Annotated in this window: 60 protein-coding genes and 1 other annotated feature (1 of these 61 cut by a window edge); of the genes, 55 read left to right on the top strand and 5 right to left on the bottom strand. The window is 54.9% G+C overall.

What is annotated here, in order from left to right; translation table 11 throughout:
- The 10 genes from clpX to NFU03_RS06550 all read left to right on the top strand — a co-directional run.
- On the top strand, window positions 1-424 hold the final stretch of the coding sequence (gene clpX, locus NFU03_RS06595) for an ATP-dependent protease ATP-binding subunit ClpX (protein ID WP_251637204.1). Its footprint begins 842 nt before the window's first position; only the last 424 of its 1,266 coding nucleotides appear in the window; the start codon falls outside the window, past its left edge; it ends in the stop codon at window positions 422-424.
- 122 nt (window positions 425-546) lie between these two features.
- The gene (gene lon, locus NFU03_RS06590) at window positions 547-2,880 is read left to right on the top strand and encodes an endopeptidase La (RefSeq protein WP_285835423.1); all 2,334 of its coding nucleotides are present in this window, start codon (window positions 547-549) and stop codon (window positions 2,878-2,880) included.
- The gene (gene yihA / locus NFU03_RS06585) at window positions 2,861-3,460 is read left to right on the top strand and encodes a ribosome biogenesis GTP-binding protein YihA/YsxC (protein WP_251637202.1); all 600 of its coding nucleotides are present in this window, start codon (window positions 2,861-2,863) and stop codon (window positions 3,458-3,460) included. Before lon ends, yihA begins: the two co-directional genes overlap by 20 nt.
- A 238-nt stretch (window positions 3,461-3,698) precedes the next feature.
- On the top strand, window positions 3,699-5,063 hold the full coding sequence (gene hemA / locus NFU03_RS06580; protein ID WP_251637200.1) for a glutamyl-tRNA reductase: 1,365 nt from the start codon (window positions 3,699-3,701) through the stop codon (window positions 5,061-5,063).
- Between the two features lie 83 nt (window positions 5,064-5,146).
- Complete coding sequence (gene ccsA / locus NFU03_RS06575; protein WP_251637198.1) at window positions 5,147-5,977, top strand: cytochrome c biogenesis protein CcsA; 831 nt, start codon at window positions 5,147-5,149, stop codon at window positions 5,975-5,977.
- A gap of 64 nt (window positions 5,978-6,041) precedes the next feature.
- Window positions 6,042-6,974: a hydroxymethylbilane synthase gene (gene hemC, locus NFU03_RS06570; RefSeq protein WP_251637196.1), complete on the top strand. Its 933-nt coding sequence runs from the start codon at window positions 6,042-6,044 to the stop codon at window positions 6,972-6,974.
- On the top strand, window positions 6,964-7,722 hold the full coding sequence (locus tag NFU03_RS06565; protein ID WP_251637194.1) for a uroporphyrinogen-III synthase: 759 nt from the start codon (window positions 6,964-6,966) through the stop codon (window positions 7,720-7,722). Before hemC ends, NFU03_RS06565 begins: the two co-directional genes overlap by 11 nt.
- Before the next feature lie 3 nt (window positions 7,723-7,725).
- Window positions 7,726-8,709, top strand: a complete 984-nt coding sequence (hemB, locus tag NFU03_RS06560; protein WP_251637192.1) for a porphobilinogen synthase — start codon at window positions 7,726-7,728, stop codon at window positions 8,707-8,709.
- Window positions 8,706-9,995 carry a glutamate-1-semialdehyde 2,1-aminomutase gene (gene hemL / locus NFU03_RS06555; RefSeq protein ID WP_251637189.1) on the top strand — a complete coding sequence of 430 codons (1,290 nt, stop codon included), beginning with the start codon at window positions 8,706-8,708 and terminating at the stop codon, window positions 9,993-9,995. Before hemB ends, hemL begins: the two co-directional genes overlap by 4 nt.
- Before the next feature lie 98 nt (window positions 9,996-10,093).
- Window positions 10,094-10,783 (top strand): hypothetical protein, encoded by a 690-nt coding sequence (locus NFU03_RS06550; protein WP_251637188.1) that lies wholly within the window; start codon window positions 10,094-10,096, stop codon window positions 10,781-10,783.
- On the opposite strand, the gene NFU03_RS06545 is transcribed toward NFU03_RS06550, so the two are convergent.
- Window positions 10,754-10,954, bottom strand: coding sequence for a hypothetical protein (locus NFU03_RS06545; protein ID WP_398289918.1), 201 nt, complete (start codon window positions 10,952-10,954; stop codon window positions 10,754-10,756). The two genes, NFU03_RS06550 and NFU03_RS06545, sit on opposite strands and share 30 nt — an antisense overlap.
- A 372-nt stretch (window positions 10,955-11,326) precedes the next feature.
- Between NFU03_RS06545 and NFU03_RS06540 the strand changes: the two genes are divergently transcribed.
- Window positions 11,327-13,975 carry a valine--tRNA ligase gene (locus tag NFU03_RS06540; RefSeq protein WP_285835422.1) on the top strand — a complete coding sequence of 883 codons (2,649 nt, stop codon included), beginning with the start codon at window positions 11,327-11,329 and terminating at the stop codon, window positions 13,973-13,975.
- 352 nt (window positions 13,976-14,327) lie between these two features.
- Here the strand turns inward: NFU03_RS06540 and NFU03_RS06535 are convergent, their stop codons facing one another.
- Both NFU03_RS06535 and NFU03_RS06530 read right to left on the bottom strand, forming a co-directional pair.
- Window positions 14,328-15,134 carry an ATP-grasp domain-containing protein gene (locus NFU03_RS06535; protein WP_251637185.1) on the bottom strand — a complete coding sequence of 269 codons (807 nt, stop codon included), beginning with the start codon at window positions 15,132-15,134 and terminating at the stop codon, window positions 14,328-14,330.
- Entirely contained in the window at window positions 15,131-15,997 is an 867-nt protein-coding gene (locus NFU03_RS06530; protein ID WP_251637184.1) for an ATP-grasp domain-containing protein, read from the bottom strand. Before NFU03_RS06530 ends, NFU03_RS06535 begins: the two co-directional genes overlap by 4 nt.
- 77 nt (window positions 15,998-16,074) lie before the next feature.
- Here NFU03_RS06530 and NFU03_RS06525 point away from each other — a divergent pair, with 77 nt between their 5' ends.
- The 3 genes from NFU03_RS06525 to NFU03_RS06515 are packed head-to-tail and all read left to right on the top strand — an operon-like array spanning window position 16,075 to window position 20,812.
- A complete protein-coding gene (locus tag NFU03_RS06525) occupies window positions 16,075-17,298 on the top strand; it encodes a bifunctional folylpolyglutamate synthase/dihydrofolate synthase (protein WP_251637182.1) in 1,224 nt (407 codons plus the stop codon).
- Window positions 17,299-17,355: 57 nt separating this feature from the next.
- A complete protein-coding gene (locus NFU03_RS06520) occupies window positions 17,356-19,059 on the top strand; it encodes a sensor domain-containing diguanylate cyclase (RefSeq protein ID WP_251637180.1) in 1,704 nt (567 codons plus the stop codon).
- Window positions 19,060-19,084: 25 nt separating this feature from the next.
- Window positions 19,085-20,812, top strand: a complete 1,728-nt coding sequence (locus NFU03_RS06515) for a GGDEF domain-containing protein (RefSeq protein WP_251637178.1) — start codon at window positions 19,085-19,087, stop codon at window positions 20,810-20,812.
- Between the two features lie 141 nt (window positions 20,813-20,953).
- On the opposite strand, the gene NFU03_RS06510 is transcribed toward NFU03_RS06515, so the two are convergent.
- Window positions 20,954-21,187, bottom strand: coding sequence for a hypothetical protein (locus NFU03_RS06510; RefSeq protein WP_251637176.1), 234 nt, complete (start codon window positions 21,185-21,187; stop codon window positions 20,954-20,956).
- Between the two features lie 48 nt (window positions 21,188-21,235).
- Here NFU03_RS06510 and NFU03_RS06505 point away from each other — a divergent pair, with 48 nt between their 5' ends.
- The 38 genes from NFU03_RS06505 to NFU03_RS06320 all read left to right on the top strand — a co-directional run bounded on the left by NFU03_RS06505 (window position 21,236) and on the right by NFU03_RS06320 (window position 52,825).
- Window positions 21,236-21,679 (top strand): PulJ/GspJ family protein, encoded by a 444-nt coding sequence (locus NFU03_RS06505; protein ID WP_251637175.1) that lies wholly within the window; start codon window positions 21,236-21,238, stop codon window positions 21,677-21,679.
- Window positions 21,679-22,116, top strand: coding sequence for a prepilin-type N-terminal cleavage/methylation domain-containing protein (locus NFU03_RS06500; protein ID WP_251637172.1), 438 nt, complete (start codon window positions 21,679-21,681; stop codon window positions 22,114-22,116). Before NFU03_RS06505 ends, NFU03_RS06500 begins: the two co-directional genes overlap by 1 nt.
- An 11-nt stretch (window positions 22,117-22,127) precedes the next feature.
- The gene (locus NFU03_RS06495; RefSeq protein ID WP_251637170.1) at window positions 22,128-23,564 is read left to right on the top strand and encodes a hypothetical protein; all 1,437 of its coding nucleotides are present in this window, start codon (window positions 22,128-22,130) and stop codon (window positions 23,562-23,564) included.
- Between the two features lie 33 nt (window positions 23,565-23,597).
- Entirely contained in the window at window positions 23,598-23,837 is a 240-nt protein-coding gene (locus NFU03_RS06490) for a hypothetical protein (protein ID WP_251637168.1), read from the top strand.
- 31 nt (window positions 23,838-23,868) lie between these two features.
- Window positions 23,869-25,368: a VanW family protein gene (locus NFU03_RS06485; RefSeq protein WP_251637166.1), complete on the top strand. Its 1,500-nt coding sequence runs from the start codon at window positions 23,869-23,871 to the stop codon at window positions 25,366-25,368.
- A gap of 24 nt (window positions 25,369-25,392) precedes the next feature.
- Complete coding sequence (locus NFU03_RS06480; RefSeq protein ID WP_251637164.1) at window positions 25,393-27,054, top strand: GspE/PulE family protein; 1,662 nt, start codon at window positions 25,393-25,395, stop codon at window positions 27,052-27,054.
- Between the two features lie 13 nt (window positions 27,055-27,067).
- Window positions 27,068-28,105, top strand: a complete 1,038-nt coding sequence (locus NFU03_RS06475) for a type IV pilus twitching motility protein PilT (protein WP_251637460.1) — start codon at window positions 27,068-27,070, stop codon at window positions 28,103-28,105.
- A 2-nt stretch (window positions 28,106-28,107) separates the two neighbouring features.
- Window positions 28,108-29,319, top strand: a complete 1,212-nt coding sequence (locus tag NFU03_RS06470; protein ID WP_251637161.1) for a type II secretion system F family protein — start codon at window positions 28,108-28,110, stop codon at window positions 29,317-29,319.
- A gap of 121 nt (window positions 29,320-29,440) precedes the next feature.
- A complete protein-coding gene (locus NFU03_RS06465; RefSeq protein ID WP_251637158.1) occupies window positions 29,441-29,878 on the top strand; it encodes a prepilin-type N-terminal cleavage/methylation domain-containing protein in 438 nt (145 codons plus the stop codon).
- Between the two features lie 52 nt (window positions 29,879-29,930).
- Window positions 29,931-30,911, top strand: a complete 981-nt coding sequence (pilM, locus tag NFU03_RS06460; RefSeq protein ID WP_251637157.1) for a type IV pilus biogenesis protein PilM — start codon at window positions 29,931-29,933, stop codon at window positions 30,909-30,911.
- Entirely contained in the window at window positions 30,895-31,653 is a 759-nt protein-coding gene (locus NFU03_RS06455) for a PilN domain-containing protein (RefSeq protein WP_251637156.1), read from the top strand. Before pilM ends, NFU03_RS06455 begins: the two co-directional genes overlap by 17 nt.
- On the top strand, window positions 31,637-32,368 hold the full coding sequence (locus NFU03_RS06450) for a hypothetical protein (protein WP_251637155.1): 732 nt from the start codon (window positions 31,637-31,639) through the stop codon (window positions 32,366-32,368). The genes NFU03_RS06455 and NFU03_RS06450 overlap by 17 nt, the downstream gene beginning before the upstream one ends.
- The gene (locus NFU03_RS06445; protein ID WP_251637154.1) at window positions 32,365-33,120 is read left to right on the top strand and encodes a prepilin peptidase; all 756 of its coding nucleotides are present in this window, start codon (window positions 32,365-32,367) and stop codon (window positions 33,118-33,120) included. Before NFU03_RS06450 ends, NFU03_RS06445 begins: the two co-directional genes overlap by 4 nt.
- Window positions 33,121-33,206: 86 nt before the next feature.
- A complete protein-coding gene (locus NFU03_RS06440) occupies window positions 33,207-33,884 on the top strand; it encodes a hypothetical protein (protein ID WP_251637153.1) in 678 nt (225 codons plus the stop codon).
- 96 nt (window positions 33,885-33,980) lie between these two features.
- Window positions 33,981-34,586, top strand: coding sequence for a Maf family protein (locus tag NFU03_RS06435; RefSeq protein ID WP_251637152.1), 606 nt, complete (start codon window positions 33,981-33,983; stop codon window positions 34,584-34,586).
- Entirely contained in the window at window positions 34,583-35,281 is a 699-nt protein-coding gene (radC, locus tag NFU03_RS06430) for a RadC family protein (RefSeq protein WP_251637151.1), read from the top strand. Before NFU03_RS06435 ends, radC begins: the two co-directional genes overlap by 4 nt.
- A gap of 89 nt (window positions 35,282-35,370) precedes the next feature.
- Entirely contained in the window at window positions 35,371-36,387 is a 1,017-nt protein-coding gene (locus tag NFU03_RS06425) for a rod shape-determining protein (protein ID WP_251637149.1), read from the top strand.
- Between the two features lie 19 nt (window positions 36,388-36,406).
- The gene (mreC, locus tag NFU03_RS06420) at window positions 36,407-37,300 is read left to right on the top strand and encodes a rod shape-determining protein MreC (protein WP_251637147.1); all 894 of its coding nucleotides are present in this window, start codon (window positions 36,407-36,409) and stop codon (window positions 37,298-37,300) included.
- Complete coding sequence (gene mreD / locus NFU03_RS06415) at window positions 37,297-37,818, top strand: rod shape-determining protein MreD (RefSeq protein WP_251637145.1); 522 nt, start codon at window positions 37,297-37,299, stop codon at window positions 37,816-37,818. Before mreC ends, mreD begins: the two co-directional genes overlap by 4 nt.
- A 27-nt stretch (window positions 37,819-37,845) precedes the next feature.
- Window positions 37,846-38,529, top strand: coding sequence for a septum site-determining protein MinC (locus NFU03_RS06410; protein ID WP_251637142.1), 684 nt, complete (start codon window positions 37,846-37,848; stop codon window positions 38,527-38,529).
- Window position 38,530: 1 nt separating this feature from the next.
- Complete coding sequence (gene minD, locus NFU03_RS06405; RefSeq protein WP_251637140.1) at window positions 38,531-39,328, top strand: septum site-determining protein MinD; 798 nt, start codon at window positions 38,531-38,533, stop codon at window positions 39,326-39,328.
- A gap of 114 nt (window positions 39,329-39,442) precedes the next feature.
- On the top strand, window positions 39,443-39,994 hold the full coding sequence (locus NFU03_RS06400; RefSeq protein ID WP_251637138.1) for a peptidoglycan DD-metalloendopeptidase family protein: 552 nt from the start codon (window positions 39,443-39,445) through the stop codon (window positions 39,992-39,994).
- Complete coding sequence (locus NFU03_RS06395) at window positions 39,991-40,602, top strand: site-2 protease family protein (RefSeq protein WP_251637136.1); 612 nt, start codon at window positions 39,991-39,993, stop codon at window positions 40,600-40,602. Before NFU03_RS06400 ends, NFU03_RS06395 begins: the two co-directional genes overlap by 4 nt.
- 44 nt (window positions 40,603-40,646) lie before the next feature.
- Window positions 40,647-40,719: a sequence feature (ribosomal protein L21 leader region), on the top strand.
- A gap of 13 nt (window positions 40,720-40,732) precedes the next feature.
- A complete protein-coding gene (gene rplU, locus NFU03_RS06390; RefSeq protein ID WP_251637134.1) occupies window positions 40,733-41,041 on the top strand; it encodes a 50S ribosomal protein L21 in 309 nt (102 codons plus the stop codon).
- A 6-nt stretch (window positions 41,042-41,047) separates the two neighbouring features.
- A complete protein-coding gene (locus NFU03_RS06385; RefSeq protein ID WP_251637132.1) occupies window positions 41,048-41,374 on the top strand; it encodes a ribosomal-processing cysteine protease Prp in 327 nt (108 codons plus the stop codon).
- Window positions 41,375-41,386: 12 nt separating this feature from the next.
- Complete coding sequence (rpmA, locus tag NFU03_RS06380; protein ID WP_025783524.1) at window positions 41,387-41,677, top strand: 50S ribosomal protein L27; 291 nt, start codon at window positions 41,387-41,389, stop codon at window positions 41,675-41,677.
- Between the two features lie 589 nt (window positions 41,678-42,266).
- A complete protein-coding gene (locus tag NFU03_RS06375) occupies window positions 42,267-42,800 on the top strand; it encodes a Spo0B domain-containing protein (RefSeq protein WP_251637130.1) in 534 nt (177 codons plus the stop codon).
- 11 nt (window positions 42,801-42,811) lie between these two features.
- A complete protein-coding gene (gene obgE, locus NFU03_RS06370) occupies window positions 42,812-44,104 on the top strand; it encodes a GTPase ObgE (protein WP_251637128.1) in 1,293 nt (430 codons plus the stop codon).
- 39 nt (window positions 44,105-44,143) lie between these two features.
- Window positions 44,144-44,599: an ACT domain-containing protein gene (locus NFU03_RS06365; RefSeq protein ID WP_251637126.1), complete on the top strand. Its 456-nt coding sequence runs from the start codon at window positions 44,144-44,146 to the stop codon at window positions 44,597-44,599.
- A gap of 15 nt (window positions 44,600-44,614) precedes the next feature.
- Complete coding sequence (gene pheA, locus NFU03_RS06360) at window positions 44,615-45,499, top strand: prephenate dehydratase (RefSeq protein WP_251637124.1); 885 nt, start codon at window positions 44,615-44,617, stop codon at window positions 45,497-45,499.
- A 143-nt stretch (window positions 45,500-45,642) separates the two neighbouring features.
- Window positions 45,643-46,878, top strand: coding sequence for a SafA/ExsA family spore coat assembly protein (safA, locus tag NFU03_RS15720; RefSeq protein WP_285835421.1), 1,236 nt, complete (start codon window positions 45,643-45,645; stop codon window positions 46,876-46,878).
- Window positions 46,879-47,769, top strand: coding sequence for a phosphotransferase (locus NFU03_RS06350; protein ID WP_251637122.1), 891 nt, complete (start codon window positions 46,879-46,881; stop codon window positions 47,767-47,769). It abuts the gene before it with no gap.
- A gap of 116 nt (window positions 47,770-47,885) precedes the next feature.
- A complete protein-coding gene (gene ruvA, locus NFU03_RS06345) occupies window positions 47,886-48,491 on the top strand; it encodes a Holliday junction branch migration protein RuvA (RefSeq protein ID WP_251637120.1) in 606 nt (201 codons plus the stop codon).
- 34 nt (window positions 48,492-48,525) lie between these two features.
- On the top strand, window positions 48,526-49,530 hold the full coding sequence (gene ruvB / locus NFU03_RS06340; RefSeq protein WP_251637119.1) for a Holliday junction branch migration DNA helicase RuvB: 1,005 nt from the start codon (window positions 48,526-48,528) through the stop codon (window positions 49,528-49,530).
- A 27-nt stretch (window positions 49,531-49,557) separates the two neighbouring features.
- Window positions 49,558-50,607: a tRNA preQ1(34) S-adenosylmethionine ribosyltransferase-isomerase QueA gene (gene queA, locus NFU03_RS06335; RefSeq protein WP_251637118.1), complete on the top strand. Its 1,050-nt coding sequence runs from the start codon at window positions 49,558-49,560 to the stop codon at window positions 50,605-50,607.
- The gene (tgt, locus tag NFU03_RS06330) at window positions 50,607-51,746 is read left to right on the top strand and encodes a tRNA guanosine(34) transglycosylase Tgt (protein WP_251637117.1); all 1,140 of its coding nucleotides are present in this window, start codon (window positions 50,607-50,609) and stop codon (window positions 51,744-51,746) included. The genes queA and tgt overlap by 1 nt, the downstream gene beginning before the upstream one ends.
- Window positions 51,747-51,782: 36 nt before the next feature.
- The gene (yajC, locus tag NFU03_RS06325; RefSeq protein WP_251637115.1) at window positions 51,783-52,058 is read left to right on the top strand and encodes a preprotein translocase subunit YajC; all 276 of its coding nucleotides are present in this window, start codon (window positions 51,783-51,785) and stop codon (window positions 52,056-52,058) included.
- A 125-nt stretch (window positions 52,059-52,183) separates the two neighbouring features.
- Entirely contained in the window at window positions 52,184-52,825 is a 642-nt protein-coding gene (locus NFU03_RS06320; protein WP_251637114.1) for a DUF421 domain-containing protein, read from the top strand.
- Here NFU03_RS06320 and NFU03_RS06315 read toward each other — a convergent pair.
- Window positions 52,816-54,336: a putative polysaccharide biosynthesis protein gene (locus NFU03_RS06315; RefSeq protein ID WP_251637112.1), complete on the bottom strand. Its 1,521-nt coding sequence runs from the start codon at window positions 54,334-54,336 to the stop codon at window positions 52,816-52,818. The genes NFU03_RS06320 and NFU03_RS06315 overlap by 10 nt on opposite strands.
- A gap of 100 nt (window positions 54,337-54,436) precedes the next feature.
- On the opposite strand from NFU03_RS06315, the gene NFU03_RS06310 reads away from it, so the two are divergent.
- The 3 genes from NFU03_RS06310 (at window position 54,437) to NFU03_RS06300 (ending at window position 57,578) form a co-directional block, all read left to right on the top strand.
- The gene (locus tag NFU03_RS06310; protein WP_251637110.1) at window positions 54,437-54,757 is read left to right on the top strand and encodes a post-transcriptional regulator; all 321 of its coding nucleotides are present in this window, start codon (window positions 54,437-54,439) and stop codon (window positions 54,755-54,757) included.
- Window positions 54,758-54,872: 115 nt separating this feature from the next.
- On the top strand, window positions 54,873-57,146 hold the full coding sequence (secDF, locus tag NFU03_RS06305; protein WP_251637108.1) for a protein translocase subunit SecDF: 2,274 nt from the start codon (window positions 54,873-54,875) through the stop codon (window positions 57,144-57,146).
- An 87-nt stretch (window positions 57,147-57,233) separates the two neighbouring features.
- Entirely contained in the window at window positions 57,234-57,578 is a 345-nt protein-coding gene (locus NFU03_RS06300; RefSeq protein WP_251637106.1) for a LapA family protein, read from the top strand.
- Window positions 57,579-57,671 lie beyond the last annotated feature (93 nt).

The following is a 57,671-nucleotide window of genomic DNA, read 5'->3' as shown; positions in this document are numbered from 1 at the left end:
CCGCATGATTCCGGAAGACCTTCAGCAATTCGGTCTCATTCCGGAATTCATCGGCCGTCTGCCAGTGATTGCGACGCTCGAACAGCTGAGCGAAGATACGCTGTATCAGATCTTGACACAGCCGAAAAATGCGATTGTCAAGCAGTATCAGAAGATGCTCAGCCTTGATGACGTCGAACTGCGTTTCGAAGATGAAGCTCTACTTGAAATCGCCCGGGAAGCCATCGAGCGGAAGACAGGAGCACGCGGTCTGCGGTCCATCATCGAGAATATCATGCTCGATGTGATGTATGAGCTCCCTTCACTAGAAGAAGTGAAGGAATGCCTGATCACGAAGGATTCCGTCCTTGGCGAGGGGACACCGATCCTTTATCGCGAAGATGGCACGGAACTGAAGCTCGATAACGAAAAACATACAGCATAACTGCATGGGGAAGCTGACTTGACCGGGGCCATTTGGGCCGATTGAGTCAGCTTTTTTCCTCATTATCCATATTGCGGTCATACATAATTTGTTATACATTTAGTAGTGGAGGTGACGGTTCAGTGGCAGTGCGACATACAATTCCTCTTCTTCCGTTAAGAGGGATCCTGATTTACCCGACGATGACCTTACATATTGACGTGGGCCGGGAACGGTCCGTTTTCGCGATTGAACATGCAATCGCTAACGATAATGTGATCTTTTTAGCAACTCAGATCGACATGAACGAAGAAGACCCTGAACCGGGCGACCTGTACCAGCTCGGCACACTGGCGCTCGTCAAATCGATGACCCAGCTTCCGAACGGCGCCTACCGGGTGCTGATCGAAGGGATCGAGCGTGCGACGTGGTCGAACTACGAGGAGGCGGATCTCTATCCTGTCGTCTCGGTAAGCGGCTATCCGGATTCGACCGCGGTCGACGCGGAAACCGAGGCGCTCATGCGTACGCTCCTTGACCATTTCAAGAAATATACGACCATCTCGAAGCGCGTCAACGAAGAAGCGTACGATTCCGTTTCAGGCATCCAGGAACCCGGGCGCCTCGCCGATACGATCGCTTCCTATCTGCCACTCAAAATCCGTGCCAAACAGGACATCTTGGAGACGCGCGACGTCAACGAACGGCTCGAGTGGCTCATCAGCCGCCTGTTCAACGAGCAGGAAGTGATGAACCTCGAACAGCGCATCAACGAGCGGGTGCGGGAAGCGATGGAGCGCACGCAGAAGGAATTCTATCTGCGCGAACAGATGAAAGCGATCCAGACCGAACTTGGTGACAAAGACGGCAAAGGGCTTGAAGTCGAGTCGCTGCGGGAGAAGATTGAGGAGGCCGGCATGCCGGAAGAAGTGCAGAAGACAGCGGAACGGGAACTGAACCGGTTTGAAAAAATACCATCCGCCGCTCCGGAAAGCGGAATCATCCGCTCGTATATCGACTGGCTCCTTGCGCTGCCCTGGTCAGACGCCACGGTCGACCAGCTCGATATCGACCGGTCGGAGATGATCCTGAACCGAGACCATGAAGGGCTTGACACCGTCAAGGAGCGCATCTTGGAATTCCTGTCCGTCCGGCAGCTGACGAAATCGCTCCGCGGACCGATCCTCTGCATCGAAGGACCGCCCGGAGTCGGGAAAACGTCCCTCGCGAAATCGATCGCCGAGTCGCTCGACCGGAAATTCGTACGCATCTCACTCGGCGGTGTACGGGATGAGTCCGAAATCCGCGGCCACCGCAGGACGTACGTCGGTGCGATGCCGGGCCGGATCATCCAGGGCATGAAAAAAGCGGGCACCATCAACCCTGTCTTCCTGCTCGATGAAATCGACAAGATGTCGAACGATTTCAGGGGTGATCCGTCATCCGCCATGCTCGAAGTGCTCGACCCGGAACAGAACAGCGCGTTCAGCGACCATTACATAGAAGAGCCGTATGACCTTTCAAATGTACTGTTCATCGCAACTGCGAATGACTTGAGCTCGATTCCCGGACCGCTGCGCGACCGGATGGAGATCATTTCGATCGCCGGGTATACTGAACTGGAAAAACAGGCGATCGCAGCCCGGCATCTCATTCCGAAACAGCTGAAAGAACACGGCCTGACCAAGTCCCAGGTGAAGTTCCAGCAGCCGGCGATCCTTGATTTGGTCCGTTTCTATACGCGGGAAGCGGGCGTCCGCTCCCTGCAGCGGGAAATTGCGCGGATTTGCCGCAAATCCGCCAGAATCATCGCCGGCGGGAAGCGGAAGAGCGTGACGGTAAGCACGAAAACGCTCGAGACATTCCTCGGCAAACGGAAATTCAGCCACGGCCAGGCGGAAGAGACGAACCAAGTCGGAGTCGCTACAGGCCTTGCGTATACATCGGTCGGCGGTGACACGCTGCAGATCGAAGTATCGTTATCGCCCGGTAAAGGCAAACTGATCCTGACAGGCAAACTCGGCGACGTCATGAAGGAATCCGCCCAGACGGCTCTGTCGTACGTCAGATCCCGTGCGGAGAGTCTCGGCATAGATCCGCTGTTCTACGAAACGAACGATATCCACATCCACGTACCGCAGGGAGCTGTGCCGAAAGACGGTCCGTCCGCAGGCGTGACGATCGCCACGGCACTTGTATCGGCATTGACGAACCGTCCGATCCGCAAAGAGGTCGGCATGACAGGGGAAATCACGCTGCGCGGACGCGTCCTGCCGATCGGCGGGCTGAAAGAGAAGACACTGAGCGCCCATCGCGCCGGTCTGCGTGTCATCATCCTGCCGAAAGACAACGAACGGGATATCGATGATGTGCCGGAGGAAATACGCAGCGAGCTGACATTCAAATTGGCAGACGACGCCGAGCAGGTGCTCGAGATCGCATTGGAGGAACGAAGTTATGAAAGTACACAACGTTGAAATGGTGATGAGTGCCGTCCGTCCGGAACAGTATCCGGATGACGGCCTGCCTGAATTCGCACTAGCCGGACGCTCGAACGTCGGTAAGTCTTCATTCATCAACAAAATGCTCGGACGCAAAAGCATCGCCCGGACTTCTTCGAAACCCGGCAAGACCCAGACGCTGAATTTCTATAAAATCGAAGAACAGCTCTTCTTCGTCGATGTGCCGGGCTACGGCTACGCGAAAGTATCCAAGACGGAAAAGGAAAAGTGGGGCGGTATGATCGAACGGTATCTGACAGGGCGCGAACACTTGCGCGCGGCTGTGCAAATCGTCGATATCCGCCATGCGCCTTCTAAAGATGACATCAACATGTACAATTTCTTTGTCCACTACAACATCCCGACGATCGTCATTGCGACGAAAGCCGACAAGATCCCCCGCGGGAAGTGGGACAAACATAAGAAGATCGTCCGTCAGACGCTCAATATGCTCGGCGACGATCCGCTTTACATCTTCTCTTCCGAAAAAGGAATCGGCGTCGAGGAAGTCTGGGCCGAGATCGAAAGCCGGATGCAGCCGGCTGACGAGGAGTAATCGAAACCGCAGTCCGCATGGTTGAAACGCGGCCTGCGGTTTTTACATGCGCTTTATTCCCGGCTGCACCGATGGCAAAACAGACCATTGGCAAGGCGGGAGAAAATACTTTATACTTATTACAAAGAGCTCGTGCAGAAACTAGCCGTCATAGGTTGTCCATAATTCAGGCATGACCTGCCCGCCGGCTGTGCTATACTAAAGAGCAGGAAATAGACGCGAAAGGTGTGAACCCCTAGTGAAACTTCTCGCAATCGGAGTTAATCACAGGACAGCGCCGGTAGAAATCAGGGAGAAACTTTCGTTTAACGAAGCTGATTTGCCGCACGCCATGAAAACTCTTCAATCGACAAAAAGCATACTTGAAAATATTATCGTCTCGACCTGTAACCGGACAGAGATCTACGCCGTCGTGGATCAGCTGCATACAGGTCGTTATTATGTGAAAAACTTCCTCGCAGAATGGTTCCGTCTGCCTGTCGAAAGTTTTGCGCAGCATCTGATCATCAAAGAAGAAAACGAAGCTGTCGAACATCTCATGGCCGTTACATCTGGAATCGACTCGATGGTGCTCGGGGAGACACAGATCCTCGGCCAAGTGCGGAATAGTTTCCTCACGGCGCAGGAGATCGGAACGACCGGCACGATCTTCAACGAACTGTTCAAGCAGGCGATCACAGTCGCGAAACGTGCCCACGCGGAAACAGCGATCGGGGAAAACGCTGTTTCCGTCTCGTACGCAGCGGTCGAACTCGGCAAGAAGATCTTCGGTTCGCTGAAGAATAAGCATATTGCGATTGTCGGTGCCGGCGAGATGGGCGAACTGACCATCAAGAACCTGCAGGGCAGCGGTGTCGGCAAAATCACTGTTCTGAACCGCACATTCTCGAAAGCCGAAGAGCTCGCAGGCCGTTTCGACGGCGCCGCGAAATCTTTGCAGGAACTGCAGTGTACGCTGCTGGACGTCGATATACTGATCAGCAGCACGGGTGCGAAAGACTACATCATCGACTACGAGCTCATGCAGTTCGTCGAGCGGCTGCGCAAAGGGCGACCGCTGTTCCTCGTGGACATCGCCGTGCCGCGCGATATGGATCCGCGGATCGGGGACCTGCCGAACATGTTCCTCTATGACATCGATGATATGCAGGGCATCGTGGAAGCGAACCTCGCTGAGCGGAAGCGTGCGGCGGAGGAGATCCAGACGATGATCCGGTCGGAAGTCGTGCTGTTCAGTGAATGGCTCGTGACACTCGGTGTCGTTCCGGTCATCACGGCACTCCGTAAAAAGGCGCTCACCATCCAGTCCGAAACGATGGCGAGCATCGAGAACAAAATGCCGGACCTGACCGATCGGGAGAAGAAAGTGCTGAGCAAGCATACGAAATCGATCATCAACCAGCTGCTGAAAGAACCGATCTCCCAGGCGAAGGAATTCGCATCCGACCCGAAAGCTGCTGAAAAGCTGGACTTGTTCCAGTCGATCTTCGGCATCGCTGAAGAGGTCGAACAGGAGAAAGCGAAGCAGGCACAACAGCAGAAAGCGGAACAGGGAGCCGGTGCTTCCCAAACGGCCGGACTGCAGCCTGATATGACATATTGAGGTTGTCCTAGTCATTTCCCATCCCGCGTCTCAACCGGTCGATGCGGAAATGGCTTTTTTGACAGAAAGGCAGAGGTTGGCCTATGGCAGATATGACAATAGCGCGGCTGCAGGAAGCGATGCTCGTGCTCTATGCAGTCAGCTTGATATTTTACTTCATCGACTTCCTGAACAAAGACCGGCGCTCACAGACTGCGGCTTTCTGGATGACCGTGACCGTCTTCGTGCTGCAGACAGGGTTCCTCCTGCGGGCAGCCTACATGACGGGGCAGCTGCCGGTCCTGTCGCTCTATGACGGTGTCTACTTCTTCGCCTGGATCCTTATTGTGCTGTCGCTCGGGATCCAGCTCAAGTACCGCACGAGCTATGCCGGGTTCTTCCTGAACGTCATCGCGTTCAGTTTCATGACAATCCATATTTTTGCGCCGGTGCAGGCTGCCGGTGCGGGTGTCGCCACAGCGCTCGTCTCCGAACTGCTGTTCATCCATATTACGTTCGCCATCCTGTCGTACGCGGCGTTCGCGATGGCCTTTGTATTCGCGATTTTGTATCTGCTCGTCTATAATCTGCTGAAGAAGAAGAAATGGACCGCCCAGTTCAGCCGCCTCCCGTCACTGCAGCATGCGCTGACGGGCATGAAGTCCGCCATCTACACGGGTATCCCCGTACTGCTCGTCAGTCTGATACTCGGCGTGCAGTGGGCGTATATGGCGCTCGATGACTGGAATGTGTTCGATGTGAAGATCGTCGGCTCGTTCCTGCTGCTGGTCGTCTACAGTGTCCTGCTCGTCCTGAACAGGCGGGGCAGACTGCAGGCAGCCGATTTTGCATGGGCGAATGTGATCGCGTTCGTCCTGATCATCATCAATTTCTTTTTAGGAAGCAAACTATCGCAATTCCATTTTTGGCTGTAAGCTGTCTTTTTACGGCAAGCTGTCAGCTGTAACGGATGCATCCACATGAGGAAGGAAGAGGACATTGAGAAAAATTATCGTAGGTTCCCGAAGAAGCAAGCTTGCACTGACGCAGACGAATTGGTTCATCGAACAGATGAAAGCGGCTGGTGCGCCGTTCGAATTCGAAGTGAAAGAGATTGTAACGAAAGGCGACCGGATCGTCGACGTCATGTTGTCGAAAGTCGGCGGCAAAGGTCTGTTCGTTAAGGAAATCCAGCAGGCGCTGTTCGATAAGGAGATTGACTTCGCCGTACATAGCATGAAAGACATGCCCTCTGTGCTGCCGGAAGGCCTCATCGTCGGCTGTATCCCGAAACGGGTCGACCCGCGTGATGCATTCATCTCGAATGGCAATGTCGCGTTCAAAGACCTGCCGGAAGGCGCAGTTGTCGGTACGTCCTCCCTGCGCCGCAGCTCCCAGCTGCTGCTGCTGCGTCCCGATCTGGAAATCAAGTGGATCCGAGGCAACATCGATACCCGCCTGAAGAAGATGCAGGACGGCGAATACGACGCAATCTTGCTCGCGGCTGCCGGTCTGAAACGGATGGGCTGGGGCGAGGACATCATCACTGAATACATGAATTTGGAAGACTGCATCCCTGCCGTCGGGCAAGGGGCGCTGTCGATCGAATGCCGTTCCGATGATGCTGAACTGCTGGCAGAACTTGCAAAGATGAATGATGAACAGACGTTCCGCGAAGTGGAAGCGGAGCGGACATTCCTCCGTGAAATGGACGGCTCTTGCCAAGTGCCGATCGGTGGATTCGCCCGTGCTTCCGAAGATGGCATTGCGCTGACCGGTTTCATCGCTGCACCGGATGCGTCCGTCGTCTACCGTCATACGGCCACTGCCGCGACTCCGGTCGAAGCCGGACAGCTCGTCGCTGAAAAACTCCGCAGTGAAGGTGCAGCGGACGTCATCGAGCGGGTGAAGGCTGAAATGGATGGACAGTAAGCTGCCGCTTGCGGGCGAAACAGTCGTCTTCACGAGTACGAAGAAATCCGAAGAACCGTTTGAGCTGGTCAGGCAATACGGCGGCGAGCCGGTTTCACTGCCGCTCATCAGGACGTCGGAGCGGCTGGACGATGAAGACCATCTGAAGATGAAACGGGCGCAGTCGTATGATTGGCTCATTTTCACGAGTCAGAGTGCCGTCGCCGCATTCAGCGCGAAACTGGGCCGGGCGGGTATGACCGCTGCGGATTTCTCGGTGTATGTGGCAGCTGTCGGCTATAAGACGGCTGCGGCCCTCGGGCGGCTCGGTTTCCGGGTCGATTTCATCCCCGACATATTCAGCGCGGATGTCTTCGTCCGGCAGTTCAGCCCTGCTGGTGAATCGCTCAGGGCCCTTTTCGTCAAAGGGAACCTCGCAGGGTCGCTCATCACGGACGAACTGCCGCTATCGGTCGACGAATGGACGGTATACGAAACGGAACCGGAAACGGCCTCAGCAGCCGGGATCGTCTCACTTGCGCAGCAGGGCGGCCCTCTGTCGATCCTGTTCGCAAGCCCTTCGGCGGTCCGGGTGTTCAGCGACTATGCAGCACCCCGTATCGGCTGGACCGGTTATACGATCGGCGCCATCGGGCACATTACGGAACGGGCATTGACCGAGGCGGGAGCAGCTGCCGACGTCATGCCGGATACTTATACTTTACCGGAACTCGTGCGGACGCTCGCCGAGTCGAAAGGAAGGAACTGACCTATGACACAATTGAACTTCAAACGCCACCGCCGTCTCCGCAGCACTGCGGGAATGCGCGCGATGGTGCGGGAAACACAGCTGGATGTAAAGGACTTCATCTATCCGATCTTCGTCATCGAAGGTGAGGACGTGAAGCAGGAAGTGCCATCGATGCCGGGCGTCTACCAGCATTCGATGGACCGTCTTGCCGATGAACTCGACGAAGCGGTCGCCCTCGGTATTCCCTCGGTCATCTTCTTCGGAGTCGTTACGGAAAAAGATGCTGTCGGCAGCGGGGCGTATCATGACCACGGCATCATCCAGGAAGCGATCCGCCTGACGAAAGAACGGCATCCGGAACTGATCGTCGTCGCTGATACGTGCCTGTGCGAGTATACAGACCACGGCCACTGCGGTGTCATCGAAGGGGAGCGTGTCCTGAACGATCCATCCCTCGACCTTCTCGTGAAGACGGCGGTCTCCCAGGCGAAAGCTGGAGCGGATATTATCGCGCCGTCCAACATGATGGATGGGTTCGTCACTGCGATCCGCCACGGGCTCGACGAAGCGGGCTTCGAAGAGATTCCGATCATGAGTTATGCCGTGAAGTATGCGTCTGCGTATTACGGTCCGTTCCGGGATGCAGCCGATTCCACGCCGCAATTCGGTGACCGCAAGGCGTACCAGATGGATCCTGCGAACCGCATGGAAGCGCTCCGTGAAGCGGAGTCCGACATCGCGGAAGGCGCGGATTTCCTGATCGTCAAACCGGCGCTGTCCTACTTGGATATCATGCGCGACGTGAAGAATAACACGCTGCTGCCGCTCGTCGCCTATAATGTGAGCGGGGAGTACGCCATGGTGAAAGCCGCTGCATTGAACGGCTGGGTCGACGAGCAGCGGATCGTCCTTGAAACACTGACAAGCATGAAACGCGCGGGAGCGGATCTGATCATGACCTATCATGCAAAAGACGCAGCGCGCTGGCTGGAGGAGACGAAATGAGAGACTATACAAAATCGAAACAGGCATTCGCTGACGCGGTAGATCTCATGCCGGGCGGGGTCAATTCCCCGGTCCGTGCGTTCAAATCGGTCAACATGGATCCGATCTTCATGGAGAGCGGCAAAGGCGCGATCATCAAGGACATCGATGGCAATGAATACATCGACTATGTGCTGTCATGGGGCCCTCTTATCTTAGGCCATGCGGAAGACGGCGTCGTCGAAGCGCTGCAGAAAGCTGCGGTCAAAGGATCGAGCTTTGGAGCACCGACTCTTCTTGAGAACGAACTGGCGGAACTCGTCATCGACCGCGTGCCGTCGATCGAAATGATCCGCATGGTTTCATCTGGAACAGAAGCGACGATGAGCGTGCTCCGTCTTGCGCGCGGCTATACGAAGCGCAATCTGATTCTGAAGTTCGAAGGCTGCTACCATGGCCACGGCGATTCCCTTCTCATCAAGGCGGGATCGGGTGTCGCAACACTCGGCCTGCCGGACAGCCCGGGTGTCCCGGAAGGTATCGCGAAAAACACGATCACCGTCCCGTACAATGACCTGGAAAGCCTGAAAGTCGCCTTCAAGGAATACGGCAGCGACCTGGCAGCCGTCATCGTCGAGCCGGTCGCCGGCAACATGGGCGTCGTCCCTCCGAAAGAGGGATTCCTGCAGGAACTGCGCAAGATGACCGAAGAGAACGGCACACTGCTCGTCTTCGATGAAGTGATGACCGGATTCCGTGTCGGTTACAACTGCGCGCAAGGCTACTTCGGCGTGACGCCGGATCTGACGTGCCTCGGAAAAGTGATCGGCGGGGGACTCCCGGTCGGTGCCTACGGCGGCAAGCGTGAGATCATGGAACACATCGCACCGGCTGGAACGGTTTACCAGGCCGGCACACTTTCCGGGAACCCGCTCGCAATGACAGCAGGCATCGAAACGTTGAAGCGCCTCAACCCTGAATCATACGATCACTTCGTGAAACTCGGCGATCAGCTGGAACAAGGGTTCCGCGAAGCAGCGGAAGCGAACAACATTCCGCACACTGTGAACCGTGCCGGCTCGATGATCGGTTTCTTCTTCACGAACGAAGACGTCACCGATTACGAGTCAGCCAAGTCTTCCGATCTTCAGTTGTTCGCGGAGTACTACCGGCTCATGGCGGAAGAGGGCATTTTCCTCCCGCCGTCGCAGTTCGAAGGGATGTTCCTGTCGGCTGCGCATACCGAAGAGCACATCGCAAAAACGGTACAGGCATTCCATACCGTTTTCGCCAAATTGAAGAAATGACCGAACAAGCCTTTCCAGCATGCCTAGCTGCCGGGAAGGCTTTTGGTCTGTTTGCAGCCGTTTCCGCATACAATGCAGGAGTAAAAGGAGGCGGCTCAATGAAAAAACCGATCGAGTGGACGTTGTCGGAGACATTCCAGTTTCCCGCGTCAGCAGGCAGTGTATCCGAAGTGAATGAGGTGAAAGTGACAGCCGGCTATCAGGATGATCAGACGGAAGATGCCGTCCGGCTGTCGGGGATTTATCACATAGCGGCCAATGTGACGCTTGCAGAAAAAGCGGCGGGGGAAGCGGCGGAAGATCCGGACGGCGCCATCATGATCGATGATGTCGAGATCGAAGGGACGAACGGCTATTTCGAGTATGCTGTGCCGCTCGAAGTCGATCTGCCGGCAGCCCACGGCGCGCGTGTCACTGCAAGTGTCATCGATTCCACGGCATCCGCGACGGACAGCGGCGACCTGCTCGTCATGTGGACCGTACAAGCTGTCGCAGAAACGCCGGAACCGGCGGCGCCTGCTCCTGAAGTGACGGCAGCTGCTGAGACAGCACAGAAAGACGCAGGACAGACAGCGGCAGCGGCATCCGCCGTCCAAGAAACGGATAGTGAAGCAGGTGCTGCCGCGTCAGCCGAAGCCCTTGATCAAGACAGCTCGAGTGTGGCTCTCCTCGCAGCGGTATCCGAAGAAAGCGGTCATCACGAGATGCTGGCCTTCATCCGCGATCTGGAAGACGGCTATTCCGTAACGCCATTCACCTTAAATGATGTTTTTATAGAACAAAAATGAGCATCCGCACAGGAGACATAGAAGCAGGAAATCTCCGGTTGTCGGTACGATCAGCAGCCGGATGAGCTGGAAACAGGAGATCGGGATGATGATCGTCTTGCAGTAGAAGCGGGTCTTGCGCAGCCAGGGCGGCAGCAGATACGGGTTGTATCCTCGTCTCAATGACACCATCCTTTCGCAGTGGGCTTGACGGAGCCGGCTCCTATCCGGTACACTGTTGGAAACAGCATAGGGATGCAGTGAGCGGGAAAGCAGTCCAGCAGGCAATTGGCAGAGAGGGTCCGGTACGGTGGGAGGACCTATTGCAGCCGGACAGTTCGTCACCCGTCAGCAGCTTACGTGAACGTGCAGGCCAGTAGCGTAACGCCGGTGAAAAACCGTTATTTTTGTTGAGGCATGAGTGCAGACCCGCACGCATGCAAATAAAGGTGGTACCGCGAACTGACTCCTTCGTCCTTTACTGGCGAAGGGGTTTTTTGTGTTTCCGGAAGGATTTCCGGAGACACAGCATTCCCTGATTTCAACACTCGAGGAGGAATGGTTATGACAGACAAACAGCAAGTTGAAATGCCGACAAAGTACGATCCGCAGACGATCGAGAAAGACCGCTACGGCTGGTGGCTCGAAGGCGGCTACTTCAAAGCGCAGCCGGAAAGCGGGAAAGAGCCGTATACGATCGTCATCCCGCCGCCGAACGTAACAGGCAGACTTCACCTCGGTCATGCATGGGATACAACGCTGCAGGATATCCTGATCCGCATGAAACGCATGCAGGGCTATGATGCTCTATGGCTGCCCGGCATGGACCACGCCGGCATCGCGACGCAGGCGAAAGTCGAAGAGAAACTGCGCGCCGGCGGACAGACCCGCTATGACCTCGGCCGCGAGAAATTCCTCGAGAAAACGTGGGAATGGAAAGAGGAGTACGCTGGCCATATTCGTGAACAATGGTCGAAACTCGGGTTGGCCCTCGATTACTCACGCGAGCGATTCACCCTTGATGAAGGCCTCTCCCGTGCAGTCCGTGAGGTGTTCGTCAAGCTCTATAACAAAGGGCTGATCTACCGCGGCGAATATATCATCAACTGGGATCCCGCGACGAAAACAGCGCTGTCCGATATCGAAGTCATCCACAAAGATGTAGCGGGTGCCTTCTATCATATGCGGTACCCGCTCGCAGATGGAACCGGAAGCATTGAAATCGCGACGACACGTCCTGAGACGATGCTCGGAGATACAGCAGTCGCTGTCCATCCGGAAGACGAACGTTACCAGCACCTGATCGGCAAAACGGTCAAGCTGCCGATCGTCGGACGTGAAATTCCGATTGTTGCGGACGATTACGTCGAAATGGACTTCGGAAGCGGCGCCGTGAAGATCACGCCGGCCCACGATCCGAACGACTTCGAAATCGGCAACCGCCATGATCTGCCGCGCGTGCTCGTCATGAACGAAGACGGCTCGATGAACAGCCTCGCCGGTAAATATGAAGGCATGGACCGGTTCGAATGCCGGAAAGTGATCGTCAAGGACCTCCAGGACATGGATGTCTTGTTCAAGATTGAAGAACACAACCATTCCGTCGGCCACTCGGAGCGGAGCGGTGCTGTCGTTGAACCATACTTGTCGACGCAATGGTTCGTCAAAATGCAGCCGCTTGCTGAAAAGGCGATCGAGCTCCAGAAGACGGAAGGCAAAGTGAACTTCGTGCCGGACCGTTTCGAGAAGACGTATCTGACGTGGATGGAGAACGTCCACGACTGGTGCATCTCCCGCCAGCTCTGGTGGGGCCACCGTATCCCGGCCTGGTACCACAACGAAACCGGGGAAGTGTACGTCGGCGAGGAAGCGCCTGCCGACATCGAAAACTGGCATCAGGAAAACGACGTGCTCGATACGTGGTTCTCGTCCGCACTGTGGCCGTTCTCGACGATGGGCTGGCCGGACACGGAGAATCCGGAATTCAAGCGCTACTACCCGACAGATGCACTCGTGACGGGCTACGACATCATCTTCTTCTGGGTGTCCCGCATGATCTTCCAGGGGCTCGAATTCACGGAACAGCGTCCGTTCGATGACGTGCTCATCCACGGTCTCGTCCGTGCCGAAGACGGCCGCAAAATGTCGAAATCACTCGGCAATGGTGTCGATCCTATGGACGTCATCGACCAGTACGGTGCCGATGCGCTCCGCTACTTCCTTGCGACAGGTTCATCGCCCGGCCAGGATCTGCGCTACTCGACGGAGAAGGTCGAAGCGATCTGGAACTTTGCGAATAAAATCTGGAACGCATCGCGTTTTGCCCTCATGAACATGGAAGGTATGACATACGATGAAATCGACTTGTCCGGCGAACGGTCCGTCGCGGATGACTGGATCTTGACGCGCCTGAACGAAACGATCGACGCCGTCACGAAGCTATCGGACCGCTACGAGTTCGGCGAAGTCGGCCGCGCGCTCTATAACTTCATCTGGGATGATGTGTGTGACTGGTACATCGAGATGGCGAAGCTGCCGTTATATGGTGAAGATGAAAAAGCGAAGCAGATGACGCGTTCCGTGCTCGCGCACGTGCTCGACAATACGATGCGCCTGCTGCATCCGCTCATGCCGTTCATCACCGAGGAGATCTGGCAGAACCTGCCGCACAGCGGGGAGTCGATCACCGTTGCTCCATGGCCGGTCGCCGATCCTCAGTTTACGAATGACAAGCGGTCGGATGACATGCACTTGCTGACAGATGTCATCAAAGCGGTCCGCAACATTCGTGCGGAAGTGAACACGCCGATGAGCCGCCAAGTGCCGCTCTATATTGCTGCGAAGGACGAAGCGACAGCTGCCGTGCTGAATGAAAACCGGGCGTACGTAGAGAAGTTCTGCAACCCGGAATCACTCGAAATCGGAGTGGACGTCCAGGCACCAGGCAAATCAATGTCTGCCGTCGTCACTGGCGCAGAGCTGTTCCTGCCGCTTGAAGGTCTTCTTGACATTGACGAGGAGATCGCACGGCTGACAAAAGAACTCGGCAAGTGGGCCGGCGAAGTGAAACGCGTCCAGGGCAAACTGTCGAACGAACGCTTCCTCTCGAAAGCTCCGCAGGCTGTTGTCGACGAAGAACGGGCGAAAGAGCAGGACTACCTGGACAAACACGCCGCTGTCGAGCGACGTATCCAGGAATTGAAAGAGATCTAAAGAAAAGATGAATGGTGGGCTCCGCTGCTGCGGAGCCTTTTCTGTTTGATGGAGTTAAAGCGGGTGGCGCTCATAAAAGTGGGAAACCGCTCATAAAAACGTGGAAGCGCTCATAAATCTGGGAAACCGCTCATAAAACGCTGAAATCGCTCATAAAACAGGAAAAGCGCTCATAAATCGTAGAAAACGCTCATAAACTACCAAAACCGCTCATAAATCGTAGAAAACGCTCATAAACTACCAAAACCGCTCATAACCCCCTCCCATTCAGCGGGCAATCCCCACAGTAAACAAGCGAAGCGCCACCAATCAGGCTCTCCCATGCAAAAACCCTTATGACTCCGCTTGTGAGTCAAAAGGGTTTCTTCAGTTTCCGATCTATATACCGCATCAGCTCGCGGGCGGCGTCGCAATCACTCGTTTCATAAAGCGACCGAGCGCCGACAGGGTCTTCGATTTCATTCAGCAGCCAGACACCTTCTTCGTTCTGGATGAAATCGATGCCGATGTAATCGCTTTTTACCGCTTTCACGATCTTCTCCGCAAATGCCAGCAGTGGGGCAGGGGGGCTGAAACGTTCCGCATGTCCGCCGAGCGCTACGTTCGATTTGAACGAGTCCGCCCCGGTCCGCCTGACAGCGCCGGTACATTCCTCGCCGAGCATGTATACACGAACGTCGGACGCTCCGTGCTCGATGAACGGCTGGAAGATCCATAAATCATCAGGGCGTTCTGCAAGGAGCTGCTCGACGTCAGCCATGGTCTCACATAGGAATACATCCTTCCCGCCATGGCCGGATACCGTCTTCACCACTGCCGGAAACGTGCGGATCTCCGCAGGGCGCTGCAGTTCCCGGGTTGGAACCACCGGAATGCCGAGCAGCATCGCAAGTTGAGCCGTCTGCAGCTTGTCATTCGCAATGCGGGTCACTTCGCTGCGGTTAAACAGACGCACTCCGGCTTCTTCCAGACGGCGGCTGAACGAATGGTCCCTGCCGCGGTAAATGACGAAATCAGGGAGCACCGGCAACTCCGCCATCTCTTCCTCGATCATCAGGTCAAGCTGCAGGCGGTATTCTGAAGCCGACTCGATAAGACGTCCAGCGAACCACTCATTCCTCACCGACTCTTCCTGGCTGTAGACGAGCCATCCATTCATGACAACCCCTCCAGTATGTAGGAAATCATCGCGTCCGCGACGTTGATGCCCGTCACATTATAGATGTTGCGGATATGCGCCGCACCGTTCACTTCGCATACGAGCGGCTGCCCGCCCGGTCCGTACAGCAGGTCGACTCCGGCAAAATCCGCCCCGACGGAACGTGCTGCCTGCAGGGCGACCGCCTCCTGTTCAGGCGTCAGATCCACGACAGAGGCAACTCCGCCGTTCGTGATGTTCGCGCGGAAATCGGTTTCGGAAGACCGCGCCATGGCGGCGGCCACCCGGCCACCGACGACGTTCACCCGGATATCCCTGCCGCGGCTCGACGCGACGAATTCTTGGAACAGATACTCCTTGCCCCGCAGGCTGTCGACTTTATCATAAAATGCGTTTTCCGTCTCGATTAGATACACATTCATGCCGAACGAACCGCGCGCTTCCTTGATGATCATTGGGAGGCCGATTTCACCGAGCACCCGCTCATAGAATCCGCTGTCACGGATCGTGAAATTCGGGTACACTTTCGGCGCGAGGATCGTCCGGGGCATCGGCACGCCGTCCGCAGCAAGCGTCACCGCCTGTTTCGTCTTGTTGTCACAGCGCTCAATCACATCCGGATCATTGAATACCGGAATGCCGTGCGACTTCAAATACGTCGCGAGCACGATGTCTTTATCGAGAAAGACGACGAAATCCGGCTTGTCCGCAAAGTGACCTGTCACGTCCATAAGCACTTCGTAATTTTTCAAGATGACGGACCTGACACCCGCACGAACGGCTGCCTCGTGGACAAGATCGGCCTGGTCCCTGAATTTATCGCTCGTTAAACTACCATTATAAATAATCCAGCATGTTTTCAAAACGGCCCCTTCTTTCTCATGCTATACTTTAGTACACATTGAATTCACTCAAGTTTAGCATAAGGCGGGGGATAAGGATGATTCCGAAGTTGGACGACTACAAAAACAGGACTGGCCTGACAAGCAGCAATACGATAAAACCCGGCCTTGAAGCGATCATGGAAGCAATGCACCGCCTCGGCAGTCCGCAGAAACAGCTGCGCGCCATCCACGTCGCCGGCACGAACGGCAAAGGATCGACTGTCGCCTTCATGGAACGGATCTTCCGGGCGGCGGGCATGACGACGGGCGTGTTCACATCACCGGCGATGATTGACATCCATGATCAGATCCGTCTCGACGGACGCAACACGACCGAGGACGAACTGCTCGAGAGCTTCCGTACGATCAAAGACGCAGGGCTCAGCGGCCGGCTCACTGATTTCGAACTGCTGACAGCAGCTGCATTTGTCACGTTCGCAAACGTCCGTCCTGACATCATCCTCGTCGAATGCGGGCTCGGCGGCCGGTTCGACAGCACGAATGTCCTGGACCCTGCAGTCACTGTCATTACATCGATCGCGAAGGACCATACCGAGTTCCTCGGCGACTCACTCACGTCGATCGCCTGGCACAAAGCGGGGATCTTTAAATCCGGCATCCCGGCCGTCTGCGGGGACCTGCCGGATGAGGCGCTCGCTGAAGCGGAACGGATTGCAGCCGGACTGGACAGCCCCTGCTATGTGTACGGCCGTGACTTCAGGATGGATGGGGGAACGGATGAGTCCTTCAGCGGAATCCGCGAAGTCAGCCACATCGAGCGACGGCTGAAAGGACCGCACCAGGCGGTCAACGCGGCAGTCGCCATCGAAAGCGTGCTGCTCGCCTGTCCTGATATTGACGAAGACGCAATCCGTGAAGGTATAAGGGAAGCACAGCTCGCGTTCCGTTTCGAAGAAGTGGCACCTGGCGTCTATTTCGACGGCGCACACAACCCCGCTGCTGCAAAACGGCTCCGCCAGACGATCGAAGAGCAGTTCCCCGGCGAGACGGTCGACTTCGTCATCGGTATGATGGCGAACAAAGACAGCAGAGCAGTGCTCGATGAACTGATTCCTGTAGCGCATTCCTTCACTTTCACAGATTTCAGTGACCCCGGCGCAACTTCCGCCCGAGCCTTATACGAAAACTGCCATTTTGGAAATAAACAGGTGACAGGGACGCTGGATGCATCTATAATACTAACTAATGATTCGCCCCGGAAGAAAATAGTCTCAGGGTCTTTATACTTGCTAAATGGTCTAAAGGCTCATATACTTTAATAGACTATATAACTAGAAAATTCTGCACTGCAAAGGCAGCGAAAGTGGGTGGAGTCGATGAAAGCAGCAAGCCGGTCATTTTGGATGGTCGTTCTGATCTGGATTGTCACAGTACCGACCGGCATTGCGTATCTCCTGACGTTCTACCCGCTGCCTGACGTCAACTGGACGTGGCTTGCCTTCACGGTTGCACTCGGCTTCCTGAGCATCTACTATCCGATGGTCTACAACGGCAAATCGATCGTCCTTTTCGTCTGGTTCACACTGCCGGTCTTCCTGCTGTACGGCCTGACAGCGGAAGTGCTCGTCACGCAGGTCATCGTCATCGCCGCCGTCCTTGCGAAAGCGCATACCGGAGACGTCATGTACAGGCTGTTCTACAACTCGCTCGCCTATTTCCTGCTGTCGTTCGTTTCGGCAGCTGCGTATGCGCTGACTGGCGCGCACATCGGCACGCTTGCATTCGGCGCACTCGTACTCGGCATCTTCGCCTACCAGATCACCTATTCGGTGCTCTATGATGCGGTGTTCGTCCTGTACAGCCGGCTGACCGGGCGCATGCGGAAAAACACATTCAAGGAGACGCTGTTCCATTACGTCCGCCTGATCATCATCGTCCCGCTGTCCATGTCTCTCTATTACATGCTCGCCCTCTACGGGTTTATCGGGTATTTCCTCGTCGGCATTCCATTTTTCTTCATCACACTCGTCTTGCGGCTGAACACGCAGCAGGAGGACTTGAATGACTACATCGAGTCTGCCGGGAAGATTGGCCGGCAGCTAACCGCAAAGACAAGCCGGAAGGGCATCACGGAAGAGTTCATGACCGAGACGGCAGCATTATTCGGCGCTTATTATGTTTATTTGTACGAATATTTTGAAGGTTGGCTTGAGCCGAGACAGTTCTATGTCCAAGGCGAAAAGTCACTGCCGCCTGAAGTCCGGCTCGGAAGCGGGCAGGGGATCGCCGGCCGCACGCTCACAGAAGGAACCGGTATCATCTTCTCGCGGCGTGAACAATGGAAGGACTTGGCGATGACGGCAGTTCCGGCAAATTTTGAAAGCCTGCTCTGCGTCCCGCTCACCCGTAATCACAAGCCGGCCGGCGCCGTCGTCATCGGGAGTGAGAAACGGGATGCATTCAGCAAATATCACTTGAATGTCCTGGACCTGCTCAGTTCTTACTATATCGTCGCCATGGAAAAAGCGATGTACATCGAGGAGGCCGAGAAAGAGAACAACCGGTGTGCGTTGACCGGGCTGTTCAACTACCGGTTCCTCGAGGGACAGCTGACAAAAGACATGGCTCTGCTGATGCATGGCAATTACACAGCGGTCTCTGTGGTCATGCTTGATATCGACCATTTCAAGAAGGTGAATGACACGTACGGCCACGAAAGCGGGAACCAAGTGCTGAAGCAGCTCGGCCGCATTCTGCAGGAGAACTGTCCGGAGAACGGAACAATCGCCCGATATGGCGGAGAGGAATTCGTCTATATACTTCCAGGTTTCGAAAAATCCGAAGCTGTCGGTTTTGCGGAAATGCTCCGGAAGAAGATTGGGGAGACCGGTATGGTCATCGGAGGCAGCCTCACAGGAAACGAAGAGAACCAAGTGATCGCCATCACATCGAGTTTCGGCGTCTCAAGTGCGCCGGAGGACACGGACGAAGCGATGGCACTTCTACGTAATGCTGACCGTGCCCTCTATATCGGTGCGAAACAGGCGGGACGCAACCGGGTCGGAAGCTATGTGAAGTAAGTGAAGATGAAACGGAGGGGATGGAATGGCGGAAATACGTTCCAAAAAGTGGGCGGCTTCTTTGCTGTGGGTGCTATTCGTACCAGCCGCGTTTTACGCAGTCTTTATGCGGTTCCCGTTCGCTGAGGCAAATGTATGGTTCCTCGCCGTTAACTTCGTCATGCTCATCATTACGATGAATATTTCGTTCACCCTCAAATCCATCAGCATTTCGATCGAACGATGGATCGTCTTCGTCATCTTTTTCCAGCACGGACTGTTCGCTGAAATGATTTTCATGCAGGCTGCGATCCTCATGATCCAGATTTTCAAAACATCGAGCCTTCCGCCGGTGTACCGGTTCACAACCAATTCTCTCATGTTCCTCGTCGTCTCTGTCTGCAGCGCAGTCGCGTTCTACGCGGTCGGCGGCCAGATCGGCGGGGAAATGTCACCCTGGGCGTTCACCGGGGCAGCTATCGTCTACGCACTGACCTATTCACTCGGCAATACGCTCGTGCTGTACATCATCCTTAAGCTCGAAAAAGCACCGACCGACGCGATGAAAACCGTTGGATTGTGGGATCTGACGATGACACTTGTCTACATCCCGCTCGCTATCGCCTACAGCCTCCTCGCTGATCAGCTCGAAACGTTCGCCGTCCTGCTGTTCGGGATGCCGTTTCTCCTGATTCTCTTTATCATCCGACGCTATGCGTTCTCGGGAGAATTCCACGACAAGTTGACTTCTGCCGTTGAAATCGGCCATGAACTGACGGAAAGCCTTCGGACAGACGAAGTAATCGAGATCTTCATTGAAAAGATCAAAGGCGTTGCGAACTATGATCAGCTGTACCTGCTTGACGTCCATCACGAAAAAGAACTTGCTCTGATGAAATGCTCGGAAGCCGGACTGATCGCAAGGGAAGCCCAATACTTTTCGTATGAGCCGGAAGCGTTTCTGCGCATGGAAATAAGCAAAACGGTCATCTGCGGCTCGCCGAAAGAGATGGCTTCACTCAGCTACTTCACATTCAGCCCGGCGGTCCAGAGCCTGATGATGACCCCGGTCATCCGTAACGGCAGGACGGAAGGATTCCTCTTGATGACTTCTTTCCGCCGCAATTTCTTCGAAGACTTGGATACGCGCATGGTCGAGTTGCTCGCGGGCTATTTCGAGACGTCCATCGTGAAAGCGTTCCACTATGAAAATACAATCGCTCAGAGTGAAAAATGCGGTCTGACGAAACTCCATAACTTCCGCTATTTGACGAAACAGCTGTCACGCGAGATGGAGCGTCTGCGGGCGGACGACGTACAGGTTCTGTCCGCAATCATCATGGACATCGACCATTTCAAGTCCATCAACGACACCTACGGCCATCAGAGCGGCAATGACATCTTGATCGCCTTCGCGGACATTTTGCGAAACTACGAGACGAACGACCGGACACTGGCCCGGTATGGCGGCGAGGAGTTCGTCCTCCTGCTGCCAGGACATTCAAAAGAAGAAGCCGTGGAGCTAGCCGAACGCATCCGGCAGCGGGTGGAAGAATCCGTCTTCCGTATCGTGCCCGATCTGTCCGCCGACCGCGGACCCGTCAGCATCCACCTCACCGTCAGCCTCGGCGTCTCCTCCATTCCGGAGGACACCGAATCCGAAACAAGCCTGCTCCGCAACGCCGACCGCGCCCTCTACATCGGCGGCAAACAAGCCGGCCGCAACCGCGTCGGTATCTACGAGAACGATAAAACTAAACCGATTGAAATATGAAGGGATGAGATTGCTGCGGCAGTCTCTTTTTTTGGATGGGGTGGTTTTGGGGAAGGGGGGCGCTCATAAAACGGAAAATGCTCATAAAAACGAAATATCGCTCATAAATCAGGAAAAACGCTCATAAAAATGGAAAAGTGATCATAAATCTCGGAAAACGTTCATAAAATTGTGTAAACGCTCATAAACGCGTGCGAAACCATGCCCACTAATAACCAGCGCCGCGCTAAAAAGCACTTGACCAATCAAAACAAGATAAAATGCCTGCGCTTCGCTTTTTGCTGTTAATACTATAACTAAACCGTTCAATTCTCCGCCCAGCATCGCAACAAATACACCAATCTTACACATACTCTCTATTGAACTCTCACCCATAGTCTTGTATGCTGAGAATAGGAAAAAGGACCGAAACGGGGTGAGCGTATGCATCAAAAACCAAACAGCAACCGGGAAGCAGGCCTCACGCTCGTCGAAATCCTCGTCTCCCTCGTCATTCTTGGTATCGTCTTCGTCGCCTTCATGACGATTTTCCCGCAGATGACTCTGTTCAACAGCCGAACCGAGACGAAACTGGAGACGATGAATGAGGCTCGGATTGTGCTGGAGGAGTATAGAAATAAAACTATCCAGAAGACTGTTCTCAGGACTGCAGCCTGTCCGAATAACTCTTGGACACAAGTTGCATATACAGGTAAACACCCGTTTGAAAGCAATCATACGCCGATTATCAAAGTGAAGAATTGTCCGGATGTGAAACCAGCGGATACCCAAGTCAAGGGTGTTGTCCAGCTACACCAAATACTTATTGAAATCCAAAAGAACAATCGCCTAATCAGCGAGTCATTTGGATACGTGGCGGTGGAATGATGAAAATTGGAAAGTTGAATCAAAGAGGCCTAACTCTTGTGGAGCTCCTTGCAGTCCTCGTTCTCATTTCATTAGTAACAGCTCTCATCTGGACAACAATCTCCATAAGTTTCAAACATACAGAAGTAGAAACGACAAAACTGCAACTTCAACAGGAAGCCAACTTGGTTATAACCAAACTGCAGGCAGCACATCGTAAGGGAGAATGCTACGATATTTCAATCTCCGATAATAATATTTCAGTTAAAGCGTGTGAGGGAACAGAAGTGTTACTGAGACATACAAGCGACCAATTTAGATATGGACCTTCTTTAGAAGAAAATATAGAGCCGAAAGAAGAAGATCTTAAACTACCTGACTTCACTATTGAGAGTATAAAAGATCATAAGAAATTGAAAGTACCGACTATCATTTCAAGATATAAAAATGAAGGCTGAGGAGATGTCAATTGAGAAAGCTAAGAAATGAAAATGGATACACCTTATTACTCGTTCTGTTTCTTATTGTTTTCATCACTGTCATTACTGCTGTCTTCATCAACGGTTCCATTAGTAACGCCAATCAGGAGCAGCGCGTGGACGAGAACCAGCTCGCCGTCACAGCTGCTGAGGCAGGAGTGGATTTCTACAAAACTTATTTTTCGAACTTATATTTTCAAAGCGTCCCTGTTTTAGAAAAAAAGGCGAACCAATTAATTAATGATCAGTTAAGGGAAATTCAAAGACCAGGCAGTACTCAAAAATCAGTTGACTTTAAATCTGTTCAAAGAGACATCAATAACATGCTTTACAACATTTTAAATGAAGAAGTTAAGGAAATTAATCGTTCACCAGTTAAAATACAAATTAGTAACTCATACACGTTTGAACCTGAAAAATTTACTATAGAGGAAATCAATGAAGGCAGTGCTGTTATAATCAATTCATCGATAAGCGGAGTATTTAATAACAATGTGCCGCGAAAAAAATTATCATATTTACAAGAATTCATTACCATCTCCTTTGACCTTGCACCAGGAAACGATAACGGACCTGGATCAATAATAGGTAATGTTGATTTTACAAAATTATATCCAAATACAAGTGTGGGAAATCATTGTTCCGCGTCTTCAATTCAGGACAAAACATGTTATTACAACAAAAATGATAACGTTAGTTCTATTCAAGCCTCTCACGTATATTTCCCAAGTGGTTATGCCAAAGCGAATAATGGAAACATCGATTTGCAAAGGAACACTCTCTATTCGAACATGGATTTCATAGCTAGAAATATGAATGACGTACAAGATACAAAGGTTTATATTAATGGGAACTTTGAAGCTGAAAACATGAATAAATTGATGGGTTCTGAGTACAAAGTTAACGGAAGTTTTAAAGCGAAAAATATGAATGACCTTCAACACACCAAGATGTACATTAATGGTTCATATAGAGCTGGGAACATGAATGATATAGAACATTCATTCATTTACACGAAGGGTCCTTTTACAGCTGATATGATTAATAGTGCACAATATTCAACTCTAAATATTGACGGCGTTTTGACTTTGAACAAACACTTGGAATTGCAAGCTTCAACTTTTGCGGTAAACGGAAATGCAAATATTGGCGGCAAGCTAAACTTGAAGAAAAATAGTAATATCCCTAGCCGTTTCTGTATAGCTGGAGACCTTACGGTTGACGGAGATATTACAATAGACAGTTACAGCAGAATTTATTTGTCCGGAAAAGTAAAAACTAAACATTCAAATGACTATACGTCAAATAAAATAGAAAAGTTTTCAAAGCCATCTGATGCATTAAAAAATTGTGGGGTAGGCAGCCAAGAAGATGTACCTAACGAAACTATTTGGCCAACTCCCCAAATCGATGTTGAATATAAATAATGTACGCTTCAGAAAACCGAAGGAGAGATCCAAATGACACCTTACCTATTTTTACTACTACTGACTCTCCTCGTCGCCGGGGTCGTCTTCTGGTTCGTCCGCACCGACCGACTCCCGACAATCACCCTATGGATCGTCCTGCTTGGGGCGTCCACAGCGTTTCTCGCGATGCTGGTGGCGCAGACGATGTCGGTATGGTATGCGCTTTTGGTGATAATAGGTTTATCACTAGCGACAGCTGTACTGCTGGCGAAGCGGCAGGCGGAGCAATAAATGAGAGAATGGGAATGGAGGCTTGCGGAACGTGGGCAATCGGACAATTGGTAAGTATTTCATAAGTATATTGGGCGTGTCGCTGCTGCTGTTTGGCGTGGCGTCTGCCGGTTCGTTTGCTGCGGACCAATGGCTGTTCGGCAAGCGCTTCGGCGATCATACATACGCGGGGCCGTTCGATCTGTCGAACCAGACGAGCCGGGAAGCTGAGATCAAGCTGACGTCCGACCTGCTCGGCATGCAGGATAATCTGCAGGCCGATCTGGTCTATCAGGATACGGAGATTCCACTGCCTGCGGATCTTGTTGAGTACAATCCATCCGCGACGGTCGATCAGGCGGAAACGGAAGCGGAAAATCCACTCCTCGCAACTGTAAGCGAAGACGGTCTGCGGGCATTGTTGAAGCAGGAACTGCCAATGTTGACGCTCAGTGACGGGGAGATCACCGCTTTGGCGCAGGGAATCAGCGACAAGCTTGCCTCGGGCATCATGCCGCAGTCTGTCCACCTTGCGGACTACTTAGAGTCGAGCCAGCCGACTTCGGCGATTGCATCCGCAGAACTCGCTGTCGATGGATTCTCAGTTCCCATGATGGACATTGTTGAAGCGCTCGATGGCCACGTGCTGGAACCGAAACAGCCATTTTCTCTCCTGGCATTCACCGAGGAGACGGAGCCTGGTCTTGTCGCGGATGATGAGCTGACATTGGTCGCTTCTGCGCTATACGAAGCAGCACTTAAAACGAATTTTTGGGTGGAAGACCGGTCAATCCGGACGGAATTGCTGGACGGGGTGAAACCTGGGTTCGAAGCAGCTGTCAACCGGCAGCTCGGCCTCGATCTCAAAGTGACCAATCCGAACGATACTTCCTATATGATCCGCTCCAAGTGGAGTGACGGCGCTCTGCACGTTTCGATTGTAGGCCTGCCGCTCCGCTTTGCGTATGAACCTTACGTGGCGGAGACGAATACGTTCAAGCCGAAGACGACCATCCAATATAACCGTGATTTTGCGGTAGGCAGGGTGGACGAGCTGGAGAAGGGCAAGGACGGCTTGGAAGTGATCGTGCAGCGGAAAGTCGTGGAAGACGGGGAAGTGCTGAACATCGAAGCAGTTTCCGAGGACTTCTATGCGCCGGTAGCCCGTGTGGAAGAGCATGCGCTGGCCCGCCCGGAACAGGAAACTGGAACTGGTGACGGCTCTGCCGGTTCAGACGGTACAGGGACAGACGGACAGCCTTCGACTGACGGAACGGCTAATGATGGCACAGGTTCGACTAGTGATGGCTCGACCAACGGAAACACGGACGGCGGCAATTCATCCGGCGGAAATGAATCCCAAAATGGAAATACATCGAACAAACCGCCTTCAGGAGGCACTGGCTCAGGTAACGGGGGCAACAACGCATCAGGCAGCAAGCCGCCGTCAGGCAATCCGGATGACGCTGTCGGCAATTTGAATGGCAAGCCGTCGACAAAACCGGAAAGCGACGGACATATTTACGACAAAGGCGGCAATCTCATCAAGTAATCTGCAGTTTGGAGGAGAACAGTCATGGCAACACCTCGTAAACGGCTCGGCGATCTGCTCGTCGAGTCAGGATTGATCACATCCAGTCAGCTCGACACGGCGCTGGCCGAGAAACCTCGCGATCAGCGGCTCGGCGATGCGCTGCTCGCACGCGGCTATATTACGGAACAGCAGCTGATCGAAGTGCTCGAGTTCCAGCTCGGCATCCCGCACATCAACCTGTTCCGCTACCCGTTCGACCCGAAGCTGTTCAATATCGTGCCAAAGGAGTTCGCGAAACGCAATCTCCTCGTTCCTTTGAAGACGGACGGCGACCGGCTGTTCGTCGCGATGAGCGACCCGATGGATTACTTGACGATTGAGGATCTGCGACTGTCGACCGGTTTCCATATCGAAACGGCAATCGCGTCGAAGGACGATATTCTGCGGACAATCTCAAAGTATTATGAAGATGAATCATTCGAGGACATTTTCATCGACCAGCCGGAGGAGAAGGCTCAACAGCAGCAGGAAGAGCTGACCGATCTCGATTCACCGGTCGTGCGGCTCGTCAACCAGCTCATGGTGTCGGCTGTCACACAGAAGGCGAGCGACATCCACCTCGATCCGCAGGAGAATGAACTGCTCATCCGCTTCCGGCTGGACGGCATGTTGAAGACGGAGCGTGTTTTGCCGAAGCATATGCAGGGAATGCTGACAGCACGCATCAAGATTCTCGCAAACTTGGATATTACGGAGCAGAGGCTTCCTCAAGACGGGCGAATCAAGACGACGATCGACTTCCGTCCGATCGACTTACGGGTCTCGACGCTTCCGACCATTTTCGGGGAGAAGATTGTCATGCGTATCCTCGACTTGAGCAGCTCACTCAGCGACTTGAAGAAGCTCGGGTTCAGTCCGCTGAACCTCGACCGCTTCCTGGAGGAGATCGGCCGGCCGAACGGCATCGTGCTCATCTCCGGGCCGACGGGGTCCGGTAAATCCTCGACGCTGTACGCCGCACTCAACCGGCTCAACAATGAAGAAGTGAACATCATCACCGTGGAAGACCCGGTCGAGTACCAGCTCTCCGGCGTCAACCAGATCCAAGTGAACCAGAACGTCGGGCTCACGTTTGCAACCGGACTCCGCTCGATCCTTCGGCAGGATCCGGACATCGTCATGGTCGGGGAGATCCGCGACCGGGACACGGTCGAGATCGCGATCCGGGCGTCGTTGACGGGCCATCTTGTTCTCAGCACAATCCATACGAACGACTCGGTCGCGTCGATCACACGGCTGCTCGATATGGGCGTGGAACCGTTCCTTGTGACGGCTTCGCTGAACGCAATTGTCGCCCAGCGGCTCATCCGGAAAGTGTGCCGCGACTGCGGCCGCAAGATGCCGGCCTCTACGCGGGAACAGGAGATCTTTGCAAAACGCGGCATGTCGATCGACGAAGTGAACCGGGGGCCGGGCTGCGCTGCGTGTAACATGACGGGCTACCGGGGACGGGTCGCGATCCATGAGGTGCTCATCATCGATGACGCGATGCGGGACTTGATCAACAGCCACTCGACACCTGCAAAGATGCGCGAAGCGGCGGTCAATAGCGGCACCGTCTTCCTCATCGATGACGGGCTCGACAAAGTGAAACAGGGCTTGACGACGACGGAAGAAGTGCTCCGCGTCGCACTGCCGGAGTAGGGGGGGAGTCATGATGAAAGAACAGATCGATAACGTGCTGAGGAAAGCGGTGGAGCTGAACGCGTCGGACGTCCATCTGACGATCGATTCGCCGCCCGTCTTCCGTATCAACGGGGACTTGAAACGGTACGGCACGGAGCCGATCGACGAACAGTTCACAATGGCGGCGGCCGAAGCGACCGTGCCGGAGAAACTGTTCGCCGAGTTCCGGGAGCGCGGTCAGATCGATTATTCCTATGAAGTCCCTGGAGCTGCACGCTTCCGGGTCAACGCATTCCAGCAGCGCGGCGTGACGTCGCTTGCATTCCGGACGATTCCGACTGACATCCCTTCCATTGAGTCGCTCCAGATGCCGGGCATCTTGAAGACGCTTGCGGAGACAAAACAAGGTCTCATCCTCGTGACAGGCCCGACCGGCTCCGGTAAGTCGACGACACTCGCTTCGATGATCGATTATCTGAATGAAACCTCGAGAAAGCACATTTTGACGCTCGAGGACCCGATCGAGTACATGCATCATCATAAGGCGAGCATCATCGATCAGCGTGAAGTCGGATTCGATGCCGATACGTTCGCGGACGGACTGCGCGCGGCGTTGCGGCAAGATCCAGACGTCATCCTCGTCGGAGAGATGCGCGATCTCGAGACGATTTCGACGGCGATCACCGCTGCCGAAACCGGCCACCTCGTTCTCGCGACGCTCCACACATGGAGTGCCGCGTCGACGATCGACCGGATCATCGACGTCTTCCCGCACGGCCAACAGGCGCAGATCCGCGTCCAGCTCGCTGGTGTGCTGACAGCCGTCCTGTCGCAGCGGCTCCTGCCGACTTCCGATCAGCAAGGGCGACGGGCAGCGACCGAGCTGATGATCAACAACGCAGCCGTCGCGAACCTGATCCGTTCAGAGAAGGTCCACCAAATCCCGAACGTCATCCAGACGAACCGGGCAATGGGCATGCATATGATGAACGCGTCCGTGAAAGAGCTTCTCGACAATGGACTGATCTCCTATGATACTGCCGAGCCGTTCCTTACGGAGGAATCGTAACCGTGGCGCGCTTCAAGTACGACGGACGCGACGCGCGGTCTGTCCGCACAGGCGTCATCGTTGCCGACAATAAACGGGAAGCTGCCTTGAAACTGAAGCGGGAAGGTATACGGGTGAAGAACCTGACGGAACAGGCCGAAACGACGCTGACGAAAGACATCCAGCTCGGCAAACCGGTCAAACGCCAGCATTTCATCATGTTCCTGCGCCAGTTTTCGACTTTGCTGCGGGCAGGTGTCACGATCGTCGAATCGATCCGTATCCTCTCCCTCCAGGTCGACGGCAAACAGTTCAAGAAAATTCTTACCGAGGTGAATGAAGACCTGCGGACTGGCGGCGCGCTGTCGGACTCGTTCGCGAAGCACCCGAAAGCGTTCGAACCGCTCGTCATCAACATGATCCGGGCGGGGGAGCTTTCCGGGACGCTCGACGAATCACTCGACCGGCTGGCTGTCCATTACGAGAAAGCGTACAAAACACGTCAGAAAGTCATGTCCGCGCTGTCATACCCGGTCGTCGTCGGCATCGTCGCAATAGGGGTCGTCATCTTCCTGCTGACATTCGTCGTGCCGATGTTCGTCGACCTGTTCGACAGCGTCGGCGGCGAACTGCCATTGCTGACCCGCTTCGTCATGTCGGCTAGTGATTTTGCGCTGACGTATTGGTATGTACTTGTCATGCTGTTCGCAGCAATCGCTGTCGGCTTCTATCTGCTTCGGACAAACCCGCGGGGCAAGCTGCTGCTAGATACGATCCTGTTGCGGATTCCGGTTTTCGGTGATATCGCGAAAAAATCGGTGCTCGCCATGCTGACCCGAACGCTCAGCTCCCTGTTTTCGAGCTCCGTGCCAATCCTGCAGTCGCTGTCCATGACAGAACGCGTCGTCAGCAACGAAGTCGTGAAGAACGTGCTCGCCCGATCGCGCGAATCATTGGAGCGCGGCGGTTCGCTCACCGAGCCGATGGAAGGCCACTGGGCATTCCCGCCGCTCATTCCGCACATGATCGCGATCGGGGAACAGACCGGATCACTTGACGCCATGCTAGCGAAAGTCGCCGATTTCTATGAAAGTGAGGTAGACGCCTCGACAGAGCGGCTGAAAGCGCTAATCGAACCGATCATGATCGTCTTGCTTGCAGGTCTAGTCGGGACTATAGTACTCGCAATCTTGCTGCCGATGTTCGATCTATTTAATCAGATCGATAATTTATAGGATAAAAGTTTCCGCTAAGAGAGAAAAAACCTAGATTACTAGAGAAATTGGTGTACTTCTCTGGAACTTTTGATATACTGACAGTAAGAACAAAAGCAAGTACACTAAGGAGGAGAACACATTGAAGAAATTTCTTCAGAAGAAACTCAAGAACGAAAAGGGCCTGACGCTCGTCGAATTGCTCGCAGTTATTGTCATTTTGGGTATCATCGCAGCGATTGCTGTACCGGCGATTGGGAATATTATTGATAATAGTCGGGTTAAAGCTATTAAAGCAGATGCCCAAACGATACTATCAGCTTCTAACTTATACTTCGCTGAGAACTCAGATGAAGCTGGACCTATTACACTTAAAAAATTAAGTGATGATGGTTATATTAAAGATGCAGGTTCATTTAAGATTGATGAAAACACTACTGTGAAAAAAGTTAGTGGTGGTAACCAGATAACTGGAACAGGTGCTAATGGTAAGAAACAAGTGACGTTCAAAGATGCAACTAGTAAAGATATCAGTAAAAAAACTGAAGATGGAACGACAGTTAAGTCAAGCGATATTTAATACTTTATAATAAGAAAAAAATTCTTTAAACTTCTCAACAAGGAGCCAACCCATGCAAATCCCATTCATCTCCCGCCCGAAACGGCCGGTCTCGATTACAATTGAAGAAGACGCCGTCCGCTACGTGAAACTGAAGGCGGGGGATGACCTGGCTGTCGAGGAAGCGGTCGAAGTGCCGCTTGCGCCGAATGTGGTGCATGACGGGCGGGTCGTGGATCCGGCGGGGCTGGTGTCCGTGCTTGACGGGCTTGCGAAGGAGTGGGGCATTGCGAAACGCAGTGTCCAGTTCCTTGCGCCCGATACATATGTGATGATCCGGAAAGTGCCGTATCCGGAAGACGTGATGGAAGATGAACTGAAAGGGCACTTTTTCATAGAAATCGGGTCGTCGATCTATTTGCCGTTCGATGATCCGGTTTTTGACGTGGTGCCGTATTTGCCGAATACCGAGTCGAATGAAGCAATCCTAATCGCTTCGAAGGAAAGTGTGCTGACGGGGTACGAGCAGGCACTTGAAGCGGCGAAGTTCGATCCGCTCGTTGCGGACATTGCGCCGCTCGCGCTGTACCGGCTCGCGCACGAGAAACATCGCTTCACCGGGGATGAGCATGTATTGCTGGCGGACTTGACGGCGGGCAAGCTCGTCGTTTCGATCTTTCACGAGCACTACCCTTTGTTCATGCGCCCGGTCGATTTGGAGAGCGCGGCGGATATCAGCCTGACGGAAACGGATCTGCCGGCTTCGTCGTCTTTGCTGTCTCCGCGGGCAATCGTGCAGGAGCTGGAGAAACTCGTCAATTTCTATCGATATAACTTGTGGAACGGCGGTGCGACGATCACTCATCTGCTCATCAATGGGCCGTATGCTTCGATGGATGAACTGCTGGCGCTCGTCGGGGAACGGCTGAATGTTACGGCGAGTCCGCTGCTGCCGGAGCCGCTGCCATTTACAACCGGCGGCTCGGTACCGGCATCGTTCAACCGGACGATCGGACTTGCGCTGAAAGAGGTGCCTCATGCTAGTCGACATTAACCTATTGCCGGAAAAAGAGAGGGAGCGCTCGAATCTCCTGTATGCCGCGCTTGTCATCATTGGCGCGGCTCTTCTTTTCTGGCTCGTTTTCTATCTGCTTACCCGCAGTATGACGGCGGATACCGAGCGTCTCGACGGACAGCTGACAAAGCTGCAAGAGCAGCAGACTGAACTGAGTGAGCGGCTGAACCGTTCCGATAACGCCCAGGCGGTCGACCGGCTGGCAGCGAGTGTGCAGTGGGCGGAGGATTTCCGCTATGCGACGGCTCCTCTGCTGGAAGACCTGACCGCACAGCTGCCGCGCCGCGGATTCTTCCGGTCTTTCGCATTCGCAGCGCCTCACCAGGCGACTGTCGAAATCCAGTTCGACCAGAAGGCCGAAGCCGCCTATTATCTGACCCGTATCCTCGCGTCAGAGTCCGTCGAGACAGCTTCCATCGAGTCGATCGCAACGGAAGAGATCGAAGAAACAGAGGAGACGGCAACCGGCAGCAAAACGACCGTGCGCCGCTTGCTGCCGCGCTATATCGCGACGTACACGATCTTCTTCACCGATCCGCGTGCGACGCTTGACGGGACAGCCCCGGCCGTCCCGGAAGACGCTGAGACTCCGGTGGATGATGCGGCGACTGATCCTGCTGCTGAAGAGCCGGCTTCGGAAGAACCAGCAGCGGACGGTACGGTCCCTGAGACTTCACCTGACACTTCAGAAGAGGAGGGATCCGATGCGCAGCCTGACTAAACGCCAAAAAGATCTCACACTCCTCGTCTTGTCGATCATCTTCTTCGCAGTGATCGCAGCATACAGCTGGTATCGGATGTACGCTCCTGCTAAAGAAGACAATGCACGGGTCGTGTCATCGCTCGCCGACCAGCGCGAAGTTCTGTTCGAACTCCAGCGCCAGCTCGCGGCAAAACCGGAAGACGTGTCGTCCAGTTCTCGGCCTCTCCAGCAAAAAGTCCCGGTCATTCCTCTTGAGGAACTGCTCGTCGTCCAGCTTGAGAAAGCGGAAGTGAAATCGGGCGCTGCGATCCGCGACGTCCAGTTCACGAAAGACGATGCCGGCCTGGAAATGACGGACCCGGCCGCAACTCCTGATGAAACAACTGACGGAACAGCAATCGACGCGGCAGCAGAATCGCCGGAAGCGGCATTGCGCCGCGTCACAATCGATGTCGAATTGTCTGCCGAATCGTACAAATCAATCGACCGGTTCATCCGCGAAGTGGAACAGATGGGACGGATCTTCATCGTCCAGACGATCGAACTGACACCGCCGGATGAGCTGCTTGAACAGACAGAGGAAGCGGCGCCGCTCGAATTGACCGTGTCATTCCAGGCGTTCTACCGTCCGGATCTGACGGGACTGCTGCCGGATGTGCCGAAACTCGACGCACCCGATCCTGCCGGCAAGGAAGACCCGACTGCGCGTGCGGGTGAGGAGGATAGCGAATGACGGCCGTCTGGGCTGTGCTGTTCTTCATCTACGGGACGGTGTTCGGCTCATTCTACAACGTCGTTGGCCTCCGAGTGCCGAAAAAGGAATCGATCGTGTCGCCGCCGTCCCATTGCACGGTGTGCGACCGCCGGCTGACGCTGCCTGATCTCGTTCCCGTACTGTCTTACGTCGTGCTTCGCGGCAAATGCCGTGGCTGCGGGACGAAGATCAGCCCGATCTATCCATTCATGGAGTTCATCACCGGCGGGCTGTTCGCGCTGGCGTATGTGCAGTTCGGCTTCACCGTCGAACTCGCTGTTGCCCTCGTGTTCCTCTCGATGCTCGTCATCATCACCGTGTCGGACATCGCCTACATGCTCATTCCGGATAAAATCCTGCTGCCGGCGGCCATCCTGCTTGCGCTGCTGCGGATCTTCAGTCCGCTCACTCCGTGGTGGGACAGCGTGCTCGGGGCGGCCGCCGGTTTTGGCATCCTGCTGCTCGTCGCGATTGTATCGAAAGGCGGCATGGGCGGCGGGGACATCAAGCTGTTCTTCGTCATCGGTCTCGTGCTCGGCGTTCAATTGACGCTGCTGACACTGTTCCTCGCGGCGCTGATCGGCTCGATTGCCGGGATTATCCATTTAAGGAGGACCGGGCAGGGGCGCAAGACACCGGTGCCGTTCGGTCCGTCGATCGCCGCGGCTGCCGTCATCTGCTATTTTGCAGGGGATGCACTTGTCGGATGGTATCTGACACTGTTTACTTAAGTCGAACAATTCTTCCGAACAAGACGACAGGAGTCTTGTTCTTTTTTGCGTTCTCCCTGCTACGATGAAGATATGGGGGGATGGACATGAACTTTAAAAAGAGATATTCCAAACTGACGATCATGCTGGCGCTCGGACAAGGGGTGCTGCTCGGCATCATTGCCGTCGCTGTCGTCGGCTTCATTTTGATGAAAACCGAGAAACCGGATGCTGCAGCGACGGCGGATCCGGAAGTTCCGGCGAGCGGTCCGGCGGCGAGCGAGAACGGTGCATCGGGAGAAGGCGGGAAAACTGCTGAAGAAAAGCCGGCGCTCGGCGCTGCCGTCACGATGTACGCCCGTCAGCACGGGGTTTTTTCATCCAAGGAATCGGCGGCTTCCTTCGTGACGGAAGAACAGGTGCCTGCCGCAGCGGTCGTCAAAGCTGACAGCCAGTTCTATGTCTGGAGCGCGCTTGGGCTCACTGAACAGGATGCGGACCCGGCGGGCGCGGAAGGGTCATTCCGGAAAACAGTATCTGTAACGCCGCTCGCTTGTACGAACGGGGAAGGGCAGCTTGTGCAGGCAGTGATGCAGGCGAAGAAAATTTCCGAAATCCAGGATTTGATCAACCAGCGGAAACAGTCCGCGGACCGCGGTAAGAAAGATCCGTTCGTCGAGCAGATGACCGCCATCACTGCGTTCACGGACAATATGAGTGTCATCCGCATGCATGTCATCGCCCATTACGCGGAGACGGGTGACTGTGTCAAACTCCAATTTTGACGTCAGAAACAGTGCCAAATCGGCATTATCCGTTTTCCGTGACAATTTTCTTTGCCTGATAAGTGTCGTAAGATGGGGCAAAGGAGGCGTTACCTGATGTTATTTGTGACAAACGAAACAATTATACTTGCATCCACTTCGCCGCGGAGGAAGGAATTGCTTGGCAGACTCGGTGTTCCCTTCACTGTCATCCCGAGCGGAGCTGATGAGCCGCCGATCGAAAAGTCGGAAAGTCCGGAAACTTATGCGGGGCGGCTGTCGTCCCTTAAGGCGTCCGCACTGGCTGCAGACCACCCGGGATCCGTCATCATCGGTGCCGATACAGTGGTCGCGCTTGACGGAAAGGTGTTCCCGAAGCCGGAATCCGCTGCGGAAGCGGCGCGGTTCCTGACAGAGTTGTCGGGACAGACTCACAGTGTCATAACAGGTGTGACAATCCTTAAGGACGATTCAGCGCTCCAATTCACGACAGCAACCGACGTGACGTTCCGGGAGCTTGACGCCGCACTCATCGAAGCTTACGCCGCAACAGGAGATCCGCTCGATAAGGCGGGCGGCTACGGCATCCAGACGGCGGGCGGCCTGCTCGTCCAGGAAATCAGCGGCGACTATGATAACGTCGTAGGCCTGCCGATTGCGGAACTTGCTCAAGTACTGCGCGGTCAAAACATCATCCGGCTGCACGGGGAGGCGCTCCCATGACGGCAGACTACAAAGATACGCTCATGATCCGTGATATCCACTTCGCCGACCGGCCGCGCGAGCGCATGACGCGCCAGGGGGCTGCGAGCCTCTCCAACCAGGAACTCGTCGCAATCCTGCTGCGGACAGGTTCCCGGACCGAATCGGTGCTCGTCCTCGCGAACAAGCTGCTGTCCGAATTCGACAAAATACAGGACTTGCGCGACGTCTCGATCGAGGAACTGACGGCCGTCAAAGGGATCGGTGACGCGAAAGCGGTGCAGATCATGGCCGCCGCCGAACTCGGCAAACGGATCTACTCCGTCGCCCAGGACGGCCGATACGTCATCAAGTCGCCGGAGGACGCGGCTGCGTACTTGATGACCGATCTGTCGAAGCTGAACCAGGAGCATTTCGTCGTGCTGTTTTTGAATGTCAAAAACGAAGTGCTGCACAAGCAGACAATCTTCATCGGCAGCCTGAATTCGTCGATCGTTCACCCGCGGGAAATTTTCCGCGAAGCGGTGAAGCGCTCGGCGGCGTCGCTCGTCGTCGCGCACAACCATCCGTCCGGCAACGCCACCCCGTCGCCAGAGGACATTGAAGTGACGAAACGGCTGACGGAGGCGGGGGAGCTGATGGGCATCGACCTGCTGGATCATATCATCATTGGCGATCAGCGCTATATCTCACTTAAAGAGAAAGGGTACATGTGACACTGTGAATTTGTTCGCCTTTCCGTTATACTATGGTGTATGCTTTTATCAAGACTCATAAAACGGTACAGCAGAAAGGAAGAACGGATTTGTTTGGACTAGGAGCGAGAGATGTCGGGATTGACCTCGGCACCGCCAATACGTTGGTATTCATCAAAGGAAAAGGCATTGTCCTGCGGGAACCTTCCGTAGTTGCGAAAAATACGATGACAAATGAAATCGTCGCAGTCGGAAGCGCTGCGAAAAATATGATCGGCCGGACGCCGGGCTCCATCGTCGCGACCCGTCCGATGAAAGACGGCGTCATTGCCGATTTCGACATTACGACAGCAATGATCGAGCATTACATGAAAGAAGCGACGAAAGCATCGGGCGGCGCATGGAAGAAGCCGAACGTCATGATCTGCGTGCCATACGGCATCACGTCCGTCGAGCAGCGTGCAGTCATCGATGCAGCACGCCAGGCAGGCGCGAAAGACGCGTATACGATCGAGGAGCCGTTCGCAGCTGCAATCGGTGCAAACCTGCCAGTCTGGGAACCTACCGGCAGCATGGTCGTCGATATCGGCGGCGGTACGACTGAAGTTGCAGTCATCTCACTCGGCGGCATCGTTACGAGCGAGTCGATCCGTGTCGGAGGGGATACAATGGATTTGGCGATCATCAGCTACATCCGCAAGACGTATAACCTGACGATCGGTGAACGCACGGCGGAAGCCATCAAGATTGAGATCGGATCGGCAAGCGCTGTCGAAACGGCTGAGAAGATGGAGATCCGCGGACGCGACCTGCTGACAGGCCTGCCGAAGACGCTCGAAATCTCGCAGGATGAAATCGTCGAAGCTCTACGCGAATCGCTCTTGCAGATCGTGGACGGCGTCAAGAAGACACTTGAGACGACACCGCCGGAACTGTCCGCGGATGTCATGGAACGCGGAATCGTTCTGACAGGCGGGGGCGCACTGCTGCGCAACCTCGACAAGGTCATCTCTGACGAAACCAATATGCCGGTGTTCATCGCCGAGGATCCGCTTGACTGTGTCGCAATCGGGACAGGCAAAGCCCTCGATAACTTCGACGTGATCAAAAAAATGCAAGCGAAATAATTGAGGGAGGATATCGGCAATGCCGCGATTTTTTTCGAACAAACGATTAATTTTACTGCTCGTGGGTGTCATCGTCCTGGTGGCATTGATAGCTTTCTCTCTGAAAGACCGGCAGAGCGCCAACCTCCCCGAAAAAATGGTGAAAGATGTGGTCGGTTTTGGACAGTCCCTGTTTTCAAAACCGGCGCATGCCATCACCGGCTTTTTCGATGATATCGATGGAATCCTGAATACATATGAAGAAAACCGGACACTGAAGGCCCGTCTGACCGAGTACGCCTCGAACGAAGTGAAACTCGCGGATATGAAAGAGGAGAACGAACGTCTTCGTAAGATTGTCGACAAACAGGAAGACCTGCGTGCCTACGATCCTGTCCAGGCGACCGTCATCTCGCGGAACCCGGACCAGTGGGAAGAGAAAATCATCATCGATAAAGGCGAAAGTCAAGGCGTGAAGCGGAACATGGCCGTCATCACGGCGAACGGTCTCATCGGCAAAGTCGTCCTCGTGACGAAGACGACAGCTACGGTCGAGCTGCTGTCGACGGAGAACCAGAACTTCCGGGTATCCGCGATGATCCCCGGCAAAAAAGATATTTTCGGTCTGATGGAAGGGTTTGACCCGGAACGCGGCGAACTGATCATGAAACGGATCGATTCGAGCCTGGACGTGAAAGTCGGCCAGAAGGTGATGTCATCCGGACTCGGCGGGATTTTCCCGAAAGGTCTGCTGATCGGTGAAGTGACGGAAGTGTCGACGGATGATTATGGTCTGACGAAGCTTGCCTATGTACGGCCGGCAGCCGAATTCTCGATGCTCGATCATGTCATGGTGGCAAAACGGCAGTCAGAGACCGCACAAGGGACCGATTCGGAGAATGCGTCTGCAGCAGAGGGGGAGGAAGGCTCATGACCCGTTTCCTTATCCCTCTGATTGCGGTCGTTTTGTTTTTTCTGGAACCGGTGTTCAGCCTGTTCTCGCCGATTGAACTGGGCGGGATGCGGTATACGCTCGTCCCGCGTTTCCTGATCGTCTATTTCGTGTTTCTTGCGTCCTATTACGGCCGGCGGAACACAATAATTTACGGTTTGGTCTTCGGCCTCTTGTATGATATGTACCACATTGATATTATTGGGATATATACGTTTCTCTATCCGCTCATTTGTTTCTTGGCGGCCTTCATCATCCGGCATGTCCATCGCTCCATCTTTTCCGTGATGGGCCTGTCGCTCGTCATGATCATTTTTCTTGAGGTGATGTCGTATCTGTTCGCCAGTCTCATTGCGCTGACGTCAATCGGCTTCGATGCCTTTTTGACAACACGGCTCGTGCCGACCGTAATTGCAAACTCGGTCTTCATCCTGCTGTTCGGCTGGCTGTTCCATAACTGGCTGTACAAACGAGTCATAGAGAAGCAGATCGGTATGTAATTTACGCGATAGGGGCGGGTGAGGCTTGTGCCAAAACAACAACCGAAACACCAATTGGTAACTATAAAAGGGACAAAGGACGGACTGGTCCTTCGGCTGGACGATCAGTGTGCGTACGCCGACCTGCTCGAGGAACTTGGCCGCAAGACGCAGGATCCCGGGCTCGAGGGTGCGGTCGAAGTGAAGATCCACACCGGCCACCGCTACTGCAGTGACGCGGCGATGAAGGAGATCATCCAGACGGTGCAGTCTGCCGGACAGCTGCGAGTTTCAAAGATTCAAAGTGACGTCATCACGGTGGAAGAGTGCAACCAGCGCATCCGTGAACAGCAGTCCGAGACGTATATCGGCATCGTCCGTTCCGGTCAGGAAGTACGGGCGAAAGGCGATCTCGTCGTCATCGGGGACGTCAACCCGAACGGCTATGTCTCCGCGGCGGGGAGCATCTACATACTCGGCCGTCTGAAAGGGAAGGCACATGCCGGCAACACCGGCAACCGGGAAGCGGTGATCGCCGCTTCCTGGCTCGAAGCGACCCATCTCATCATCGCGGACCAGATGGAGACGATGACCGATGAACTTGCTATTTTGTCGGAGCAGCCGGAAATGGAATGCGCCTATTTGCATTCGAACGGTTTCATCGCAATCGACCGTCTGCAGGACTTGAGACTGCTGCGTCCGAATTTGTCAACATTCAAAGGGGGGAGCTAATGTGGGAGAAGCAATTGTCATAACATCCGGAAAGGGCGGCGTCGGGAAAACGACGTCGTCAGCGAACCTCGGCACTGCATTGGCCCTTCAAGGGAAGAAAGTGTGCCTGGTCGATACTGATATCGGTCTGCGGAACCTCGACGTCATCCTCGGTCTCGAGAACCGGATCATCTACGATCTGGTCGACGTCATCGAAGGCCGCTGCCGCATCCAGCAGGCGCTCGTCAAGGACAAGCGATTCGAAGACCGCCTGTTCCTGCTGCCGGCTGCACAGACGACCGACAAAAACGCCGTCACACCGGAGCAGATGAAAGACCTGATCACCGAACTGAAGCGGGACTATGATTATATACTGATCGACTGCCCCGCAGGCATTGAGCAGGGCTACAAAAATGCGGTTGCGGGTGCAGACCGGGCGATCGTCGTCACGACTCCGGAAATATCCGCGGTGCGCGACGCCGACCGGATCATCGGCCTGCTCGAACAGGAAGATATCGAGCCGCCGAAACTGATCATCAACCGGATCCGCCGCTCGCTCATGAATTCCGACGATACACTGGACGTTAACGACATTACGTCGCACTTGTCGATTGACCTGCTCGGCATCGTGCTGGACGATGAGAACGTTATCGCTTCCTCGAACAAAGGCGAGCCTGTCGTCATGGACCCGAATAACCCGGCGGCGCTCGGCTACCGCAACATCGCCCGCAGGATCCTCGGAGAATCCGTACCGCTCATGTCGATCGACACGGGCAAGCCCGGTTTCTTCGGCAAGCTGAAATCATTGTTCAAGAAATAATCATCCGATCCTCTGTGCCTTCCCGGTGCAGAGGTTTTTTGTGCGTCCGAAGCCTGTGTGATCCCGACTATTCCGCAAGCCCCCCTCATATACTGGCAGAAAGGAGGGGTGCGCGTGAAAGCAAGGAAACGATGGCTGGCGGCTCTGCTGTTCACCGGAGCGGTGCTCGGGACTGCACAGCTTGAGAAGACCGGCCGCATCGACAAGCCTGTGACCCAATATCTGTCGACAGGGCAGGATTTCGTCGCGATGAAGAAATGGGCGGCATCGCTGATCGATAAGGAAAAGGGCGGCATGATCCAAGTGAGCGGAGAGGTGAAGGCGGTCGATCCGTTCGCGGCGTATGAATCGATGCAGCCGTACAAATCGGGCGTCATCCTGTCGTATGCGGAGCCGCTGCCGATCGCAGCGCGCGGAGACGGGCTCATCGTCTTCACAGGGTTCACGAGACAGTCGGGGAAGACGCTGACCGTCCAGTACGATAACGGTGATGAAGTGACATACGGGTTCGTCGGGTCCTTCGCGAAACTGCCGTATACAACCGTGGCGCAGGGGGACACGCTCGGCATGATGGAGGAAAGCACGATGTACCTTAAGGTGAAGCGCGACGGTCTGGTGCTCGATCCGACGCTGCTCCCTGCATTCTTTGCGGAAGTGACGAATTGAAGTTCAGGCTTCATCCGGTCCTGCTTCCGCTTTTTGTCTTTCTCGCCGTCATGGACGGGCTCGCAGCGTATGCGACCGTGTTCGTGTCGCTGTTGGTCCACGAAGCGGGGCATATACTTGCTGCGCTGTTTTTCGGTATGCGGATCCGCTCGGTGACGATCTATCCTTACGGGGGGGAGCTGATCATCCCGCGGAAGGAAGAGCATCCGAAACCGGCGCAGTTCCTGCTCGCGCTCGGCGGACCGGCAGCGACGGCGCTGCTTCTTGCGGCGGCTTGGACGGTACCGTTCCCGGGAGCGGAAGATGTGATAAGGGTGCAGCTCGTGATCCTGCTCGTCAACCTGCTGCCCGTCCTGCCGCTCGACGGCGGACAGGCGCTGCTCGTGCTGCTGGAGAGCGAATCGAGCCGGCATGCCGATCATACGGCGTTCGTGCTTTTTTCCATTGCGTTTTTGCTGACGGGCTGCGGACTGCTCCTGACAGGGCTGCCGGAGACCATGCTGCTGCTGGCGCTGGCTGTTTTTTTATGCCTTCAGAACATAAGCGCGTTCCGCTACAGACGGTACCGCCGGGTCTATGACCGTTTAAAAAGAAAAATCTTGACGTGATGCGGATAGTCATGATATCATTCTACTGTTATGTTTGTAGCGCACCTGTGCTGCAACCGCTCTGAACCGGGTACAAGCATCTACGGATCACCCGTTAAGGCGAGTCTAAGACTATTGAGGAGGTGCAAGTATGTACGCAATTATTGAAACCGGCGGAAAGCAAGTGAAAGTGGAGCAGGGTCAGGAGATCTTCATCGAGAAATTGGTGGGCGACGCTGATGAAACTATCACATTCGACAAAGTTCTTTTTGTAGGCGGAGATGACGTGAAAGTCGGCGCTCCATTCGTGGAAGGCGCAACTGTATCAGCGAAAATCGTGAAACAGGGCAAAGGCAAGAAAATCACAGTCTTCAAATACAAGCCAAAGAAAAACTACAGCCGCAAACAAGGTCATCGTCAGCCATACACGAAGGTTGTCATCGAAGGCATCAACCTGTAAGCCGCGATGATCCAGCTGACAATCGAGAAGCAGTCGTCGGGCCGTATCGTCTCCTTTGAGATGAGCGGACATGCCGATTATGCCGAGCATGGGAAAGACTTGGTGTGCGCAGCGGCTTCCGCTGTGTCGTTCGGTGCAGTCAATGCACTGATCACACTGACAGGCATCACCCCGGTCATCGAGCAAGGTGCCGAGGGCGGATACTTGAAAGTCGTGCTGCCGGAAACGGGAGACGACCATGACCAGCAGGTGATCGTGCGTGCGATGATTGTCTCCATGCAGACGATTGAACAAGATTACGGGCAATTCATAAAAATATCCTATACCAAGTAGGAGGTGGAACACATGTTACGTTTAGATCTTCAGTTTTTCGCATCGAAAAAAGGGGTAGGTTCTACAAAGAACGGTCGTGACTCCGAATCGAAACGTCTTGGCGCTAAGCGTGCCGACGGACAATTCGTTTCAGGCGGTTCAATCCTTTATCGTCAGCGCGGAACGAAAATTCACCCAGGTGAAAACGTCGGCCGCGGAGGCGATGATACTCTTTTCGCTAAAGTTGACGGCGTCGTACGCTTCGAGCGTTTCGGCCGCGACAAGAAAAAAGTAAGTGTGTACCCTGCAGTGCAGGAAGCATAATAATTGAATCCCGAAAGGACTGCACGCAACGCTGTGTGCAGTCCTTTTTTTGTTTTCCGGATGGAGGTTTTCTAGTGCCCGGAGCGAGGCTGCAAAGGGCAAATTGTGCGTTAAGGGACGTCTCTACTGCCCGGAGCGAGATAAAACAGGCTTCTTCGGTCAGTAAGAGCCGTCTCTACTGCCCACAGCGAAGCAAAACAGGCCACCCCGGTCAGTAAGAGCCGTCTCTACTGCCCGGAGCGAAGCAAAACAGGCCACCCCGGTCAGTAAGAGCCGTCTCTACTGCCCGGAGCGAGATAAAACAGGCTTCTTCGGTCAGTAAGAGCCGTCTCTACTGCCCGGAGCGAAGCAAAACAGGCCACCCCGGTCAGTAAGAGCCGTCTCTACTGCCCGAAGCGAGGCAAAACAGGCTTCTTCGGTCAATAAGAGCCGTCTCTACTGCCCGCACCGAAGCAAAACCAGCTCCCTCGGGCAATAAGCACCATCCCCACCGACCTCCAAGCCTGCATATCTGCCCGTTAAACCGTTTGACGCAGGCGTACTGGATAGTGCTATACTGGAAGGAACGAAACGGCAGGCGGTGAAACAGATGAGTGAGAGCAAGGAAACCGAATTGACCGTCCGCGGCGCGCTGCAGTTTGCCCGGCATGATTTTTTGAACGAGCTGCAGCTCATCCTCATGCAGCTGGACCTCGGCCGTGTGCCGGAAGCGCGCAGCCAGCTGCTCGAAGCGACTGAACGCATGCGCAGCGTCTCGCGTCTCGGCGGGCTCGGCATGCCGGGTGTCGAAACGTGGCTGCTGACATTCAGCTGGCGGTATAAGACGTTTACAAGCGAACTCGAGGCACAGACCGGCCAGCCGGCGGGCAGGCGTCTCGCGTCGGAGGAGGAGGTTGTCCGATTCCTGGACTCCCTGTTCCGCCAGCTCGAGGAACACGCCGATCCGTTTGCCGAAAACACTGTGGAAGTTATGGTGTCCGCAGACGGGCCTGACTGGAAGCTGACGTTCACACTGCCGGCGGAGCCGGTGCCCATTGAATGGGATACGCTGGAACGGGAACACTGGACTGCAGAAGTCTATCGAAGCACCGAGTACTGGACGTTCACGATCCGTGGACAATAGGAGGAACTGACATGTTTGTCGATCACGTAAAAGTGTACGTAAAAGGCGGGGACGGCGGCGATGGTATCGTCGCGTTCCGCCGTGAAAAATATATAGCTTTCGGCGGACCTGCCGGCGGCGACGGAGGCAAAGGCGGCGACGTCACCTTCGTCGTCGATGAAGGGCTGCGCACGCTCATGGATTTCCGCTATCAGCGGCATTTCAAGGCGCCGCGCGGCCAGCACGGGGCGAATAAGAATCAGCACGGCCGCCAAGGGGAGGACATGGTTGTCAAAGTCCCGCCCGGCACCATTGTGACGGACGTGGAAACGAACGAAATCATAGCGGATCTCGTCGAAGACGGCCAGACCGCGGTCATCGCACGCGGCGGACGGGGCGGACGGGGCAACAGCCGTTTCGTGACGCCGCAGAATACAGCACCGGAACTCTCGGAAAAAGGGGAGCCGGGTGTCGAGCGTGAAATCAGCCTGGAATTGAAAGTGCTCGCAGACGTCGGGCTCGTCGGATTCCCGAGTGTCGGGAAATCGACGCTGCTGTCGGTCATTTCGTCAGCGAAGCCGAAAATCGGCGATTACCATTTCACGACGCTCGTGCCGAACCTCGGCCTCGTCGAAACGGACGATCACCGGACATTCGTCATGGCCGATCTGCCAGGTCTTATCGAAGGGGCGCATGAAGGAGTCGGTCTTGGCCATCAGTTTCTGCGCCATATCGAACGGACACGCGTCATCGTGCACGTCATCGATATGTCAGGACTCGAAGGGCGCGATCCGTTTGAAGATTTCGAGACGATCAACGCAGAGCTCGAACAGTATAACCTCCGCCTGACGGAACGTCCGCAGATCATCGTTGCGAACAAGATGGACATGCCGGACGCCGAGGACAATCTGGAACTGTTCAAGGAACAGCTCGGTGAGACGGAGCATAAGATCTTCCCGATTTCCGCATTGACCCGGAAAGGGCTGGAAGAGCTTCTGTATGCGATCGCTGATCTTCTTGAAGTGACGCCTGAATTCCCTCTTTATGATTCTGAAGAAGAGGAAGAAGAGCATTCCGTGCTTTATAAGTATGAACCGGAAACTCCGGACTTCAAGATCACACGCGATGACGACGGAGCCTATGTCCTTTCGGGTTATGCGATCGAGCGCCTGTTCAAGATGACCGACTTCAACTTCGATCAGTCGGTCCGTAAATTCGGCCGGCAGATGCGCGGGATGGGGGTCGACGATGCGCTTCGTGAGCGCGGTGCGCAAAACGGGGACATCGTCCGACTGCTGGACTTTGAATTTGAATTTATCGAGTAAAGAGACAGCTGTTCTCAAGCGGCTGCGGGGGGATGGACGATGAAGCAGCTGGGAGATGACCAATTCTACCTCGTGCGGGAAGATGTGCTGACGGAATCGATGCAGAAAATGCTCGAAGCGAAGCGGCTGCTTGCTTCCGGCGAAGCATCGACGATCCAGGAAGCGACCGCACAGGCAGGATTGTCGAGAAGTGCTTTCTATAAATACAAGGATGCTGTCTACCCGTTCGAGGCGATTGCACGCGAACGGGTTTTGACGGTATTCATCCAGCTGGAGGATCTGAAGGGGTCGCTGGCTGTGCTCATGGGAATCATTTCGGAGGCGCATTGCAATGTGCTGACGATCCACCAGACGATACCTGTGCAGGGACGGGCCAATATAACGCTGTCGCTGGACGTGACCGAGATGACGGTGCCGATGGAGACGTTCATTCACAAATTGAATGCGCCGAGTTTCGTCGATTCCGTGCATCTCATCAGTTCAGGGGCCTTGTGAAAGGGGATGCTGATGATGAACGAACGAACCGGACAGCCGACGGTCGCCTATCTGGGGCCGGAAGCATCTTTCACCCATATCGCCGCAAGGGGCTTCTTCGGGCAGGACGGCCTCGTGCCGTATCCGTCGATACCGGACTGCATCGAAGCCGTGGCGGAAGGGCATGTCGCGTATGCGGTTGTGCCGCTTGAAAACGCCCTGGAAGGATCCGTACCGCTGACGATCGACTACTTGTTCCACGGCAGCGAACTGTTCATCAACGCTGAACTGTCGACGCCGATCCGCCAGCATCTCATGGTGAATGAGGCGCTCGAGGGCGGACTGGACGGTCTGGAGTCGATCCATTCCCATCCGCACGCGCTCGCGCAGTGCCACAAGTATCTGCAGTATCATCACCGCCGGGTGCCGCTCATTCAGACGTCTTCCACGGCGGCCGCGGCCAAATATGTTGCGGAGCATCCGGAGCTGCCGATTGCAGCGATCGGCAATCAGCTTGCCGCAGAAACGTACGGCCTCCGTCTCGCTGATACGTCGATCCATGATTTCCATTTCAACCATACACGGTTTGTCGTACTGTCACTGCGCAAAGAGACGCTTACGATGAAAAACCCGGGTGTCCTGAAGACGACCCTGATGGTGAAACTGCCGAAGGATGATCAGCCGGGCATGCTGCACCAGATCCTTTCCGTATTCGCCTGGCGTAAGCTGAATTTGAGTAAGATCGAGTCCCGTCCGCTGAAGACCGGCCTCGGAAATTATTTTTTCATCATCGATGTCCTCGCATCGGAAGACGACCGGATGATGCGGGGGGCGCTTGAGGAATTAGAGGCGCTCCAGTGTGATGTGACGTCATTCGGCTCCTGCTATACATACGACAACCTGCTGCCTGCCGAGACCTGATCGGCAGGTTTTTTTGTCGTTCTGCAAGGTCTATTTCTTCCAGCCGTGCCGTATAGATGAATGAGAAGGTGCCGGCAGTCCGTTTGGTCACATGCCGCAGCACCCGTTCATAAGATGAGTGGATGGAAGGGGGACTTTACAGAGTGAATGTCCATATCGTTGTAAAAGGTGACACGCTTTGGAAGATTGCCCGTCAATACGGAATTTCGTTTGACGAGCTGAAGAAAGTGAACGCCCATTTGGCGAACCCGGATTATATCGTACCGGGGATGAAGATTTTCCTGCCCGAGGGAGGAAAAGGCACGAAGCCTCACGGCAAACAGCCGCCGAAAGAGAAAGTGCCGCAACAAGAAAAGCCGCACCATGAAAAACCTCACCATGAGAAGACGCATCATGAAAAACCGCATCAAGAAAAGCCGGTCATTCCGCAGCCGAAGCCGCCGTCCAAACCGGCTGTGCCGCCAGTTCCGCCCGTACCGAAGCCGCTTCCGCCGAAGCCGGAAGTGAAGCCCGTACCGAAGCCCGAAGTGAAGCCGGTGCCGAAACCACATCCACAACCGAAACCACATCCACAACCGAAACCACATCCACAACCGAAACCGCAGCCACAGCCTGCACCGCCTATGCCAAGACCTGAACCGCCGAAGCCGGAAAAACCGTTATGCGAGATGCCGCCGGCTCCTGCTCCGCAGCCACAGCCGCCGATCGTCCAGCCGATGATGATCGGGATTCCATGCGGCTGGATGCCGATCTATGACGCAGACTGCCATCCGCATGTCCATCATCACTATCCGCCGGCTGCGCAGCCAATGCCGCAGCAGCCAGTACCTTATCCGGCTGTGCCGCCTTCATATCCGCAGCAGATGATCCGGCCGCCGCATTGGAGTCCGCTGCCGGAAACGCCAACTGTACCGGATTGTGCACCTGACGAATCGCCGATCATGCCGGGACAGTGTCCGGGCAACTCTCCGTCACATTGTGAGCATGACCACGAACACGATAACGACCATGGACACGACGACCACGGACACGGCCATCACCACGGTCATGAACACGGCGACAGGCATTCCCATCACGGACCGATGAAGGAATCGTCGAACTTTGACCTTGCTCCGCCGGCATACTGCCCGCCTGAAGCAGGATACGTTCCGCAGCCGATACAGCCGCCTTCATCACAGATGCCGCTCCAGGGGATCCAGGCAGCCCAGCACCCGCAGTACATGCACCTCTGTACATCCTGCGGCTCCCATATGACTCCATACCCGTATTATGGAATGCAGCCATTCTACGCGCCTGTCCCGTATCAGCAGCCGTATCCGCCGCAGTCTGCCATGCCGCCGTATGGGCCGGATGGAACCGACACGATGGGCACGTATTAAGTGGACAGGAAACGCGAAACCCTTTTCTACGAAGTGAAGCCGCACGTCTGGCGGATCGAAGAAGACGGACAGATGTTCGCAGTGAAACGCTACAAGAATCAAATGACTGCGGATAAAGTGAGGAAACTGCACGATCAGCTGCTCGCAGTCGAATTCCCCTTCATCGCCCCTCTTTCTGAGAAGGGGACCGGACATCTCGTCATCCAGCCTTGGCTGACCGATACGAAACCGGTGGATTTTGCAGCCCCGGATGGTCGTAGGGCGTCGCTTGACACACTGGACGCCCTCCATGCAACCCGGGACGTGATCGATTGGGAAGCAGCCGGGTACTTGCCGCGCTTCCGCCTGCTGAACAAATGGGAACACCGGCTGCAGCGATTCCGGCACAATGAACAGCTCGTCACACCTTATATCGGAAGCAGTGCGTTCGAACAATTTCTGACTTATGGAGAACGGGCGCTCGATGTGCTGAAAGCGGTCGGACCGGACGATGGCCCCATGACGGTGCTGCACGGTGATGTCGTGCACCATAATCTGCTCGCTGCTGAAGACGGGACGGTGTACTTGATCGACTTCGATCTGGCGGCTGCCGGCTCCCCGTCTGTCGAGATCGCGCTCTGGATGCACCGTGTCCTGCCGCATGTCGGGTACGATGCCGAAGCGCTGTGCAGCGAACTGCCGCGGCTGCGGCAGCTCAGTGATGTAGGGATCGCCATGCTCCGCTATCCGAACGAAGTGCTGCGCGAGTGGAATTACTTTGCCGGACTGCCCGATATGGGGAGACGGCAGATCGCGGGGCACCTCACCCGGTATACGAAACAGGCACTCGGCAGCTGGGAACGGTTATGTGAATTCTCGGAGAATGAATTGGATAGACGCAGCGCACGCTGAGAACTGCCGGACGCCGTAATGGCGGAGCCGGGCAGTTCTTTTTTCGGTGTCAACTGTACTGCGCTCAGGGCGGTCTGTGTTATACTGGATGGTAAGACTTTAGGGGGTAAGCTGCATTGTATGATTACATAAAAGGCATCATCACACGGGTGACGCCCGAGTATATTACGATCGAAACGAACGGTATCGGGTACCAGGTCCATACACCGAATCCATATGCGTTCCATGTTACCGAGACCGAACAGCAGGTGTTCATCCACCATCACGTCCGGGAAGATGCCGAGCTGCTGATGGGATTCCTGTCACTTGAACAGCGCGAACTGTTCCGGAAACTGATCACCGTTTCCGGCATCGGACCGAAGGGGGCACTGGCCATCCTTTCAAGCGGTGTTCCTTCTCAAGTCATCTCGGCGATCGAACGGGAAGACGAGAAGTTCCTCGTCCAGTTCCCGGGAGTCGGCAAGAAGACAGCCCGCCAGATGATCCTCGATCTGAAGGGCAAGCTGGCCGACCTGTTCACCGAAGTGGACATGCCTGAAGAAGGCGACTCGCTGTTCGCCCTTGCTGAAAACGATGCACTGGAAGAAGCGATGCTCGCACTCGAGGCGCTCGGTTATTCCGCACGGGAAATCGCGAAGGTGAAACAGGCACTCGATGCTGAGGACCTGACAACGGAAGGGTACATGAAACGGGCGCTGCAGCTGCTGCTGAAACAGCAATAACTGCTCCGGTCCGCCAGAAAAAGGAGGGAGACCGATGGATTCACGAGTATTGTCAAGTGAACTTTCCGATTTCGACGACGGGTTTGAGCAGACGCTGCGTCCGCAGATGCTCGCCCACTATATAGGACAAGACCAAGTGAAAGATAATTTATCGATATTCATCGAAGCGGCGAGAAGGCGCGGCGAAAGTTTGGACCACGTCCTGCTGTACGGGCCGCCGGGACTCGGGAAAACGACGCTGGCGTCTGTCATCGCGAACGAAATGGGCGTCAATGTGCGTATGACGAGCGGTCCTGCAATCGAACGGCCGGGTGATCTCGCAGCCGTCGTTTCGTCGCTCGAGCCGGGGGACGTGCTGTTCATCGACGAGATCCACAGGTTGAATCGGGCGATCGAGGAAGTGCTCTATCCGGCGATGGAGGACTTCTGCCTCGACATCGTCGTCGGCAAAGGACCAACCGCCAAATCGATAAGGCTCGATCTGCCGCCATTCACACTGATCGGTGCGACGACGCGGGCAGGGTCCCTGTCCGCGCCGCTGCGCGATCGATTCGGCGTGCCGCTCCGTCTGGAATATTACGAACTTGAGCCGCTGCGTGAAATCGTCATCCGCAGCGCCGGGCTGTTCGACGTCAAGATCGACGACCAGGCCGCTGTCGAAATTGCAAGGCGGTCCCGCGGGACACCCCGTATCGCGAACCGTCTGCTGCGCAGAGTGCGGGACTATGCCCAAGTGCGCGGGAATGGTACAATTTCTCTCGGGATCGCACAGGAAGCGCTCGAAATGCTGCAGGTCGATTCACATGGTCTGGACCATATCGACCATAAGCTGCTGAAAGGCATGATCGAGCGGTTCCGCGGGGGACCTGTCGGGCTTGAGACGCTTGCCGCAAGCATCGGTGAGGAATCCGTGACGCTCGAGGATGTCTACGAACCGTATCTGCTGCAGGCCGGGTTCATCCAGCGGACACCGCGCGGGCGTGTGGTGACACCGCTCGCCTACGAACACTTCGGTCTTCCTGTACCGGAGATGAACTGATCTGAATGAGTGAGGGGATTATAGAGAATGGACGTACATGATTTTGACTTTGACCTGCCTCAGGAACTGATTGCACAGACACCGCTCGCCGACCGTTCGGCGAGCCGGCTGCTCGTGATGGACAGCGAAACCGGGGAAGTGACACATACCCATTTCCGCTCGATTGTCGATGAGCTGGAAGCGGGGGATGTGCTCGTACTGAATGACACGAAAGTGCTGCCGGCCCGGCTGATTGGCGTGAAGGAAGAGACCGGTGCTTCGATCGAAGTGCTGCTGCTGAAGGAGATCGGCGATAACGAGTGGGAGACGCTCGTCAAGCCGGCAAAGCGGGTGAAGCCCGGCACTGTCGTCACGTTCGGTGACGGCCGGCTGACGGCGGAATGTACAGGCGTCGCTGACCAAGGCGGCCGGACGTTCAAGTTCTCCTATGAAGGGATCTTCTATGAACTGCTCGACGCGCTCGGCAAGATGCCGCTGCCGCCTTACATTACGGAAACTTTGGACGATCAGTCACGCTATCAGACTGTCTTCGCAAAAGAACGCGGTTCCGCGGCTGCACCGACAGCGGGTCTCCATTTCACGGAGGAACTGCTAGATGAATTGCGTGCGAAAGGGGTCGACGTGGAATTCATCACCCTGCATGTCGGGCTCGGGACATTCCGCCCGGTCAGTGTGGACTCGATCGAAGACCACGAAATGCACGCGGAGTATTACCAGGTGACCGAGCAGACAGCGGAGGCCATCAATCGTGCGAAAGCGAACGGCCAAAGGGTCATCTCGGTCGGCACGACGTCGACTCGAACACTTGAGACGATCGCAACGGAACATGGCGGAAAGATCGTCGCAGGCTCAGGCTGGACGTCGATCTTCATTTATCCCGGCTATGAATTCAAAGCGGTGGACGGGCTGATCACGAACTTCCACCTGCCGAAGTCGACATTGGTCATGCTCGTGTCGGCGCTTTCATCAAGGGAACACATACTGCATGCATACGAGCAGGCGGTCCGGGAACGATACCGTTTCTTCAGCTTTGGAGACGCGATGTTCATCCGGCCTGCCCGAAAGGAGAATCGCTGATGCCAGCTGTAACGTACGAACATATCAAAACCTGCAAACAGACCGGTGCGCGCCTCGGAATCGTCCATACGCCGCACGGGTCATTCGAAACGCCTGCCTTCATGCCTGTCGGGACGATGGCAACCGTCAAGACACTGTCGCCGGAAGAATTGAAGGAGATGGGTGCCGGCATCATCCTGAGCAATACGTATCACTTATGGCTGCGCCCGGGACACGAAATTATCAAAGAAGCGGGCGGCCTGCACAAATTCATGAACTGGGACCGTCCGATCCTGACAGATTCCGGCGGTTTCCAAGTGTTTTCGCTGAGTGATTTCCGGAAAATCGAAGAAGAAGGGGTCCATTTCCGTCACCATCTGAACGGCAGCAAGCTGTTCCTGAGTCCGGAAAAAGCGATGGAGATCCAAAATGCACTCGGCTCGGATATCATGATGGCATTCGACGAATGTCCGCCTTATCCGGCGACCTACGAATACATGAAAGCATCTGTCGAGCGGACTTCCCGCTGGGCGGAGCGCTGCCTGAATGCGCACCAGCGTCCTGAAGACCAGGGGCTGTTCGGAATTGTCCAGGGCGGCGAATTCGAGGAGCTGCGGAAGCAGAGTGCGAAGGATCTGGTCGCACTCGACTTCCCGGGCTATGCGATCGGCGGCCTGTCCGTCGGGGAGCCGAAAGACGTCATGAACCGCGTGCTCGAATTCACGACTCCGCTGCTGCCGGAAGACAAACCGCGCTACCTGATGGGCGTCGGGTCGCCTGACTCCCTCATCGATGGTGCGATCCGCGGCGTGGACATGTTCGACTGCGTACTGCCGACACGGATCGCCCGTAACGGCACTCTCATGACGAGCAACGGCCGTGTCGTCATCAAGAACGCGAAATACGAACGCGACTTCGGACCGATCGATGAAAACTGCGACTGCTACACATGTAAAAAATACACCCGTGCTTATATCAGGCACCTGATCCGTGCGAATGAAACCTTCGGACTGCGGCTTGCGTCCTATCATAACCTGTACTTTTTGCTGCGGCTGATGGATAACGTCCGCGAAGCAATCCGGCAGGACCGTCTCGGCGATTTCCGGGAAGAGTTTTTCGAGCAGTACGGTTTCAACAAACCAAATGCAAAAAACTTTTAATTCTTGTATACTAGTTTCAGTAGGGGGGGAATTTAAATGAATGCAACGTTAGTGAACTTGCTGCCTTTCATCGCAATGATCGCGATCATGTGGTTCTTGCTGATCCGGCCGGCGCAGAAACGTCAGAAACAGACAAAAGAAATGCAGACAAGTCTGAAGCGCGGCGATCGTGTCGTGACGATCGGCGGACTCCACGGGACAATCGACGCAGTCGACGAAACGTCCGTCTTCCTGAAGATGGCGGATGGTACGGTACTGCAATTTGACCGCCAGGCTGTCGGGCGTGTTACTGAAAACACACCTGCTATCTAAATAAGGGAAATGCTAAGAAGCTGTCTGCCTTCAGTCACACGACTGGGGCGGGCAGCTTTTTACGTTTCAGCCGTTTAACCGTCAGCTGCACGGGGCATGCTTTCCGGCAAGGAGGTGGAACCTGTATGCCTGATTTGCTGATCATCGCGTTTCGAACGGTCTTTTTGTATGCGCTCATCGTGCTCGTCTTGCGTCTGATGGGGAAGCGGGAAGTCGGCGAACTGAGCGTCATCGATATTGTCGTCTTCATCATCATTGCGGAAGTGGCCGCCTTCGCGCTCGATTCCCCTGATGAGAAACTGATCAATTCGATCCTTCCCATGTTCATCCTGCTCGTTATCCAGTACACCTCGTCATATATTTCCCTGAAAAATAAGAAATTCCGTGACCTGGTCGATGGCGATACGTCCGTCCTGATCCGTGATGGGATCATCCAGGAAGAGGAAATGAGGAAGCAGCGCTATAACTTGGACGATCTGTTCCAGCAGCTTCGGGAACAGCAGATCGGCTCCCTGTACGAAGTGGCATACGCCTACCTGGAACCGTCCGGCAACCTTTCCGTTTTTAAACAAGGGGAGACGGCGCCCGTTCTGCCGCTCATCCTCGATGGAGATATCGACCCGGAGCATTTGTCGGTCTACGATAAAACCGAAGAATGGCTGCGTGCGGAACTGACGAAAACCGGCATCACAGATCCGTCACAAGTGTTCTACTGCTCGTTTGAACAGGGCCAGCTGAAAGTGCAGCTGAAACACGATTACTTATGACGGACGGCGAGCTTCCGTAAATGCTTGAAATCCCCGCGCTGGATCTGGCCGGTGAAAAAGAGGATGACAGTCAGGAAGAGGACGGTGATACCGCAATCGATGATGAGGCCATACTGTCCTGTCGGGAAGAAGATCGGACGCATGATCGCCGTCATCAGGAAGGACACATACGGCAGGACGAACATCGTGAACCCGGTGGCTGTTTTCCGGTTTTTCCGGAGTGTTGCAATGTGCAGGAACGACGTGATGAGCACACCGAACCCGATAGCGAGAATGGCGCCGGTCTCCTGCAGACCCGCCTGGGAAGCGAGGACGAACATGACGATGAGCTTCGCGATCCCGCCGTACACGGAATTCATCATGGCCGCTTTCGCTTCGTTCGTCGCCTGCAGGATGCTGAACAGCGGGCTCTGGATGTAATAGAAGAAGAAAATCGGCGCGAGCAGCACCATGTAGGAAGCACCTTCCTTTATGTGGAACAGCGCTTCAGCCATCGCCTGCCCGTGGATGAAGAACACGGCTGCGGCCACGGCCCCGGTCAGCGCGGACAGCCGGAGCGACAGATGGATCCGCTCCTGCAGCTTATGGATATTGCCGGCAGCGGACGCGCCGCTGACGGCCGGCACAAGAACGACGGACAGCGCATACGGGATGAACGACGGGAACAGCAGCAGCGGAATGAGCACTCCTGAAATGACGCCGTACAGCGAAGTCGCGGCAGCTGCAGTGACACCCGAAACGGCGAGCGCCCGGATGAAGATGATCGGCTCCAAAAACCAGGTGAATGTCCCGAACAGCCTGCTGCCCGAAGAAGGCAGTGCGACAGCAAGCAGGGGGTTCATCGGATAATGACCGTCTTTGGACTGCAGCGATGCAGTCCTTTTTTGCTGTTTCCGGTATTTGCTCCACAGATAGAGGACGGAAGCGGCTTCAGCGATGAGCGTGATAGCCATGGCATAGGCGGCGTTTTCGGCAGCATTGCCGGGTGACAGGAAATAGGGGAGCATCCACGTGATGAGCAGGATTCGGATGATCTGCTCGATGATCTGCGACCAGGCCGTTTCCTCCAGCCGGGCGATCCCCTGGAAATAACCGCGGATGAGACCGCCGACCGCCGCAATCGGCACAATCGCAATTCCTACATACAGCGTGATGGCGGACGCCGGGTTGCCGAGCAGCGTGTCCGACAAGTACGGCACGAACAGGACTGACAGCGGCAGGAAGACCAGCCCGGTGACGATCGTCAGGAACACCGACGTCCGCATCACTTGGGCGAACCGGACGGCCTCCCCTTTCGCTTTCAGTTCCGCGATCACTTTCGCAATGGCGATCGGGATGCCGAGCTGGACGAGCGACAGGAAAAAGATGAACGCCGGATACGCCGTCATATAGACGCCGACCGCCTCTTCGCCCGCAACCCGCATGAACTGGATCCGGTACACGAACCCAAGCAGTTTTGTCGCGAACACGGCAATCATCAGAACAACAGTTCCGCGGATAAATGATGACATTGCAAACAACTCCTTCTCAAGACCAGCCAATTCATATACACTACTTGTATGCGGAACGAGCTGTTTTTACAACTCTAGCCAGCAGAAGGGGTGAGTGCGGGTGGAGATCAAACACGAAGAATTGTTTACCCATGTCCGGCCGGCGGTGGAAAGCAAACGGAACGAATTCCATTTCTACGGCTACACGACTGTCACGGAAGCTGATATATGGAAATATTGCGTACAGAAGAAGTGGAAGAAGCGTTCCGTGCCGGAGATGCGGACCCATGAAATCATCAACGACGTCATGGAGCTGACACCGGCCGAATATATGACCTACACGCAAATCGAAGAACAGCGGGGTTCCGACTGGTTCTCCGACCTGAACAGTGATGAACTGCAGCTCTTGCTGTCACCGAAAAAGGGCAGGCAGGATCAGTAGACACCATTTTTAGAATTTGACACGGCGACGCCGCTGTCTCATAATTGTTATGTTGATGTTTCTTGCGTACATAACAGAGCACTACCGCTTCACGTATAGAGGGGGAAAAAGGATCATGAAGAAAAGAGGACGGATTGTTGCGTTCCTATTGCTGCTCGTCATCTTTGCAGCGACGATCGGCGGGACAGCCAATCCGATTTTAAACAACGTCAAACTCGGGCTCGACCTGCAGGGCGGTTTCGAGGTCCTGTACGAAGTCCAGCCGCTGAAAACTGGCAGTAGCCAGAAAATCACGGAAGATGTCGTAGCGGATACCGCGAAAGCACTCCGCAACCGGATCGACGTACTCGGGGTAAGTGAGCCGAGCATCCAGATCGAATCCAATAACCGGATCCGTGTACAGCTGGCAGGTGTCAGCGACCAGAAGAAAGCGCGGGAACTGCTGTCCACACAGGCCAACCTGACATTCCGTGACGCAGATGACAAACTGCTGCTCGACGGAAATGATCTTAAAGCCGGTAAGGCGAAAGCGAACTTCGGCGAAAACGGCAACCCTGTCGTCACGCTGGAGATGAAAGACCCGTCCAAATTCGCTGAAATCACGACGGAAGTCGCTGCCAAAGCACCTGAGAACGTCATGGTCATCTGGCTCGATTTCGAAGAAGGAAAAGATTCCTACAAAGAAGAGATGAAACAGCCGAAGCCGCGGTTCATCTCCGCGCCATCCGTACGCCAGACGATCAATTCGTCGAACGTCGAAATCTCAGGAAGTTTCACTGTAGAGGAAACAAAAGACCTCGCCGGCATCCTGAACGCCGGTGCACTGCCCGTCCACCTGGAAGAGATGTACTCGACATCTGTCGGTGCACAATTCGGTGAACAGGCACTGAAGCAGACGATCACAGCAGGAATTGTCGGGATCTCCGCAATCTTCCTGTTCATGCTGTTCTACTACCGTCTGCCGGGTCTCGTAGCGGTCATCACCCTTTCCGTCTACATCTATCTGATTCTCGTCGTCTTCACCGCTATCAACGGCGTTCTCACATTGCCGGGTGTCGCCGCACTTCTGCTCGGGGTCGGTATGGCCGTCGATGCGAACATCCTGACCTATGAGCGTATTAAGGAAGAGCTGCGGATCGGCAGTTCGATCAAGACCGCCTTCTCGAAAGGCGCGAAAGAAGCATTCACTGCGATCCTCGATGCGAACGTCACGACATTGCTCGCCGCTGTCGTCCTGTTCATCTTCGGGACAAGCTCGGTTAAAGGGTTCGCGACAATGCTCATCATCAGTATCGCAGTCAGCTTCATCACTGCGGTATGGGGCTCGCGCCTCATGCTCGGCCTGCTCGTGCAGAGCGGCCTGTTCGACGGGAAGACCGGCTGGTTCGGCATCTCGAAAAAACGCGTCCACCCGCCGGAAGAACACGTCGACACACTCGACCTGACAACGAAATTCGACCGTTTCGACTTCGTGCATTCGCGCAAGCGGTTCTACACGCTGTCGATCGTCCTGCTCATCGCCGGAGCGATCATACTCGGGATCTTCAAGCTGAATCTCGGAATCGACTTCACGAAAGGGACACGGGCCGAAATCTTGGCGGACCATGCGATCACCAAGCAGGAAGTCAGTTCCTACCTGGACAAGATCGGCAGTCCGACCGAAGATATCGTCATTTCCGGAAACGACGGCAATATTGCCGTAGCACGGTACAAAGACGACTTCAATCAGGATGAAATCAATAAATTCAAAGCGCAGATCGCAGACGAATACGGTTCCGAACCGAACGTCTCGACCGTATCTCCGACAGTCGGACAGGAGCTGGCATGGAACGCAGTGAAGGCCCTCGCCATCGCGGCGCTCGGCATCATCATCTACGTCGCCTTCCGGTTCGAATGGCGCATGGGTCTGTCGGCCATCATCGGCCTGCTGCATGACGTGTTCTTCATGATCGCAATCTTCAGCATATTGCGGCTTGAAGTCGACATCACCTTCATCGCCGCCGTCCTGACCATCGTCGGGTATTCCATCAACGATACGATCGTCACCTTCGACCGGATCCGGGAGAACCTGCACAAGATCGGCCATCTGGACAATGAAAAAGAGCTCGCGGACATTATCAACAAATCACTCCGCCAGACGCTCGGCCGATCAGTCAATACCGTGCTGACCGTCCTGATCGTCGTCGTCGCCCTGCTCGCACTGGGCGCGCCGTCGATCCGTCCGTTCTCGATCGCCCTGCTGATCGGTCTTCTGGCAGGTACGTATTCGTCGATCTATATCTCCGCACAGATCTGGTTTGACCTGAAAAAACGTGAGATCAAGAAGAACGGCAAGCTGAAGACTACTAAGGAAAAGAAACAATGGGGATCCGATGAGCCGGTAGTTTAAGGCGTTTCATCGACCTCCGGAACAGGTATACTTTACGTATACCTGTTTTTTTAATGGAAATCCGCTTACAGGAAGGAGAGATGTACGATGAAATCCCAATGGATGCTGATCGTCGGACTGTTTGTCGCCATCATAATCGCTGTATTTGCCGTCTTCAATGTCGGGAAAGTCCCTGTCGACTATGTCTTCGGCGAAGCCCACTGGCCGCTCGTCCTCGTCATACTCGGCTCCGCACTGCTCGGCGCACTCGTCAGCGGACTCTTCACTGTTTTCCGTTCTGTCAGGACAAGACGGGAAGTGAAAGTGCTGCAACGTCAGATCACCGAGAAGGAAGGCCTCATCGCCAACCAGCAGAACGAGATTGCCATGCTTCAGAAATCACCCGAACTTGCGAACGAAGTCATGAACGATGAATACGACGCCATGAAATAAGTCGACCGCCGCCGTACGCACTCCGCGGGCAGGCGGTTTTTTTTATGTAGTTTGATCAAGCAGCGTAATGGAGCACTCAAGCGCGGTCAGGAA

Source organism: Sporosarcina sp. NCCP-2716, assembly GCF_023707985.1.
Classification (GTDB): Bacteria; Bacillota; Bacilli; order Bacillales_A; family Planococcaceae; genus Sporosarcina.
This window is presented reverse-complemented; position numbering and strand designations above follow the sequence as displayed.

Bases quoted from the DNA above. Each gene is read 5' to 3' on its own strand.
- radC (WP_251637151.1), top strand. From the start codon at position 34,583: ATGACGGCAGACTACAAAGATACGCTCATGATCCGTGATATCCACTTC.
- NFU03_RS06300 (WP_251637106.1), top strand. From the start codon at position 57,234: ATGAAATCCCAATGGATGCTGATCGTCGGACTGTTTGTCGCCATCATA.
- NFU03_RS06515 (WP_251637178.1), top strand. From the start codon at position 19,085: ATGGCGGAAATACGTTCCAAAAAGTGGGCGGCTTCTTTGCTGTGGGTG.
- NFU03_RS06490 (WP_251637168.1), top strand. From the start codon at position 23,598: ATGACACCTTACCTATTTTTACTACTACTGACTCTCCTCGTCGCCGGG.
- ccsA (WP_251637198.1), top strand. From the start codon at position 5,147: ATGGCAGATATGACAATAGCGCGGCTGCAGGAAGCGATGCTCGTGCTC.
- NFU03_RS06375 (WP_251637130.1), top strand. From the start codon at position 42,267: ATGAGTGAGAGCAAGGAAACCGAATTGACCGTCCGCGGCGCGCTGCAG.
- NFU03_RS06320 (WP_251637114.1), top strand. From the start codon at position 52,184: ATGCCTGATTTGCTGATCATCGCGTTTCGAACGGTCTTTTTGTATGCG.
- NFU03_RS06440 (WP_251637153.1), top strand. From the start codon at position 33,207: ATGAACTTTAAAAAGAGATATTCCAAACTGACGATCATGCTGGCGCTC.
- ruvB (WP_251637119.1), top strand. From the start codon at position 48,526: ATGGATTCACGAGTATTGTCAAGTGAACTTTCCGATTTCGACGACGGG.
- pilM (WP_251637157.1), top strand. From the start codon at position 29,931: ATGCAAATCCCATTCATCTCCCGCCCGAAACGGCCGGTCTCGATTACA.
- hemB (WP_251637192.1), top strand. From the start codon at position 7,726: ATGACACAATTGAACTTCAAACGCCACCGCCGTCTCCGCAGCACTGCG.
- secDF (WP_251637108.1), top strand. From the start codon at position 54,873: ATGAAGAAAAGAGGACGGATTGTTGCGTTCCTATTGCTGCTCGTCATC.
- NFU03_RS06540 (WP_285835422.1), top strand. From the start codon at position 11,327: ATGACAGACAAACAGCAAGTTGAAATGCCGACAAAGTACGATCCGCAG.
- NFU03_RS06525 (WP_251637182.1), top strand. From the start codon at position 16,075: ATGATTCCGAAGTTGGACGACTACAAAAACAGGACTGGCCTGACAAGC.
- NFU03_RS06520 (WP_251637180.1), top strand. From the start codon at position 17,356: ATGAAAGCAGCAAGCCGGTCATTTTGGATGGTCGTTCTGATCTGGATT.
- yajC (WP_251637115.1), top strand. From the start codon at position 51,783: ATGAATGCAACGTTAGTGAACTTGCTGCCTTTCATCGCAATGATCGCG.
- NFU03_RS06505 (WP_251637175.1), top strand. From the start codon at position 21,236: ATGCATCAAAAACCAAACAGCAACCGGGAAGCAGGCCTCACGCTCGTC.
- obgE (WP_251637128.1), top strand. From the start codon at position 42,812: ATGTTTGTCGATCACGTAAAAGTGTACGTAAAAGGCGGGGACGGCGGC.
- NFU03_RS06565 (WP_251637194.1), top strand. From the start codon at position 6,964: ATGGACAGTAAGCTGCCGCTTGCGGGCGAAACAGTCGTCTTCACGAGT.
- queA (WP_251637118.1), top strand. From the start codon at position 49,558: ATGGACGTACATGATTTTGACTTTGACCTGCCTCAGGAACTGATTGCA.
- NFU03_RS06535 (WP_251637185.1), bottom strand. From the start codon at position 15,134: ATGAATGGATGGCTCGTCTACAGCCAGGAAGAGTCGGTGAGGAATGAG.
- NFU03_RS06510 (WP_251637176.1), bottom strand. From the start codon at position 21,187: ATGGGTGAGAGTTCAATAGAGAGTATGTGTAAGATTGGTGTATTTGTT.
- NFU03_RS06475 (WP_251637460.1), top strand. From the start codon at position 27,068: ATGAAAGAACAGATCGATAACGTGCTGAGGAAAGCGGTGGAGCTGAAC.
- mreD (WP_251637145.1), top strand. From the start codon at position 37,297: ATGACCCGTTTCCTTATCCCTCTGATTGCGGTCGTTTTGTTTTTTCTG.
- NFU03_RS06445 (WP_251637154.1), top strand. From the start codon at position 32,365: ATGACGGCCGTCTGGGCTGTGCTGTTCTTCATCTACGGGACGGTGTTC.
- NFU03_RS06450 (WP_251637155.1), top strand. From the start codon at position 31,637: ATGCGCAGCCTGACTAAACGCCAAAAAGATCTCACACTCCTCGTCTTG.
- NFU03_RS06480 (WP_251637164.1), top strand. From the start codon at position 25,393: ATGGCAACACCTCGTAAACGGCTCGGCGATCTGCTCGTCGAGTCAGGA.
- NFU03_RS06550 (WP_251637188.1), top strand. From the start codon at position 10,094: ATGAAAAAACCGATCGAGTGGACGTTGTCGGAGACATTCCAGTTTCCC.
- rpmA (WP_025783524.1), top strand. From the start codon at position 41,387: ATGTTACGTTTAGATCTTCAGTTTTTCGCATCGAAAAAAGGGGTAGGT.
- NFU03_RS06455 (WP_251637156.1), top strand. From the start codon at position 30,895: ATGCTAGTCGACATTAACCTATTGCCGGAAAAAGAGAGGGAGCGCTCG.
- rplU (WP_251637134.1), top strand. From the start codon at position 40,733: ATGTACGCAATTATTGAAACCGGCGGAAAGCAAGTGAAAGTGGAGCAG.
- NFU03_RS06365 (WP_251637126.1), top strand. From the start codon at position 44,144: ATGAAGCAGCTGGGAGATGACCAATTCTACCTCGTGCGGGAAGATGTG.
- hemL (WP_251637189.1), top strand. From the start codon at position 8,706: ATGAGAGACTATACAAAATCGAAACAGGCATTCGCTGACGCGGTAGAT.
- NFU03_RS06385 (WP_251637132.1), top strand. From the start codon at position 41,048: ATGATCCAGCTGACAATCGAGAAGCAGTCGTCGGGCCGTATCGTCTCC.
- pheA (WP_251637124.1), top strand. From the start codon at position 44,615: ATGAACGAACGAACCGGACAGCCGACGGTCGCCTATCTGGGGCCGGAA.
- yihA (WP_251637202.1), top strand. From the start codon at position 2,861: ATGAAAGTACACAACGTTGAAATGGTGATGAGTGCCGTCCGTCCGGAA.
- NFU03_RS06435 (WP_251637152.1), top strand. From the start codon at position 33,981: ATGTTATTTGTGACAAACGAAACAATTATACTTGCATCCACTTCGCCG.
- NFU03_RS06545 (WP_398289918.1), bottom strand. From the start codon at position 10,954: ATGGTGTCATTGAGACGAGGATACAACCCGTATCTGCTGCCGCCCTGG.
- mreC (WP_251637147.1), top strand. From the start codon at position 36,407: ATGCCGCGATTTTTTTCGAACAAACGATTAATTTTACTGCTCGTGGGT.
- tgt (WP_251637117.1), top strand. From the start codon at position 50,607: ATGCCAGCTGTAACGTACGAACATATCAAAACCTGCAAACAGACCGGT.
- NFU03_RS06315 (WP_251637112.1), bottom strand. From the start codon at position 54,336: ATGTCATCATTTATCCGCGGAACTGTTGTTCTGATGATTGCCGTGTTC.
- NFU03_RS06500 (WP_251637172.1), top strand. From the start codon at position 21,679: ATGAAAATTGGAAAGTTGAATCAAAGAGGCCTAACTCTTGTGGAGCTC.